The organism is uncultured Nonlabens sp., assembly GCF_947495285.1.
Classification (GTDB): Bacteria; Bacteroidota; Bacteroidia; order Flavobacteriales; family Flavobacteriaceae; genus Nonlabens.
On record NZ_CANLXZ010000026.1, the window covers coordinates 1 to 47,817 of the forward strand.

Below are 47,817 nucleotides of genomic sequence, written 5' to 3' on the forward strand. Positions count from 1 at the left end.
TATAAAATCAATCACAGGAAATCATCATTATCTAAAAGCTTTTTATGCGGCATTTAAGAACTAAATTGGTATAAAACATCAATGAGACACCCAATTCTTAATTCAAATTATGAGAATAAAGATACTTTTCGTCGTGATTCAAGATTTTTGTAGAAGGATTAAAATTCACTTTTTAACTTGTCAACCATAATTAAAAAAAGCCGCTATCATTAGGATAGCGGCGTTAATTGTGGACTCCGAGCGACAAATATCTGACTTTTTAAATGAGGGTATTGAGTTAATTGTTTCACAATCAAACAGTTTTAAAGATTAGCATTCAGTCTCTCATACCTTTCATGTAAAATGTTGATGTAGTTGGTCTTCATTTCAGAGGATAAAAATGACGCCTCGATTAATTTCAAAGCTTGAGATTTATTTTTGTTAAATCGAGAGAAAACACTTGTAATTTGCTTTTTATTAAGTCCCAATTGGATACCAAATTCTACGAAGTTATATTTAGTAATTTTTTTCTTTTTACCTAATAGAGTTAATGCTAATTCCTCAGGATCCTTTGGATTTACTATAGTGACGTTAAGTAAATCATAAGCAGGAGATAGAGCCCAACCATACTCTGTTTTGATCATTGAGAAATTTTTAAGATGCATATCATTATTTGCAGTAATGAAGGAGAATACGGTAAGTTCAAAAAGGTATAACTTATCTAAAAGTGTGTTGCTGGTATATTTTCCTAGCGCTTTGCCAACGCGTTCCATAGAACTTTTGTATTTATCAAAAGCCTCAGTAATTTGAAACATATCAAGCATATGTATTTTAGAACCATCGGGATTTCTATCGATACGTTTTGTTATGTATGATAGTTCTCCTGATTTTAAACGTATTAAAGATGATTGAACAACGTTAATTCCAATAGCCTCGGCTATTCGCATAGTGAGATGTTCATTTTCTGGCATTTCAGCAAAGGCACTATTAGGTGGTTTAAAAATATAATTTCCACCTAAAGCTCCTACCACGGTAAGTCTATGTTTTCTATCTTCTTCTTTATGATCAAATAGACTCATAGATAACTTAGGTTGTACTCCAGGCACGGATATGCTTCGTGATACTATGTCCTTAGCGAGTTTTTGCATTTCATCAAGCGAGTAGTTGAGTTCTGGCACTACTTTAGTGCCAAAAAAATCCAAAGCACAGTGCTTATGAAAATCGTTTCCTTGATCTATTTCCTTATAGCAATAGAGACAGTTATTCATCTTCTTGATTCATTATAGGTTCTACACTTACGGCTCCAATACAGTTTTGACAGCAAGCTAGCAGTAATCCCATTCTATCATTAGGATTGATTTTCCAATTTTTGGAGGCGATATCTAGTAACCAGCCTTCTGGAATAAGACCTTCAAAAAAGGGGAATAGCCTATTTTCTTTGTACAAGGTATCATTAACAGGCATGGTGAATGTTATAAAGGATTCAGGACAGTTAGTTATATAGTCCTGGTCGTATCGATAGGTGTAATACCCATCATCTGTTTCTGTGAGTATTCCAGCAAGAATAGTGTCATAAAAAATTTTAGCCTGTCTCATTTATCATCATTTTTTTATAATGGGAGCTGCAATAAGTTGATGTCCAAACATTTTTAAAACAAGGTTTACTTTCTCCATATTTAGATTGGTTTTTCCTTGTTCGATTTTTCTAACTACTGTTAATGCGACACCAGTACGTTCAGCAAATTCTTCCTGCGTCAAGCCTACAGCTTTCCTTTTAGTTTTGACTAATTGAGCTAAATTCATTTTATATGTATTTAGATATAAACACCTTGCAAAGATAGTAATTATATGTAATTAAATATAGTTTTGAATTTGTTTCACTTATTATACGTTTAATGATATAAATCACAAGTAAAGTAAATAAGAAAACCCTTATAATCTATTGATTATGAGGGTTTGTGGAGCCTGCCTGCCGGCAGGCAGGTCGGAGAGATTATTTACATGATCTCTAATAACGCCAGTCCTGTAAATAGAAAGCAGCAATGCTATCGCATTACATTTTTTTAGTTTCTTCCAAAGCTTAAAACTGCGTTTAGCTTTTCCAGAAACTAAAAAACCACGCCTTATGGCGCGGCTTTCTGCTTGATCGTGGAGTCGGAGCGACAGATATCGAACTTTTTGACTCACGATATTGAGTTAATTATTTCAACGTCAAACAGTTTTAAAATGTAAAGCAAGCACTCATTCTTTCTATTTCCGCTCTTGATAGACCTATTTTTTTAGCGAAAACTTGCCAGCTAGAAACAACATTAAGAATACGGTCGATAATTAATTGGGCATCTTCTTGATCTAATCTAAAGTAGGGCGCTACAGAAAGCGCTAAATCTAAATTTTGAGAGTTATCCTCACTATCTATATTCAATTTAAGTCCATTACCGCCTTCTATGGGATTAATGTCATACGCTGGTGATAATATCCAGCCTGCATCTGTGAGAATAAAACCGTGATTACGTAAATGATCATCGGTGTTAGAAACACAAATATTAAAGACGATGCGAGTCCATAGTTTTATTAAATCTTCATCTATTTCTGCACCATTTTTCATCAAAAACTCTACAAGGTCTAAATAGCTTACGCCGTCTTGATGGTCTACACCATCGGTATAGCCTAATAAGGTCATGGCAGAAGCAAAATGAATGCGTTGCCCATCTGCAGTTCTATCAAAACGTTTAGTAATGAAAGTATGTTGATGGTGCGAAAATTTCTGTATTCTGGACTCGGCCATATCAATACCACACTGTATAGCCATTTCATATATAAGCTGTTCCCAGGCACCAATATCTTTATCATCATTACCACTAGGGAACTTTGCTATCCACAAGGAACCGTCTGTATCTTGAACATTAGCTTTTGGTCTAGCACCACCAAGAGAAGAACCTGGAGCCATTAACATATTTAACCATTGTAAATACTCTGGATCATCTGGTGCATCATCTCGTTCTAATTGTAAACTAGCATATTCTAAATCTCTTAGAGCTGTCCAAGGTGGAGCAGCCATTTGTGCATTGTCATCTAGAAATGCTCCATCTATAGCTGTTTTAAAACGTAGTGCTCCCATTCTATTAGCATCAAAAACACCAAGAACATAATCAGACTCAAAAAGGTTACGTTGTTTACGCTCTTCCTTTCTAGCTAATGCTGCTTCTTTTCTTCTCATTAATAATCTTCCCCAGCGATCTGGAGATGAGTCTAGAAAAATGCCAAAATTGGACTTATCAACATTTAAATATTGCGGTCCAGAAAACAGTTGTAAATCTGGATCTATAGCTGTAGCTTCTTTGAGTTTTAACCATTCTGCATTGTACTCAAATGAAAATAGTTCTTTTCCTTTATTGAGAGAAGCATATAATATTCCCATTAGGGTAGGTTCATTAAAACCTACCCAGTGAGCATAGACTAATATTTCTCTTCTTTCTGCACTCATTATTTATTATTTTTCTTTGGAGCTCGTTCTTTAACTGTTAAATCAGCATCTTGAATTTTTCGCCCTAAAACATCATCATTTGCTACCGTTAAGAGATCTTTTTCTAAACCTAGAACTAGTAAGGTTTGCAAATAATTACCCATCGATACAGACCCTTTGCCTTCTTCAATTTTCCAAAGTGTAGACCTACCAATGTTTGCTCTTTCAGCAACTTGTACTGCACTTAATTTTCTACGCAATCGTGCCAAGCGGATATTTTCTCCTAATTGAGAGAGGATTTTCTCTGCTTTTGGTAACAATATTGTTTTCTTTTTAGTCATAATGTTTCATATAAAACACAAATATACCGTTATTGGTTTCATTTATGAAACATTAATATCGATTTATTAATAAGTGTAAGTAAGGAGAGTAGTATGAACATTATATAAAAAACCCTCATAATCTGTTGATTATAAGGGTTTGTGGAGTCGGAGAGAATCGAACTCTCGTCCAAACGAGCGAATTCATCGCTTTCTACATGTTTAGTTCTTAATTAATTTCAGTCGTAAAGCCGGTCAAGAACTACCAATTTTACGCTTGTCTTTAATTGAGTTTCTTCTCATCATCAAAGCCCTAATGAGAATAGATTTACTTTTACGAAATCTCATAATCGGTCGCCGTAAATCAAGGCTCCCGAGAGATTTCCTGCTTGTCTACCTAGTAGACCGAGGCACTATCTTACTGTAATTCAGATTATGCAGCTAGGGCGTAGTTATTCTCGCCGTTTAAAAAAAGTTGAAAAATGAGATTTAAGAGCTGTTTCCCAGCGCTCTACATGCTTACAATCAAGTCGGTCTCGCTGTCAAAACCAGTCGACCCCATTTTTTTCATCCTCATTAATCATTTAAAGAAAATGAATCTCCTGTTTAAAATGCTCGTATAAAACCTGCATTTCAATACATGGATGGCAAATATAAGAATCTAACACGCATACTACTGTAAAAAATATGCCAAATAACTACATAAAAAATCCCAGTGTATTAAAACTGGGATTTAAAATTGAAACTAGTTGAACAGACTAATAGTCTCAATCGAGGGGAAAAGCTATTACTTTATTTTACTTACTTTACAATAAGTAAGTTATCTGTAGAAGTAGGGTTTAATGGGCAAAAATAAACATATTCTCCTTTTTCTAATTTTGTAGCATTAGAGTGCTGTGTACCGTTATTTGCTACTTGCTCTGTTACATAAGCAGTTTTAATGTGGTTTTTTGGGTTAGATATATCCTCTCCTTTTTTTACAAGTACAAAACCTACATTGTGACCTACGTTGTTATTTTTAATATCAAAAACATAAGTGCCAGCGTCTACCGTAATTTGTTTTTGTACAAATTCTCCAGTTACTTGCTCTAGAGCGATAGTCTTTACCGTCTTATCCATCATTTTATCTTGAGCTTGTGTTGTCATACCCATTCCTAAAGCGATTACTACTAGTGCGATTAATTTTTTCATGATTTATTTATTTTAATTATTGTTTTTATTTACAAGGCAAAGATGCGATGCTTTACCAGTGCGATATTGGGTCTTTTTTCCCTACTACTATTCATTTTTTCCCTACTCGTAATCTTTGGTCTATTTCCTTATCTTGCTGCTATAAAACCTAGCCCATGAAATTTGCGATTATAAGAGAGAGAAAGAGCCCGCCGGATAGAAGAGTAGTCTTTACTCCAGAGCAGTTAAGCCGTTTAGATCTCGCTTTCGCGAAAGCGGAATTTATAGTAGAATCCTCACCGATAAGAATCTTTCCAGATAGTCAGTACGCATCTCATGGTATTGCCGTACAGGAAGATGTAACGACAGCAGACGTTATGATAGGTGTAAAAGAAGTGCCTAAAGAGGCGTTGATACCCCATAAAAAGTATTTTTTCTTTTCTCATACTATTAAAAAGCAACCTTATAATAGAGAGTTGCTTAAAACCATACTGGATAAAAAAATAGAACTGTATGATCATGAAACCATTACTAGAGAAAATGGTGCGCGATTAATCGGTTTTGGTAGATATGCCGGTATAGTAGGAGCGTACAACGGTTTTAGAGCACTAGGTTTGCGAGATGGTTTATTTGATTTACCTAAGGTAGAATCCTTACCAGATTATGCAGCTCTTAAAGCACAATTAAAAAGTATTAAAAATCTATTGCCAGCTATCAATATAGCTATGACAGGTAATGGAAAGGTTGCAGGTGGTATTCTAGAGATTTTAAAAGAACTAGAAATTAAAGAGTTAAGACCTAAAGAATATTTACAATTAGGTCAGTTAAAAAATGATCAAACTACTTTTACCATACTAGACGTAGAAGATTATTATACTCGCAAAGATGGTTTACAGCCTACTAAAACAGAGTGTTATAATAACCCAGAATTACTGGCAAGTGATTTTATGAAATTTGCCAAGGTGACTGATATGTTAATCACCGGGCATTTCTATGGCAATAACGCACCCTATTTATTTACAAGAGAAGATGCAAAACTACCTGATTTTAAAATAAGCCTTGTGGCAGACGTGAGTTGTGATATAGATGGTCCTATTGCATCTACTTTAAGACCTAGCACCATAGCCGACCCTATTTATGCTTATGACGCTCAAGGCGAAAAAGAGGTCGCATTTAAAACTCCAGGATCTATTACGGTCATGGCGGTAGATAATTTACCTTGTGAATTACCTAAGGATGCGAGTGAAGGTTTTGGCGAGATGTTTGAAAAGTATGTGATACCGTCCTTTTTTAATGGTGACAAAGATGGTATTCTAGAGAGAGCACAAATGACTACTAGCGATGGTCGATTAACTGAACGCTTTTCTTACCTGCATGATTATGTGTATGAAGAGCAGACTAAGTTGTAAAATCAGAGTTTTAAGATATATGAAAAAGCGAGTTACTGTTAAATAACTCGCTTTTTAATTTAAAAGGTCTTTGTATAGATCTAGTTGCTATTCATAGAAATGATTTTCTCTAACATAATAACCGTTAGAAATCCCAAAGTGTACATTAACATATCCCACCAGGAAAAACTAGTACCTATAACGATACGGGCAAATTTGTTTTCTTCTAGTCCTAATAAACTTACTAATTGTAAATATTGTGCTGTTTCTACGGCATAGCTAAATAGTAAGGTGGCTATCGCACCAGTCCATACTTTAATTTTACTACCTGCCATGACTATGGCATAGATCAATATCACCACAAGTAAATCCCCTAAATAAGGTCTTACAAAACTGTCGTGCACGTAGCGTTCTATAAGTACTTCTATAATTAATAAAAAGACGGCAGCAGTAATGTACAGCCGTCTTTGTTTACGGTGCAGTTTTAGTAACAATGGTGTTGTTTTTAAAAAGTGAAAATATAACGATTAAAAATAAGCTCATACTTATAATAAGTAACCATGCTTTTTGATTAGAAAAAGGATGTATAAAAAGGTATCTCATGTCATAAAACAATTTTTCTGGTTGCTGGATAATATCCCAACTATTCCATCGCAATACACGACCTAAATAAATGCCGTAACCGCAAAGTGCAAGAACGGTATATTCAAAAAGAGAGCGGTATTTTGAGGAGGTAATCCAGCCTTTTTGCTGGAGTACTGTGCTCATATCTCTCAGACTCAAAAGTCCTAGATATAAACCTGTAATGGCAAAACTAGCTAGCATTAACGCTTCATAAACCATCCACTCACTACTCGCATGTCGTACATGAATTAAATCGGTAATGATGTAAGGCGCGTTAGGTAAAAACGCGAGCCATACTATGCCAGTAAGAATGATGTTTGCTGTAGATACGCTTTCGCGAAAGCGTAATCTAACCACCATTAAATAAGGAATAAAAGCAAGAAACAAGTTCCAGATTAAGAAAAGTAGAAAGAAGTCGTGTGTAATTTTCATGCGCAATGCGAGTAAAAAAAGACTTAATAAGGTCAGTAAACTAACTTGTTTAAACTCTGTAAACCGATGTGCGATAAATTCTTTCATTTTACAAACGTGTGTATGTGGTGACTATGTGAAAATAAAACAGGGCGATAGGTACGTTAAGTAATACTACATAACTGCTCAAAAAGAACTCTTTGATGCTTACTCTACCTGTCAATAATTTTACAAAGACATTTAATAGTATTGCTAAATTAAACGGTACGGCTATTACTAGAAAACCAAATCCTAGGACGGCAAATACAATATCTGTCGTGATTAAAAATAATCCTAGGATTAAGGTTCCTAATGCAAAAGAAGCCAGAGCAAACTGTATGGATAATCTACAACTGGCAGTTAGTTTATTGGGCAACTTCATGCTGGTCTTTTTTTATCTTATAAGCGATGTAGTTAAACTCTTGCCAGTTGCGATTTAAAAACTTAGACTCATAATATCTATCGCGACTGCTACCACTGCGATATACTTGTTTTATGTACTCCTCATAAAGACCATGATCTTTAAGGACTAATGCGTTTTGAGGCAATAGACTTTCTAAGTAAGGACGGTCTACTTGTTGTACGTTAATATTGTAGGCGGTAATGATAGCAGACCAATTAATAAGGCCGTAGATAGCGATGACTGTATATCCTATAGCCATGTTGCGTCTTATTAAATAAACAAAGTTTAAACGATAACTAACCTTTAAATATGTAGTGATTAATCCTATAATAGTAAGTAATAAATACACCAGCACACCTATACGTTTATGGGTTAATCCATGGTCTGTGATATAAGTATAGTTCTTAATAAAAATACTTATAACTAGTATAGAATTAAGAATTATCCAGCTATAAGTGAGCATTCTTAACTTTTCATTATTCTTAATAAAATTTAAGTCACCACGATATATAAATGCTATTACACCTATAGCGAGTATAATGCTGACTATAGAAGCATACACACCTTGATGTACTGCGTCAGATAGTACACTCGCTTTACTAGAACCAGACATGTTGGTTATAAATAAAACCTCAGTAACTAATACAACTACTAGTAAGATGTTAAGACAGATGATAGAGATAAAACCTATTTGTTTTTCGTTTTTTACAGTGAGTAGTTGTAGGTCGTTTAATTTTTTAGGAGCCAGTTCATTTGGGTAATTAATATCCTGATTTGTTATATCGATTATAGGTTGAGGCGATTGAATATTTGCCATAATTAAAGCGCCTAAAACTGCTGTGAATACCCAGAATATATCAATAAACGATAGATCTATAGCGGTAATGAAATCACTGAAAACAGGATTTGCAGTACTGTACAAAAGGGTAAATATTATTACCAGAACTAGAGGGATAACAATCACCTTAACTAGTTGTCCTATGTCTATAGCTTTTTTAGGTGTTGTGATTTCAGGCTCTTCTATTTGATAAAGAAAGGAATGAAAAACACCTAGAACGGTATTGTAAAGGCCGTTGAGCCAACTCAAATAAATACTACTTTGGTGACTGGCAACATAACCTATAAATAATAAGGTGCTTAAAAAATAACCGACTATACTCCATGAAGAACCATGAACAGTTATTGCGGTAGCACTGGCTAGCATTCCTACTGCGCTTAATATAATGGTACTTTTTAAAAGTATTGAGTGCCTAGAAATAGCCAATGCTATGATGAGAAATAGAGAATAAATGAAGGCATTAATTCCTAAATCTTGTGTGTAAAATAAGGTCGAGAATACGATCCCGCCTAGAATGATGATAATTGTTTTTTTCATGGTTTTAGTTTGAAGTGATATGAATAGGTTTTAAAAGAGATATAGGAGAGTATAAATTTTGTTTAAAATCTATATCATGAATAGGAAATGCTTTATGTCCTGCCTGGATGGCATGAATGAATAAGCTGTATTGATCTACATAAAGAGCGACACCTACCAGCATGGCAAGCAGTACAAAAGGACTGCGTTTTCCATTGCCCCATAACCAGTATTGCATAGCTATTTCTTGAGCGGTATCTATTCTATAACCTGTAAGAAGATGAAAAACATCGTGATCTTCACATCTAGGTTGAGGTTCTAATTTATGTTGAATTAAAAAGCAGCCTAAGTGATATCCTAAACTATCTGGCGGATAGGAGAGTAGTTGCTTAGTATGCACATTCCATGATGGACCTGTTTTAAATCTTATATAAATCGTACTGGCTAGCTCAAAAGAAAAATTGACGAATACTTCTCTTAACAGTAATAAAGTACTTTGAATTTCAAAGTTAATGTATAAAAAAAAAGTTCTCGTTCTTTTAGGTATGTGTGATGGGTTCTTCATGCTGTTTTAATTTGGGTTATAGTTTTTGATCCGAGTCTTATGGGCGGTACAACTCAATAAGTTTTATTTCTAGTTTTACAGTATCTATGGAATAGGTACTTGCTTTTAAGTATTCATATTTTCCCCTAGCCACTTATTAATTTTTCTAGCGCCTCGATGTGTTTCTTAAACTCTAGTTTGCCTAGATCTGTAGCGATATATTTAGTGTTGGGTTTGCGACTTATAAAGCTCTTTTCTACTCTTATGTAGGCCTCTTTTTCAAGAGCCTTAGCATGACTGGCTAGATTACCATCGGTTACATCGAGTAGTTCCTTGAGCTCTTTAAAATCGGCATGATCGTTTACTACGAGCACAGACATAATGCCTAGTCGTATACGGTGATCAAATGCTTTATTTAGTTTGTTTATAAGACTCAAATCCTTGTTTTAATTAATCAATAAAATTAAGTCATATTTTATGACTTTTTATAAGATCACTCACTACTATTTATCATACTTATAGTACATTACAGCACCATAAATGATATGACATAACCCAAAACCAGCTGTCCAGAAATACAATCCGTAGCCTATAAATTGTGTGTTGATTAAGCCTAGTATGGCGCAGCTTAAACCTAAATACTTAACCGTTCCCAAAGTAAATTGTGCTGCATTTATACAGGCTAGTCCATAAAAAACTAACATCGCTGGTGCTACCAGTCCTATTAAATTATATTGTAATAAAGCCAGTGTAAATAACGCTCCTATATGAAGAGGAACCATAAAATTAACTACTAATCTTATGGACTGTTTGGTCCATACTTTTTGTTTGTGTTTTAGTGCTTTTGCCTTAGTGAGAAAAAATGCAGTCAGTACAGCCATGAATAAAACGATAGCCGCGACCACTAGTATTTGTAAAGATGGGTTTTGATCCCATGGAGTAGTGGTGAGCCTGCTAAGAGTGTCTCTTGTACCATTTTCTCTAGCTTTTTCAATGATAAAGTACCCAAAAATACCACCTATCAGTGCATATATACCTGCCATGACACCGCTCATACCTGATAAAGATATGAATCTGGTAGATTTATTCATGAGTGATTTAATCTCTTTAATGTCGTCTAGATATTTATCTGTTGTCATAATTAAAGTACTTTGAAATACAAAGTAAATGTATTTCAGGATAGTATGAAAGCTTTTTATTATTTATTTTATGTGTTGTAAAGTTTGTTGAGATCTCGCTTTCGCGAAAGCGGAATAACTTCTAACTTTAAACCATGAATCCAGCCGAAGAGTATATCAACAACAAACCAGAACCGTATCGTGCGGTAATGCTACACTTGCAGTTTTTAATAGAATCAAATTTTCCTGAGATGCAATTGAAGTTTAAATGGCACATACCTTTTTATTATCTGGATGATAAAATGATGTTCTGTTTTTTTAATTTCAGAAAGAATTTTGTCGATTTAGGACTGAGTTATGGGGATAGATTGAGTAATAAGCACGGTGTCTTAATAGCTGGAGAAGGTAGAAAAATGTTGAGATCTTTAAGGTTTAAAAATCTAGACGATATAAATGATACGATTATTATTGAGACTTTACAGGAGTTAAGGGTAATACGCAAATCCATGAAAAAGAAATGAGTAGAAGTAAATGGATCTTACTGGTTGTTGTGTTTTTAATCTTTACTACCATTACAGCGATAGTGGTCATGGAGCGTTACTCGTACCACAATTCTTCTAGAAAACCGACCAATGCTTATTTGCATAGCCGTATTAAAAAATATAAAATTCAGGGGATAGATATCTCACACCATCAAGGAGATATAAACTGGGAAGAAGTAAAACATCCAGATATAAACCAAGAATTAAAATTTGTATTTATAAGAGCCACTGTTGGTATAGAAAACGATAATCGTTTTGCAGAAAACTGGAATGGCGCTGGTACTGCACGATTATCAAGAGGCGCATATCATTACTACTGGAGCGATGTAAATAGTACCACGCAAGCAAATCATTTTATTGAAACGGTAAAACTAGTAAAGGGTGATTTACCACCTGTGCTGGATATAGAAGATATAAGCTCTATCCAAAATGTGACCTCGCTAAGAAAAGGATTAAAAAACTGGATACAACTAGTAGAAGATCATTATGGTGTAAAACCTATTATATATACGGGCGATAGTTTTTATAATTCGTTTCTAGCACCAGACAGTTATTTTAAATCATATCCTAATATATGGATAGCAAATTATAATCGTGTGGATTTACCTGACGCAGACTGGGATTTCTGGCAGTATACAGATCGCATGTCCATAAATGGGGTGGGAACGCTAGTAGATGCTAATGTTTTTAAAGGGTCTCTAAATAGATTTAATACCTTGCTCATTCCTTGATCCACTTTAAAATCTAATGAATAGGACATAAAAAAAGGCTTCTTACATTTCAAGAAGCCTTTAATTCATAATAGGAGTTTATATCTAGTTAAACGCAACTAGAACTCCATTTACTGTTTCTTTTTTGTTTTTTGCTTTTGTAGCAATTACCTTACTATCATCGCTACGTATGATTTGTAAATCTTTTATTTCAGTATCTCCAGTATCAACTATAGCACCTTGTTGTACTAGGACTACCATTTTATTTTGATACTTGAATTTTGATAAAGTTACTCTAGTATCTCCTGTTACAGAAAGAGCTGTCAATTCATTTGTATAGATTCTTATTTTTAAGCCTTCAATTTTAGCATTAGAATGTTGCTTTATTCTTAAGGATTTACCTTCTGTTGTGATACTTAAATCTGGAACATCTTTATTGATAAGCACTTTGTTTTTCAAAGAGTAAACTATCTCTACTTGTGCATCGGTATCAATTTTAATTTTTGAGAAGTTACTTACTTCTTGAATAGACTGTGCAGTACATATACCTGCCAAAAGAATAACGGTTAATAAAATTAGCTTTTTCATGTTTTAAAGTTTTAATTGTTAGTAGTTTACTTAATAGACATGCAAATATCTATATTGTTTTATCGCTGTGTAATAGCTTTACAATATGTTCACGTTATCATGTGAAATTAGCAACAAATGAAATGTTAAATGCCTAATTTTACTCAGGCTTAGGTGATTTTTTAAAAGCTGTAAAAATGTTCAAAGTATGTGGTTTACTCTTGCTCTAACCATAAAATGAACATGTTTAGGTGGTATAAAATTATCAAAACGGCATATTTAAGTACGACAGTTTCAATTTAGCTTAATTTTTCATCCCTTTTATTGAGAATTATAAGCACAAAAAAGCGGTGCTATTTACCAGGTAAATAGCACCGCTTTATAAAAATAGGTTTTATTAAAAAGAATTAATCGTTTTTCTAATAGTAACTAATCTAGATAACAAGCCTTCTAAGTGTTTTAAGTCTAGCATGTTTGCTCCATCACTTTTTGCATTTGCAGGATCAAAATGAGTTTCTATAAAAAGTCCATCTACTTGATTCACTATTCCCGCACGGGCTATGGTTTCTATCATATCTGGTCTACCACCGGTAACACCACTAGATTGATTAGGTTGTTGTAAACTATGCGTCACATCTAGTACAGTAGGAGCAAACTCTCTCATGGTAGGAATACCTCTAAAGTCTACGATCATATCTTGATAACCGAACATCGTACCACGATCAGTGATCCATGCTTGCTGGTTTCCAGAATCTTTTACTTTTTGTACTGCATGTTTCATAGCCTCAGGAGACATGAACTGTCCTTTTTTAAGATTTACGACCTTACCAGTTTTTGCTGCTGCAACTACCAGGTCTGTCTGTCTAACTAAAAAAGCAGGGATTTGTAATACATCTACATACTGCGATGCAAGTGCAGCGTCGCTCACTTCATGAATGTCTGTAACGGTAGGGATATCAAAAGTTTCAGAGACCTTACGTAATATTTTCAAAGCCTCTACATCACCTATTCCAGTAAAACTATCAATACGACTGCGATTTGCTTTTTTAAAACTTCCTTTAAAGATGTAAGGAATTTTAAGATTGTCTGTTATTTTTAAAACTTTCTCTGCAATACGCAGTGCCATTTCTTCACCTTCTATGGCACAAGGCCCAGCAAGTAAAAAGAAATTGTCTGATTTTGTATGCTTTATTTTAGGTATTTTATTAAGTTCCATGAATGCTATTTGTTAGTTTTTAACGATCACTTGTCTGCCGCTTTCTTCCCATTTAGTTATACCGCCTTTCATATCATATATAAGAGTAAAGCCTTTATCCTGCAGGATTCTTGCACATCTGGCGCTTTGACCTCCTTTATTGCAGTAGACTAATAAAGGTTCACTTTTATCCATGGTATCTAGATAAGAGTTGAGGTCGTCATTCTCTACTTCTATATTAACTGCATTCTTAATGTGTTTGCTTGTAAACTCTGATTTAGTTCTCACATCGATAACTCTTACCTTCTCGACCGCGATCATCTCTTCAGCCTGTTGTACAGACACTTTATTAATCACACCATCTTTTTTTTCAAAGCAGCTTTGAAAACTTAGGGCTATGATAAATATAACAATGATGTTTATTAATTTTTTCATTATGATTTCATTGCTGTATCCCCATCCCAGTTGCTAAAACCTCCTGCAAGATTAAATGTATTTTTAATCCCTAGTTGTTCCATAATCTGACAGGCTTGCATGCTGCGACTACCAGCACGACAGTAAACGTAATAATTTTTATCTGTGTCCATACCATTAATAGCTTCCATAAACTCTTGTGGTTTAAAGATGTCATAATGTTGCGCGTTAGGGATAATACCTTCACTAACCTCGTCATCGGTGCGTACATCTAGTATAATGAAATTATCATCTTGAGCTGTTAGCTCTTTCCACTCTTGGTTATTTAAATTTGTCATAGTTTATAGGGAACAGCTGCTCGTGGCAACTATTGTTTGATTTTTTAGATTTGTTTTCTTGATCGCACCGTAACCACCTTCTACATTTACCATGTTAGGTACACCTTTAGCTATTGCTATACTTGAAAATATAACAGATCTATAACCACCAGCACAATGCACGTGATAGGTATCTTGAGGATTAAGATTTTTCACCTCTTCATGAACTAACTCTAGAGTATGCATAGGCACATTATCTATGTGGCCAGCTTCATATTCTCCAGGTTTACGACTGTCGATGGGATTTTTAATACTGCCATCTTCTAGGCCGTCTATAAAATCTTGAGCAGTGATGTTTTTAATTACAGATATTTCGTTCTCACTATTTTTCCAAGTATCAAAACCACCTTCTAGATAACCTTGAGCATTATCATAACCTACTCGAGCAAGTCTAGTCACCGTTTCTTCTTCTCTACCACTAGGGGCAACGATTATTATCTTTTGATCTATGTCTTCAATAAGAGCTCCTATCCATGGAGCAAACTGTCCATCTAAACCTATAAACCAAGATCCTGGAATAGAGCCAGCGGTATATTCTTGTGGTGATCTCACGTCCAGAACTAGGTAGTCCTCATCTTCGGCAAGTGCTTTAAATGAGTTGAGTTTAAGTGGAGTGATTCCTCTAGCGATAATTTCATCGATGCTAGAATTAACACCTTTATTCATGGATACGTTCTTAGGGAAATAGCCAGGTGGTGGTGCAATACCATCGGTTACTTCTTTTATAAAAGCCTGCCTATCCAGTTGTGGATTAAGAGCATAGTTGGTCTTCTTTTGATTACCTAACGTGTCGCTAGTTTCTTTACTCATACTTTTACCACAGGCGCTACCTGCACCGTGCGCCGGATATACCATCACGTGATCTGGCAAAGGCATGATATGATTTCTAAGAGAATCGTATAAATAACCGGCTAGGTCTTCAGTGGTTAGATCTGATTTTGCAGCAAGATCTGGTCTCCCTACATCACCTATAAATAGAGTGTCTCCAGTAAAAATAGCTTGTTCTTTTCCTTCGGCATCTCTTAATAAATAGCAAGAAGATTCCATAGTATGTCCAGGAGTGTGCAGTAATTGAAGAGTTATGTCTCCTACGTTATATGTTTGTAGGTGTTCCGCTTTCGCGAAAGCGTAACTAGTAACAGCATGAGGTCCTATAACTATAGTTGCGCCTGTTTTATCTGCTAGATCTACATGACCAGAGACAAAGTCTGCGTGGAAATGAGTAAGAAAAATATACTTAATCTTTACACCATCTTGTGCTGCACGATCAATGTACTGTTGTACTTCTCTCAAAGGATCTATGACTACAGCCTCACCCTTTGAAGCAATATAATAGGTTCCTTGAGCGAGACACTTTGTGTAATACTGTTCAAGAATCATGAGTTAAATTTTATGCAAAAATACAATTTATAACGCTCTAAATGTAAAAAGCCCATGAGTACATCATGAGCCTGTATAGAAATTAATTATAGTTGTTTACTTAATGCGACATCCTATAGCTGTGGAGGTGGTTACAGCTATTTTTTCTCCACTTATTAGTGACTGTACAGCGTCTTCTAGATAGTTGTTTTTCACTGCATTTTTATCATGATAATTATCATCTATCGCACCGATGTATTTAACGATGTTTTGATTTCCTTCTTTTTTAAGTAAGAAGGCATGGGGCGTTTTAGTGGCGCCATACTGTGGGTGAATTTTCTGGCCGGCGTCTACTAAATAAGGAAAGGTAAATCCTTTTTGCTTTGCTCTTACCTTCATTTCATCAAAACTATCTGATGGATATTCTTCGGGATTATTAGGATTAATCGCTATAACAGGATAACCTAAGTTTTTATATTTCTTATCTAATTCAATGATGCGATCTTCGTAAGCGGCACTATAGGGACAGTGATTGCAGGTAAAAATGACCATAAAACCCTTAGCATTTTCATAATTTTTGAGAGATACTATTTTTCCATCTATGTTTTTAAGTGAAAAATCTGTTGCAGCGTCTCCTATGCTGTATCCTTTGAGGGTATTTACTTTTTCTTTTTTAGAAGTTTTCTTTTTATTTTCTTTATGGGGTACAGGACGTTGTGCAAAAAGATCAGGACGCTCTTGCGTTTTTAACATGCCAGACACTATTGCAATAATAACAGCGCCCACGACTGCAATGGTTAGAATTTTTAAAGTTTTCATAAGAATTCCTTTATAGCATTTTCTAAATCTACTTTTGATAATGCTTTATTATAAAACTGTTTTTTATTTTTTGAAATGATTAAAGTTACAGGAATTGCACCATCCCAGTGTTGGTCTACTATGGGTATCCATTCTGCAGCATATGGGTCGTCTAATAAAAGAACAGTGGATTTAATTTCATTCTTTTTAAGAAATGGATTTACGACACTTTGAATATTATTCTTATTGTCTAGAGAAATAAAAATCATATCAACTTCTCTTAGGTAAGAACTACTTATACTTTCAAAATAAGGTAATTCTTCTACGCAAGGTGCACACCACGTGGCCCAAAAATTTATCACTTTAATCTTATCACCAGGTAGAACTGTTTCTCTAAGACCGTCTTGCCCTATGGTTGTAACGGTCGCTACAGGCCTGTTGTCACATGCTGTGCAAATAATAAATAGTGTAAAAATAATCAGTAACCTTCTCATCTTAACAAATATATTGATACAATGGAATAATTAGTTACGGTTTAACTATTCTTGGCTATGATTTAGAATAAATATAACGTTTAAGATGTTTTAAACTTCTTTTGATTAGGAGTTAATACGTGATTTCATAAGCTCTACTATTTTAAAAGCAGCTGGGCAAATGCTTGTATTTTTAACGGTGAGTGTTCCTATTTGATAAATTTTTCTTCTATCTGTATGTGGGTATTCTCTACAAGCTTTAGGTCTTACGTCATAGATAGAGCAATAATTATCTGCACCTAAAAAATGACAAGGGGTCTGTTGTAGGACATAGTCTTGATCTTCATCGATTTTTAAAAACTGATCGATCAAGTCACTAGGTTTCATTCTAAAATGTTTTGATATTCTATTAATATCTATATGTGTAAAGAGTGGGCCAGTAGTTTTACAGCAGTTGGCACACTTTAAACAATCCACTTCTTCAAATACCTCGTTGTGTATTTCTTGAACTTTACCGTCCAGACCTTTAGGTTTTTTCTTGCGCAGTTTTTTAAAGTAATCTGAGTTTTCTTTTTTGTTTTGCTGTGCTAGATGAGGTAATTTTTTAAGAAAATCTTCCATTAATTACAGCTAGGCATGTGCATAGAGCTTTGATAGCCTTGTTCTTTGAGCTGTGTAGTTACAGAGCAAATTAATTCTCTAGACCAGTATACACTGGCGCTTTCTTTTGCTTTATTAATTTGAGTAACACGACTGAATAGTTTTAATCCAGTAGGAGATTCCTTAAAAGTTTGCAGCTCTGCTCTTTGACTATCTGTCATTCCTTCTCTGTTTTTTCTGTATTGGATACCAGTGTTAGAAGAGTAGAACTTAATCAAATTGCGCAGGTCTTTTTTATCCTCAAAAACAGTACGGTATTCTGATGCAAGGATTCCTTTAAACTTTGCAACAGAAACATTTTTATTTTCATAGAGTTTTTGCCACGTATCTGCTGGTACTTCTTGACTTTGATATGCGTTTTGTACCATTTTAACCATACCATCATAAGCACCTTCATATTCTGCATCAATACCACTGACAGAAAAGTATTCCATCATTAAAGATTGATAAGATTCTTTTTTCTGCGCGCTGGCAAGAGTGGTTACTAATAATAAAGCTAGTATGAGTTTAAAAGTATTTTTCATATTGTGAATGTGTTGAGAACAAAAATAATTTTAAAGACTCATTAAAAGGTAGTATTTGTACTTTTTATTCACTTAATCGGTAAAATAAGTGGTTATGAGGATAAAGAGTTGATGAGGTACGTTGATCAGTGCATTTGAATTTTATTCAATGACCTTACTTTTTATGGTTAGTTAGGTACATAAAAAAATCCTTGTCTAGCATTCTTATTTTGCTAGACAAGGATTTTATTTATCTCATCTTTAATATCTGTTTGCAGCTCTATGGCGTTCTCTAGCAAGTAATGTGTTTTTTAACAACATGGCTATGGTCATAGGGCCTACACCACCAGGAACCGGCGTGATGTAGCTAGCTTTTTTTGCAACATTTTTAAAATCTACGTCTCCAGTGATATAGTAACCACGTTCACGAGATTCATCTGGCACACGAGTAATACCTACATCTATAATCACTGCATCATCTTTTACCATTTCTGCTTTTAAGAATCCTGGAACTCCTAGTGCTGTGATTATAATGTCTGCTTGTGATGTAATTTGTGTAATATTCTTAGTGTGACTGTGTGTAAGTGTTACTGTAGAGTTACCAGGAAATCCTTTTCTACCCATTAAGATACTCATAGGTCTTCCTACTATGTGAGATCTACCTATAACCACCGTATGCTTACCTTTTGTGTCTACACCATATCGATCTAATAATTCTAGAATACCGAATGGTGTTGCAGGAATAAATGTGCTCATATCTAGCGCCATTCTACCAAAGTTAGTAGGGTGAAATCCATCAACATCTTTATCTGGATCTACTGCCATCAATACTTTTTGAGTATCAATTTGTTTAGGTAAAGGTAGTTGTACAATAAACCCATCTATCTCTGGATTATCGTTTAACTTTTTAATTTCTTTAAGTAGCTCTGTCTCGCTAGTCGTGTTAGGCATGCGCACCATAGTGCTTTCAAAACCTACACGTTCACAAGCGCGCACCTTAGAACCTACATATGTAAGACTCGCGCCATCATTACCTACGATAACGGCTGCAAGATGAGGTACTTTCTCACCGTTATCTTTCATTGCTTGAACGGTATCTGTGATCTCGTTCTTAATATCATTACTGGTTTTTTTTCCGTCTAGAATAATCATAAGTTGTGTGTGATGGTTATTTCCGTGGTAAAATTGGTTAATAAGAGTCAAATTAAGAAATTAAATCGACTACATTTATTATCTATTTGTTAACGATAAGCTTTACGTTGCTTAATTTATTAGAAAAAAAAATCCCAAGTGTTAACTTGGGGATTTTTTCTATATCATAAAATTTAAAAAATGTTATTTATTTCATTTTTCCTAAAGCATTCATCATAGCTTTTCCTTTGCCGCCTTGCATCATTTTCATCATTTTACTCATCTGGTCAAATTGTTTAAGCAATTGATTTACTTCTGTAACCGTTGTCCCGCTACCTTTAGCAATACGTTTTTTACGAGAGCCATTGATTACTTGCGGTTTAGTACGTTCTTCAATAGTCATCGAGTGTATGATAGCCTCGATACCTTTAAACGCGTCATCATCTATGTCTACATCTTTAAGCATTTTTCCTGCACCAGGAATCATGCCCATAAGATCCTTCATATTACCCATTTTTTTAATTTGCTGGATTTGAGAAAGAAAATCATCAAAACCGAATTGGTTCTTTGCGATTTTTTTACTCAACTTTCTAGCCTGCTCCTCGTCAAATTGTTCCTGCGCACGTTCTACCAGAGAGATAACGTCTCCCATACCTAGAATACGGTCTGCCATACGTTCTGGATAGAAAATGTCGATAGCCTCCATTTTTTCACCAGTTCCTATAAATTTAATAGGTTTATTAACTACAGACTTAATAGAAAGTGCGGCTCCACCACGAGTATCACCATCTAATTTTGTAAGTATAACACCGTCAAAATTAAGTCTATCATTAAACGCCTTTGCAGTGTTTACAGCATCTTGTCCTGTCATAGAGTCTACCACAAAAAGAGTCTCATGTGGTTGAATCGCTGCGTGTACATCAGCAATTTCGGTCATCATTTGCTCATCCACAGCTAGACGTCCAGCGGTATCTATAATTACTGCATTAAAGCCATTTTGCTTTGCATATGCGATAGCCGCCTCAGAAATCTTAACAGGGTTTTTCTCTTCACGATTAGAAAAAACCTCTACACCTACACTTTCTCCTACGACATGCAACTGGTCTATTGCGGCAGGGCGATAGATATCACAGGCTACTAAAAGAGGTTTTTTACTCTTTTTAGTTTTAAGAAACTTAGCAAGCTTACCAGAAAAGGTAGTTTTACCAGACCCTTGTAAACCAGACATAAGAATAATGCTAGGATTACCACTTAAGTTAATTCCAGCTACATCGCCTCCCATTAATTCAGTAAGCTCATCCTTTACAATTTTTGTAAGTAGCTGTCCTGGTTTAAGAGTAGTTAATACACCTTGACCTAGAGCTTTTTCTTTGGCTCTAGATGTAAATTCTTTTGCGATTTTATAGTTAACATCTGCATCCACAAGGGCGCGACGTATTTCTTTAAGAGTATCTGCAACGTTAACTTCAGTAATGCTTCCATGTCCTTTAAGAACATGCATAGCTTTATCTAGTTTGTCAGTTAAATTATTAAACATATTTTTGACTCAATTTTAGAAGATAGCAAAGATACCATTTCATGCCTTTATGTTCAAGATTTTAAAGTGCTTTGTTATCAATGAAATAATAGAGATGGTGACTAGTATTTAGTTACCCATTAAATCTCACTAGTAAAATTGTCACCGTACTTCTTTTTCTAATAAAAGTTACGGAACAAGCTGTGGTGCGATAGAGATCTAATTTTTCCATTAAATAACTCACTAAAATATAAAATTATATTACCGCTTCTTACCCATAAAGACGGTACACTGTTATTATGAGCTCAAAATAATTGCTTTGGATTTAGAAAAAAAATATTTTACGATTTTCATAAGTATTAGGTCTGTGAGGAAACTTTAGAAGATTTTTGACCTTTAAATATGTCCTTGTTTCATGACTCTATCCATATTCTTAAGTATGTATTTAAAATTTGTTTTAAAGTCTATATAACGTACCTCTAATATAAAAAACTACATTATTAATAAAAAAGAGTCCCATCGAGAATAAACTCGATGGGACTCTATGTAAAAAAGTTAACCTATTAGTTAATTTCTAAAACCTCTAATTCAAATACAAGATCGTGACCTGCAAGTGGGTGATTTGCATCTACAACGATGTGATCTTCTTCAACTTGTGCAACACGTAACTGGCGCTCAGAACCATCAGGATTTTGAGAAATTAATCCCATGCCTACTTCTGGTTTTACTTCTTGTGGTAATTGCTCCTTAGGTACTTTATGAAAAAGCTCTTGAATGATTTCTCCATAAGCTTCTTCCTTAGGGATCTCAATAGTTTTCTTTTCATTAATCTTCATGTCTACAAGGCCTTTTTCAAAACCTGGTATCAACGCTCCCTGACCTAGTTGAGCTTCTAATGGCTCTCTATCTAGAGAACTGTCAAAAACCTGTCCGGTAGATTTTAATTTCCCTGTGTAATGCACTTTGATAGTGTCATCTGCTTTAACTTGACTCATAAAAATTGATATTTTTGTATCAGTTGCAAAGGTAAGATCTTGATACTGTTTTTATAGTATTCTTATTATAAATCTAATTTATGAAGCGATACATTAAAATGGCATAAGGGTAAAGTAATTGTAATAGATGCTTAAATTGTTATCGCTTTCGCGAAAGCGAAACATACACAAACTCTTTATTCAATTATGCAGTTTATTCATTACAAAAACATGAGGGAATGTAATACCACCTAAAAACGCTACTATAATGGATAACAGCAGCGTGAGGTCTTCTTTAAGGAAATAATAAAGACCACCTAGCATAAACAGCGACGCAATCCAGTAGAATATGGATGCCTTTAAATAATCTAACACAGAGACTCTGTTTACCTTATCATGAAGATATATTATCTGGTGGTGTATCGATGGAATGCTGTGCCACAAAATAAAGTAAATGGTAAATCCCCAAATTAGACTACTTGTTTTAAAAATTATAAATATAATAATCAAGTATAATAGCTCCTTAAAAATTAAAGTAGCCTTTACATTTTTGAACATAAAAAAACCTGTGAGTAAAGTAAGAAGGGAAACGGTGTAAAAAGACCACTCTAATGAAATACCAGACAGCTCTAGAGTGGTGAGATCTTTTATGACAGGTAAGCTATCGGTCGCATTTAGGTATAACAAACAAAGAATGATATTTAAACCATAAAAGGTTTCAAACAGTTTTTTTAACATAGAAGAATTCCAAGAGAACCTTTCAAAATGTTCTTCACCAAAATGGTAACCGCTTACCACAAGAAATAATCCAAGAACAGCAGCTGGTTGCAAAAAGAACAAACCAAAACCAATAAGAACAGCCATTGCGTATAGAGCGGTAAATGCTATACTTTTTTTTATGCTCATCCTTCTGTGATTAAAATAAATCCTTAAGTCATTTGCTCCATGGCCTATTCCTATGGTTAAAACTAAAAAATAACCTATGTAATATTCTAGATTTTCTGGTATTTGAATCGCGATCCAAAGGGCTAAAAAGCTGAGTACTAAAATAATATTGTACAAATTTGAAGAAGAGTTTATCAAAAGTTTTGTTTAAGTTTAACAGGTAAAGGTTAGACACTATCGTTTAATGTTTTGTAAATTTACCTAAACAAAATAACTTAATTATGATAAATTTATCTTTAACTGTAGAAGTAGCTAGATTAGCTGCTGACGATTATGTAGGCTTTTCATTTTTTGTAGGTTGCATGGCCATGATGGCTGCAAGTGCTTTCTTTTTCTTATCACTGAGTAGTTTTGACAAGAAATGGCGCACTTCTATTCTAGTCTCAGGAATTATTACCTTTATTGCAGCAGTACATTATTGGTATATGAGAGATTACTGGTCCTCCTTTGCAGAGTCGCCAGTGTTCTTTAGATACGTGGATTGGGTGCTTACCGTACCATTAATGTGTGTGGAATTCTATTTAATTTTAAAAGTAGCAGGAGCAAAAAAATCCCTCATGTGGAGATTAATCTTTCTGTCTGTAGTAATGTTAGTTACTGGTTACTTTGGAGAAGCTGTAGATCGCGATAATGCCTGGTTGTGGGGTCTTGTATCAGGGATTGCTTACTTTGTAATTGTTTATGATATATGGTTCGGTAAGGCAAAAAAACTAGCTCTTGCAGCTGGAGGCGATGTGCTGGCAGCACACAAAACATTATGCTGGTTTGTACTAGTAGGATGGGCTATTTACCCTATAGGTTACATGGCAGGGACTCCAGGATGGTACGAGGGTATTTTTGGAGGACTTAGTCTGGACGTAGTTTACAACATCGGTGATGCGATTAACAAGATCGGTTTTGGACTAGTAGTTTACAATCTAGCTGTACTTGCTTCTAATAAATCTGAGTCTTAAAAACTGTTAACTCATTGATTAAATGCGGTATTTGTAAAACAAATACCGCATTTTTATTTTAGTTGCTTATTAAAACCGCGTCTATCGCCGTTTCATAAAAACTTAAAGTCTCTCCATCGCCAGCAGTATAAATACTATCCATTTTCCAGGTCACTTTTAAAATATCATTTTCTTTAAAATCCTTATCAGCTGTCATATCCCAGTTGTAGATAAGTGATATATCTTTATCATTCTTAATACCTGTTAAGAAAAAATAGTCATAGTCATCATTATAGTTTTTAAATTGTAAAGTGTCTGTATAAACCGTATTTAATTCAATTTTTTCATTAGGTCTTATGTTGTTTTGAAAATCTAATTCAACTTTATTAATCTCGTTAAGACCATTTATATGGTATAGAGTAGAATCTATACCTGGTGGGTCGGTGTAGACTTCATTTATAACAGTGATGCAATCGTTTTTTAAATAGGCGATTTTTTTAGACCAGCCTTCTACGATGTCATCATAGGTAATGATCAATGCGTTTACAGAAGGTAAATCACCTTCTTGATCACCTTCATAGAATTGTATGATCCTATCGTCCTGGTCATATGGAATAAGTACCGACTCTAATTCATGATCTCCCTTGAACACATTTAGGACTATAGTCTTGTAATAGTTAGATGGCAGCTGGTAAGATACGTAAAACCTATAATTGTGGTCGTGTTGATTTATATCAGGATACAGTTTTTTAAGTTGCAGCACCTCTATATCATCTTTATTGAGAGCGTAATGTTTCTTTACATTATCAAAGTTTGTGGAGTCTATAAACGGCGTTTTTCTAACTGGGAATTGAGACCAGATATCCCTATCGCTTTTTTGAGATGATAAGAAGGCATCAAAAACGTAAACCGTATCTTTTTTAAAAGCAACACCTACCCATTCTCCTTTTTTTACTTCTTGAGAGTCTAAGACCTCTTCATAAATTGCCGTACGCTCAACTATGCGTACTTCCTGCCCGTTCATAAATTTGCCTAAAATAGTTCCTTTGGGTTCTATTCTATAGTTTAAACCAGACGGTGCGTTCACGTAGGCAAATTCTATATTTTGCGCTTGTGAAAATGCAGGCTTAGATTCTTCAGAGATATCTTCCATGGCGTTCTTTAAGACACCGTTTTTATACCCTTCGTTTTTACAGCTTAATAGTAAGAGAAATAGAATAGTAAATAGCTTTTTCATTGTCTTAAAATAGATTTTTTTTACGCACGAAATATAGGAACATTTTATGGAGATTTATAGTAGTAATAATCTCGCTTTCGCGAAAGCGAAACTAATAACAATAAATCTAGTTGAAAATCAGGTATTTGAGATAAATGGCTTAATTATGCTAATAAACCGCTAAAAACCAATAAATAAGCCTATTTTTGCAGCCGCTAACAAGCGTTATTTTTATGAAAGACATTAGAAACATTGCAATTATTGCTCACGTAGACCACGGTAAGACTACGTTAGTAGACAAGATTTTACACCACTGTGAGATTTTCCGTGAGAATGAATCCACTGGAGAATTGATCCTTGATAACAATGACATCGAGCGTGAACGCGGGATTACCATCCTAGCAAAGAACGTATCGGTAATGTATAAAGGAACAAAAATTAATATTATTGATACTCCTGGTCACGCCGATTTTGGTGGTGAGGTAGAACGTGTATTAAATATGGCCGATGGTGTGCTACTTCTAGTAGATGCATTTGAAGGACCGATGCCACAAACTCGTTTTGTGTTGCAAAAAGCGATAGACCTAGGTCTAAAGCCTTGTGTTGTAGTAAATAAAGTAGATAAAGAAAATTGTACTCCTGATGAGGTGCATGAATCTGTTTTTGACTTAATGTTTGAATTAGGTGCTGAAGAATGGCAACTGGATTTCCCTACTGTTTACGGTAGTGCAAAGAATAACTGGATGTCTGACGACTGGAAGAATGAGACGACTAACATCGAGCCACTTCTAGATATGGTTATTAAGCATGTACCTGCCCCTAAAGTAGAAGATGGTACTACTCAATTATTGATTACTTCTCTAGATTTCTCTAACTATACTGGTCGTATCGCGATAGGACGTATTAAGAGAGGTTCTATTAAAGAAGGTCAAAACGTAACTCTTTGTAAGCGTGACGGTTCTCAAACTAAAACTAAAGTCAAAGAGGTTTATGTCTTTGATGGTATGGGAAAAGCCAAAGTAGAAGAAGTAATGGCTGGTGATATTTGTGCTATAGTAGGACTAGAAGGTTTTGAAATAGGTGATAGTGTTGCAGATTTTGAAAACCCTGAAGCGATGGAAACTATCGCTATCGATGAGCCTACGATGAGTATGTTGTTTACAATTAACGATTCTCCTTTCTTCGGTAAGGATGGTAAATTTGTAACATCTCGTCACATTAATGACCGTCTTACTAAAGAACTAGAAAAGAATCTTGCTCTACAGGTACATGATACTGGTAGTGCAGATAAGTTTATGGTTTTCGGTCGTGGGGTACTACACCTTTCTGTATTAATTGAAACCATGCGTCGTGAAGGTTATGAATTACAGATAGGACAGCCACAGGTTATTATTAAAGAAATAGATGGTGTTAAATGTGAGCCTATAGAAGAGCTTACTATCGATTTACCAGAAGCGGTAAGTGGTAAAGCTGTTGAAATGGTTACTTTGAGAAAAGGTGAAATGACTAGTATGGCGCCTAAGGGTGAACGTATGGTTTGTGAATTTAAAATCCCTTCTCGTGGTATCATAGGTTTAAGAAACCAATTAATCACTGCTACTGCTGGTGAGGCGATTATGAATCACCGTTTTGTAGGTTTTGAACCTTATAAAGGTGAAATAGCAGGCCGTATTAACGGTTCTATGATCTCTATGGAAAAAGGAACTTCTATTCCTTACTCTATGGATAAATTACAAGATCGTGGTAAATTCTTTATCGCCCCAGGTGAAGAGATTTATGGTGGTCAGGTAGTAGGTGAAAATTCTAGACCTGATGATCTAGCAATTAACCTTACTAAAACTAAGAAACTTTCTAACGTGCGTAGTGCAGGTAATGATGATAAAGTAAAGATCGCTCCACCAGTGAAATTTACTCTAGAAGAAGCCCTAGAATATATCCAGAAAGATGAGTATGTGGAAGTAACTCCTAACTTCTTAAGAATACGTAAAGTTATTCTAGATGAAGGGGAACGCAAACGTGCTGGAAAACAACTTTCTTAATCACTGATTAAGTTATGAATATTGAAAAAAGCAGATTCGCAAGAATCTGCTTTTTTTTGCTCTATATTTTTACTGACTACTAAGCTTGTTTAAAGGTGTAGCATTCTCTTATCTTAGCATTAAATTACATTAGTTTTTGACTTTAACGATACAACCGTACCATCCTGATCTTAAACGAGTATGGAATGATTTTATAGATCATTCTATTAATGGGACATTTCTATTGCATAGAGATTTTATGGACTACCATAACGACCGGTTTAAAGATCATAGTTTGCTTATTTTTAATAAGGACAGATTAATTTGTTGTATTCCTGCACACACGGTTCAGGATTCTATTTATAGCCATCGCGGTTTGAGTTATGGAGGTTTGATTTTAAACAAAATTAGCGCCCAGAATATAGACTTAGTGTTAGAGTTATTTGTGGGGTATGTTAAGGGGCACGCTTTCGCGAAAGCGGAATTACAACCACCACCATTATCCTATCATACTATTAATACTGAAATAGCAAAGTCACTAAAAAATTATGGGTTTAAGATAAATCGTGTTTTACATAATCAATATGTGAATCTAGAAGAAGAGATTAATGTTTCTGCTAAAAAGAGTGTCGGATATCGTAACGGAAAATTTAAAGATATAATTATTGAAAAAGAAGCTGATTTTAAATCTTTTTGGAATCTTGTACTTATACCTCAATTAGCATCTAGACACGCATCTAGGCCAGTACATCATGTAGAAGAGGTAGAGCTGTTACACTCTAGATTTCCTGAACAAATAGTTCAACACAATGCGTGGCGGGATGGAGAATTACTTGCAGGTATTACATTTTTTTTAAAAGGTAAAGTAGTAAAATCTCAATATGCAGCCAGTTCATTAAAAGGTATGAAAACTGATGCTGTGGGATTTATCTATATGGAAGCGATGAAAGAGTTTAAAAGAAAAGGGTTTTCTATAATGGATTATGGGCCAGTAAATGAGCGTGATGGTACTGTAAATGAAGGGTTGTTGCGTTTTAAGAAGCAATTAGGTTGTGTAGAAGAAGAGTGGAAAAGATGGGTGATTGAGCTTTAAAAACTCTATAAATGATAAAAACCACTAGTAAAAGGTCTTATGAGACACTTATTCACTAGCGGTTTTACCAACCAAACTTAACTTATTTTTCTTTTTCATAATATATTGAGGTGTTTACAATTAATTAAAGGCTAATTCAATAATCTAAACAAGAACTTCTAATCTTATGATGGTACAAATTTAATACAATGACCCTGTTTGAGGTGCTAATGAGCCGTTAAGCAATGTTAAGTAGTGTTATCTATAAAATTGAAAAAAGCAGTTATGTTTGCAACAGAATATTAACAAATGAAGAATACAAAGCGATCTTTTCACATGGCCATTTTTTCTAGTGTGCTACTGTTAGTCTTTACTTTACTATCTTATACGACTAGAACTGCAGGAAATAATATTAATGATATTACAGGTTATTTGATGACCTTGTTTTTTGTTACTGTGGTTATGGGTTTTGTTTTAAGCTTGTTGAGTATTAAAGAAAATTACCACTGGAAAAAGTACGTCGGTATAGGAATTAATACATTTTTATTTATTCTACTAGTCCTGGGTTTACTAGGAAATCTGGTAGACATAGTAGACGCTTTTAATTAAAAGGACTTTAGTTTTAATATATTCGTTAAATATCAATGATTGAGATGACTCCACCTTACACTCCATATCTAGACCTTAAACCGCTTAACGATAGGTTTGCTCAGGAGGACCTCGTGTCATTTAAAGAAATCCATACTTCTGGCAGATTTATAGGAGGTGAATATGTAGATCGATTTGAGAAAGAATTTTCAACCTACTGTGGTACAAATCATTGTATAGGAACTGGAAATGGGTTAGATGCTTTAACTATTATTTTAAAGGCAGACGTTGCTCTAGGTAATTTACCACAAAATGCTTCTATATTAGTGCCGGCACACACATATATCGCTACATTTTTAAGTATCATACATGCAGGAATGCAACCTGTACCTGTGGACGTAGAAGAACTTACTCTAACTGCTGGTGTACTTAAAAATACGACCATCTCATACGATGCTATTGTAGCGGTAGATATTTATGGTAAGTTAGTTAAAGATGAGGTGTACGCGTTTGCAAAAGATAAATCTTTACCTATCTATTGCGATACCGCACAATCCCATGGCGCAGTTAATAATAAAGGAGTGAAATCTGGTAATCTAGCTCGTGCTAGCGCTTTTTCTTTCTACCCTACTAAAAATTTAGGTGCATTAGGAGATGCAGGTGCAATTACCACTAACGATTTTGAGCTAGCAGCCATGTGTCGTAAAGTGGCTAATTATGGTAGAGAGAGTAGATTTGTAAATCATGTTATAGGGGTTAACTCTAGAATAGATCCATTACAAGCTGGTTTCTTATTAAATAGATTACCACAACTCGATGTTGATAATGATAGAAGGGTAGAGATAGCTAGCTATTATTACCAGCATATTGATAATAAAAAAGTAAAATTATTACCGGTAGATTTTTTGAATAACTGTGTATCACATGTTTTCCCTACCTATGTTGATAATAGAAAAGTATTTATGGATTACCTAGATCATATAGGTATAGGTACTAGTATACATTATGAAATACCTCCACATCAACAAGTGGCATTTAAAGAATTGAATCATCTTAGTTTTCCTGTTACCGAAGAGTTGCATCGTACCGAGGTAAGTTTACCATGCCATCCCTTATTGAGTAATGGAGATGTAGATCGCATTATAAAGGCAGTAAATGCTTATTAAATGAGAAGACTGATCAATAAACTCAATAAAAATCTACTACTCAAAGTAGCAGGTTTTAATTCTATTTACATACTCATTAAGATAGCAACTGGAGCAGTTATGTCATGGGTTCTTGCAAATTATGTAGGTGCCGCAGGAATGGGTGTATTAGGCAACCTACGCAATTTTACACAAGGAGTATGGAGTTTTGCCTCTTTAGGCCTTGAAAATGGACTCGTTAAAAACACGGCAGAGCATAAGGAGAATCCGTTAGTTTTAAAAAAGACGATCAATACTGGTTGGGCCATGTCTCTTATAACCAGTATAGTTGTTGCTGTTGTTATATTTTTTTCGGCAAGATGGCTAGATCAAGAACTCATAGCCGTAGAGGCAGATTTTTCTCTAGTATTTAAATTGTTTGCCATAGGGTTGCCATTTTATGTTCTTTTCATTTTTATAACCAGTTTGATGCAAGGATATGAATGGCATAAAAAATTTATTACGCTCCATATTATAATTAGCTTAATTGTTTTTTTAATATCAGCTTATTTAAGTTTTGAGCATAATTTAACTGGAGCGCTTTATGCTATTGCGCTAGTTCCATTTGCGCAATGTGTGGCAGCAGTTTGGTTTTGGTTTACTAGAGTAGAGTCTCTAGAACCACTTAAAGAATTACTAGCCTTTAATTTTGATAAGCGTATAAGTGGGCAACTATTAAAATATAGTGCGATGGCATTATTTAGTACATTGCTCATACCTTTTGTTAATATTCTAGTGCGTAATACAGTTAGGGTAGAGGTGAGTGATGTAGCTGCTGGATGGTGGGAAGCTGTAGTGCGTATTTCTGGTTATTACATGCTTTTTGTAACCAGCTTAGTGAGTCTTTATATATTACCTCGTCTAAGTAAGGATAGTAGCCTTAAGAATTATAGAAAAACTATAGTGCATTTTTATAAAACGATGCTGCCTATAGTTATAGCAGGATTAGTAACTATCTATTTTTCTAGAAATTTAATTCTTTCCATACTATTTACTAAAGAATTTGATGGGACACAACCGCTTTTTAAATGGCAATTATTAGGTGATTTTATAAAGGTAATTACTACTGTAATCGCGTTTAGATTTATCGCAATAAACGATTTATGGCGTTACCTAGCCGCAGAGATTCTTAGTATTCTATCTTTTTATTTACTCTCTTTATATTTCATACCCATTTATCGAGAAGAAGGTGTAGTCATGGCATATTTATTTAACTATCTATTCTACCTAGTCGTGTTGTTAGTTTTATTGCGCAAAGAACTATTTAGTAAAATATAAGTCGTTTAATTACCATTAGGCGTCACACGTCTTACTTGTTTCACTACAGAGTCCGATTTTTTAAAAATCATGCTATTATCTTTTTCTGTAACTATTGCCATGTAAGAATGTATCGTGTCAGCACCTTTAAGAGGTATTAATTCTATAAGGTCTATTTTCTTTTTTGCAGGTATGGTGGTAATCATAGGTCGGTCTGCGCTGCGTCTAAAACCGGTACTCGCTACCCTGAAGAAAAGATCTATATCCTTGTCGGTCGTGTTTTCTGCTACGTACACAATGCTTCTACGCTCATTGCGCACAGTTATATCTATGCCTTTATGAGAATTTTGTTCTGGAGTGATAAATAAGAGTAAAAAAAGAATAGTAATAAGTTTCATGATAATATTTTAATAAATGCATTCAAATTTTGTGCCTAGCTGCCCAGCACAAACTTATATTTGTAAAGTTAGTTAATTTCTGTTTTTGTATTAGTGGTTGTTCCGCTTTCGCGAAAGCGGATCCTTTAAAATAAATATCCCATATTATTATGAATTTGCAACTCAACAGACCTATTTGCTTTTTTGACCTAGAAACCACAGGAACCAATATTTCTAAAGATAGAATCGTTGAGATTTCTATACATAAGGTTTTTCCTAATGGAGAAGAAAAAACATATACTTTTAAAGTTAATCCTACCATCCCTATTCCAGCAGAAACCACTGCTATACATGGTGTAAGTGATGATATGGTTAAAGATGAGCCTACTTTTAAGGAAAGAGCACACGAGGTGCATAATATTATAAAAGACTCTGACCTTGCTGGATTTAATTCTAATAGATTTGATATTCCACTTCTTGCCGAAGAGATGTTGCGTGCTGGTGTAGATTTTGATATGGGTAATCGTAATGCTATAGATGTGCAAAACATCTTTCATAAAATGGAGCAGCGTACTCTAGTTGCTGCTTATAAATTCTATTGTGATAAAGACCTTACTAACGCACATAGTGCAGAGGCTGATACTATCGCAACTTATGAGGTTCTTAAAGGACAGTTAGATCGCTATCCAGAATTAGATAATGATATGAAATCGCTTGCAGAATTCTCTACACGTAGAAAACCTGTTGATTTTGCTGGGATGCTAGCATTTAATGATCAAGGAGAAGAGTGTTTTAACTTTGGAAAACATAAAGGAAAAAGAATAGTGGACGTTCTAGAAAAAGAGCCAGGTTATTATAACTGGATTCAAAACGCAGATTTTCCACTCTACACAAAAAAAGTTCTCACAGCTATAAAACTGAGAGGTTTTAATGGATAAATATTTTTTTAATAGACCTACATTTTTATGCTTTAAATGAGTGTCGTTAGTAAAAAACTGTACATGTAAATAAAATAAGAAAGGACTTATGGACTGTTTTTTATTTAAAAGATAGAAATATTATGTGAACATTTAAAACATTTTTTAAGCCTCATTATTTGAAATATGCGCTTTAAAATTATTCATAGTAAGTTATTTAATGATTATGTTTGTTCTTGAGATGTATGTAAATGAATAGAATAGACAGACTATCTAAAAATAAACAGATGCTTTTTATTGCATTGATATTTGTTGTTTTAAACATTATTACGATATACTTTTTTGACCTCACTATATTTAGGTTAGTGAGGCTTTTATCTTCAATAACTGCGTTACTCTATTTTCATTTTTATATAAGTTATAAGAATAAGATAATTTATAGCATTTTTATAATGTTAGTGTGCTCTGATGTTTCTATGATTTTTTACGAACATTATTTGGGTTTAATGACGTATGCGATGTGGTCTATTGCAATTTATCTAACGTTAAGTATTTCTGCTTTAAGAAAAATACAATGGCGACGCGTTACTATCTTGGACTATCTTGTTTTTATACTAGTTTTTCTCTTTAATGTGTATATACTTCATTTTACCTTGTCAGATATAAGTGATTTGTTTCAAAGTAAGTTAGCCTATTACCTTATAAAACTCTCTGGCCTCACTGGTTTAGTGTCTTGTTTGTTCTCTGCTTTTTTAAATGCAACACGTCTTAGTTTTAGAACCGCTTACTTTATGTACGCTTTGTTTGGTTTAATATTTTCTGATTTTGTTGCTATGCTCGCTTTTTATTATAAGATAGAGCCTAAGCTGTTTTATTTAATCGATAGAGCAGCTTATTTATTTTCGTTATTCTTTTTAGTAAGGCATGCTTACATGGCATATTTGCAAAAAGAAGCGGTTAAAGCCGCTGCGCTACTTAAAAAATCTTACCAGGATTCAATAAGTTTTTAGGATCCATTAATGTTTTAAGTGATTTCATTAAAGATATTTCTTCAGTAGTTCTACATAGTTTTAGGTAATCTTTTTTATGTGTACCTATACCATGTTCTGCACTTACAGATCCACCTATATCTTTTAAACCGTCATATATACAATGGTCAATTTCTTTTTTAAGATCGTCTTTTAAATTCTCTTTACCTATAATGAAATGTATGTTACCATCTGCCACATGACCAAAAGCATATACCTGTTCCACACCATTAATTAAAGCAAGAGTTTTATACCTCTCTTTTATATAAGTGCCTATTAATGGTATAGGCAGACTTATATCAAAGTGCTGGTCGTATTTCATGAAATCTACCAGATTATTGACATCTTCTCTAATTCTGAAAAACCACTCTATATCACTAGGAGATTGCGCCATAACCGCATCTAGAATTAATTCATTTTCTAATGCGTTTTCTAATATATGTTGAAATTCTTCTTGGTCTTTTATTTGATCACTACCTAAGGCCTCAATTAATACATAATAATTATAATCATAAGGTAGCGGTGGTTTTACAGCATCACTTACACTAGTCATTTGCTGATAACTGTTTTTCCAGATAAGTTCAAAGCCGCTCATTTTACCTGCGAGACTACTGTCCATGTATTTAAGAAATTTTACCACATGGTCGTATTGATTAAACGCGATGTATGCGGCATTGCGACTTTGTGGAGCCTCTTCTAGTTTAAGTATAGCTTTTGTGATAACGCCTAGTGTCCCTTCACTACCTATAAATAATTGTTTTATGTCATATGCGCTATTATCTTTAATAATCTTTTTCATAGAAGAGATTATTGTGCCGTCAGAGGTTACTGCTTCTAGTCCTAAAATAAGTTGTCTAGTCATGCCGTATTTAAGGACTCTTAAACCTCCCGCATTAGTAGAAATAATACCACCTATCTGTGCGCTGCCTTTTGCTCCAAAATTTAATGGAAATAAGAGCTTTTTCTCTGCAGCTGCATTATGTATGTTTTCTAGAATAACACCTGCTTGCACAGTTATTGTTCTACTTGCGGTGTCTATTTCTTCAATTTTATTTAATCTTTCTGTAGATATAACTACTTCATCGCCTGTTGTTTCTGTACTTCCTACCAGATTAGTTAATCCACCATGAACAACTATAGGAAGCTCTTTTGCATAGCAAATTTTTAGAATCTCACTTACCTGTTGTGTCGTTTCTGGTAGTAAAACACATAAAGCTTTTAATGGTTGATCCATGTGCCATATGTGATGATATCGATGTGATAGATCATCAGGCCCTAAAACCTGATCTGATTTTAAAATGGTAGTGAATAAGGAGGTAATAGACATTTGAGAAAAGTAATTAAATAAACGGATAATCTATGAAACGTATGAAAATGTAATATAATTTCAAATCTAAAGTTTATTAATCAAAACGAGACTTTTATAACATTCTATAAACACAATTAAAAATCAACTTTAATTGTTCTTAAACTTATTCTATTGAATAGATTTTAAGGATGTAATACGTGAATTATCTATAATAATATCGTTTTAACCAATAAATAAGTATTTAATCGATATGCGATTTTGATTTCATCTATCATAACAGACACTTAATCTTATTGATCTATCTTTAGAAAAAGCAAGAATTAGTTGAGTAAAAGGTTTTTATATAAAGAATTTATAGTGATAATAGCAACCTTGTTGTTATTAAATCTTGTTTCGGTTTATATAAAAGATGTATCTATATTAAAATGGAGTAGGTTACTGACTAGTCTTGTGGGATGTGGTTACTTAATGTATAGATATAAAATACACTTAATTCCTAGATTTATAATAGGAGCAGTGTTACTCGTACTTACCGATGTTTTTTACCTTTATCTCCATTTAACAATACCACATTTATTTTTTTTAATCACCTCTACGGCAACATTTTTATTATTTATAGTTTCTATAAATGAATTTATCAATTGGAAATCAATTAGTAAAACTACCTTATTGATTTTAATTTTAACTAATACAGGGCTTTATTATTTTTTAAATTACCTGTTAGAGATTGTAGTTTTTAGTATCGAAAACTGGTTATTATATGTGTATTATGTTTATGCTGTAGCAGGAATGGTGTACTGTTCTATTACAGTAATATCATATTTACAACTAGATAACCGTACAGGAGATAGTAATTATCTTTACATATCATTCGGCTTTTTGTTATCAAATACTTTTCTGTTAGTCGCCTTTTACAGCGATATTATAGATTTTTATTATCTCGCTCGTGTTTTATATCTTTTAGTGTGGGCTTCTTTAATTCACTTATTAGCTAGACGTGCCATTACGCATTTTTCTGAATTAAAAAAGTGAATCAACTTAATTAGACGGTTCAAATAACTGTCCTCGGTGTGGTTTTAATGCATCTCGTACTGCTGGCATGAATAATTCTTCTAGTGCTAGAAATGCTATGAAATGATTTTTATTTATTTGCTCTGTTCCAGTTGCTAGAGAAGCTATTTTATTATCCTTTACATATTCCTTTAAATGGATAAGATGGTGTGCTGCAGTTTTTTCAGAATCAGGACCTTTAAAATCCCAAATTAATTTTAGTTTTCTCATAAATACTATTACTTTATAGGTGTCTTACTTTCTGCAAATATCTTAAAATCTTTCATGTGTTGATAGGTTTGGCTAGTAAAGAGTTGAGGTCTTGTTTTAGCAATTATTCTCATCATACCAGTAAATTTAAAAATGCTTGTAGCTTTCCATAAAGTAGATGGTACTGTTTCATTTTTTATGATAGTTTCGCTTTCGCGAAAGCGGTTACTCTGTAAATTAACTACACCACTAGTGCGGTAAGTAGCTTCCCAAAGATGAGGTAGATCTACAGCGGTAATCTCTTCTTTCATATGAATAACGGTGCCACTTACCTTAATTTTCATATCACGTTTACTTCCCACCTCTCCAGGAATGCCAGATAGAGGACGTGAACTCACTAAGCCTTTTTGCCAGTATTGAAAAAAGTCCTCATTTTTAAACAGTTTCATTACCTGTTCAATAGGTAAAAGTATCTCGATTACATTCTCACTTTTTATCATGAGAGTGCAGTCGTAATGTAGATCTAAAACTTATATGGTAACTTTAAAATAATTGCTAGTTTAAAGCGTTTTGAAAGGCAATCTTAAATAACTATGTTTGCAATACTTGAAAAAGAACGGTATGAAAAATTTAAGTAGTTTATTATTTTTGATAAGTGTTTTTTTGTTTACCGTAAAATCAACGGCACAAAACCTAGATAATAAAACACTGCTGACTATAGACGGTACAGACTATGACGCAGGTACTTTTATGAAGTTTTACTTTAAAAACATAGATATAGTAAAAGAAGAAGGTCATAAAAATATTGATAATTATCTAGATCTCTATATCGATTACCGCCTTAAATTACAACAAGCTTATAGCTTAGGTTTACATGAAAAAGTAGATTACCTCAAAGAAATTCAGAGCACTCGTTCTAGTATCGCGCAGGCATTTCTAACTGATAATGAAGTCTCAGATAAATTGATAAAAGAGGCTTATGAGCGTGAGAATAAAGAAGTAAATGTAAGTCATATTCTCATTAAGGTAGATCGCACAGCCTCACCTGCAGACACTTTAAAAGCATGGAATAAAATTCATGATATAGAAAAAGAGTTGCAAAAAGGTGCTAGTTTTTCTTCTCTAGCAAGAACTAAGAGTGAAGGTCCTAGCGCAGGTAACGAGGGTAATTTAGGCTGGTTTGGTTCCTTTAAAATGGTATATGAATTTGAAAATGCCGCATTTGATACAAAAAAGGGGAGTTTTTCAAAGCCGTTCAGAACAGACTTTGGTTATCACATAGTATTTGTTAACGATACTAGACCTAATCCTGGTGATCTTACTGTGGCACATATCATGACTTTTGATAAAAAAAATGCAGCTAGTAAAACCGCACAAGAACGTATCATGGAGATTTATGAACAGGTGCAATCTGGCAAAGATTTTAAACAATTAGCGAGAGAGTTCTCTGACGATGGTAATAGCGCCGCTCGTGGAGGTAAATTGAATAGATTCGGCACAGGTGGTGTGGACGAAGATTTTGCAAACGCAGCATTTGCATTAAACAAGGTAGGAGATTACAGTGAGCCTATAAAAACTAAATATGGATGGCATATTATTAAGCTATTAGAAAAACACCCTGTTCAATCTTATGAAGATTTAAAGAAAGAACTAGAGAATAGAATTAAAAAATCTCCCAGATCTAGAAAAATAACAGAAGGCTTTATAAATAAATTAAAGACTCTGTATAACATGAAATCAAAAAATACGTTGCCTAAAAACGTGTATGAGATCGTAAATGATACTTTACTACTGTCAGGTAAGTATAAATTTGATAATCAGGTTAAGGGTCTGGATCAAAAACTTTTTACTCTTAGAGAATCCTCTTTTAAAGTAGAAGACTTTCTAAAATATGTAGAAATTAAAATAGTTAAGGATTTACAGCCTTATCCATCTAAAAAAGTAAAATTAGACGCCTACTATAAAGAATACATTAACGAGCAGTTGATGGCTTACCACAATAAGAACCTAGAGAGAGATAATGAAGAATTTAGATTTCTGTACAATGAATTTAAAGAAGGTTTTCTAATTTTTGATCTTATTGAAGAAAAAATATGGAACAAAGCAAAGAACGATTCTATAGGTTTAAACAACTATTTTAAAAGTCATCAAGAAGACTACAAATGGAAACGAAGACTAGACATAGATTTAACCCAAAATATATCTCAAGAAGTAGCTGAAAAAGTACGAGAACAGCTCATTAAAAAAGTAGCGATAGACGTTATAAAAAGCAATTTAAATATCGATAATAAGACACAAGTCATGGTATCTAGTGGAGAGGTAGAAGAAACTTATAATAGATTACCAGATAATTTTGAAATAAAGCTAGGAGTGTCTTCAGTTTATCATGACGTAGGGGATAATTTTTATAAAGTAATAAACGTTAAAAAGATCAAAGAACCTACTAATAAAACACTAGAAGAAGCTAGAGGAAGTGTAATAAATGCCTACCAGCAACAACTAGAAAAGAACTGGTTAGAGAATTTAAGAAAAGGTCATCAAATTAAGGTGAGTAGAAAAGTGTTGAAAAAGGTTAAAAAAGAAATAGAAAAACAACTTGATTAATAGACTTATATATATATTCATAGCAGCAAGTCTAGCCTCCTGTCAGTTTTTTGAAAAAGAAACAGTGCCAGACCCTGTAGTCAGTTTAGGAAAGCATTATCTAGATAAAAGCGATTTAAAACGTGTCTTACCGCCTTATTATACCGTGGCAGATAGTACACGAATAATAGATACATACATAAATAAGTGGGCTACAGATTATTTATTGTTAGATAACGCTCGAGATAATATACGACAAGATAGGCAACAAGAGCTAGATGAATTAGTAGAGAATTACCGTGTAGAATTGTATGCTCAAGAATACTTAAAAGACCTAACTAAACAAAATCTAGACACTATAATATCAGAAAAAGAAATTAGAGCTTTTTATGAATTACGTAAAGAAGACTTTAAATTAAATGAGGATTTAGTACAATTTAAATACCTGCAATTAGACCCTCTTAACACTGATTTGCAAAAAATAACAAAATGGTTCAATGAAGGTGATGTACCTTCGTTGAAAAAAATCGATAGCTTAAAATTAACGTACCGTAATTACTTTTTAAATGATAGCATATGGGTTAAAAAGAGCCATCTTTTTGACGCTATGAATGTAATCAATCCAGTAAATGAAAAGTTATATATAAAAGAGAACAAAATTTGGAAGCTAGAAGATAGTCTTGGTGTATATTTGGTGCGCTTCAATAAAGTGCTCAAACGCGGCGATCGTGCGCCTTTATCTTATATTAAGCCTACGGTAAAACAGGTTTTGCTCAATAAAAGTAAGCTAGCCTATATTAAAAAATTAGAAAAAGATTTATTAAATGACGCTATTAACAGTGATAAACTTAAAATCAACAATTAAATACTTAGGTGTTTTTATAGTTCTCGCTTTCGCGAAAGCGGTAACCGCACAAACAACTATCACAGATAATGATGTGGTAGACGTAGATGACCAGATCGTTGCAGAAACGCTGGCTGCCATGGACAGTGTAAAGCCTGTAAAGAAAAGATTCCTTATAGAAGGTGTCGCTGGTGTCATAGGAGATTATGTAATCTTAGGGTCTGATATTGTAAGTGCCAAAGAGCAGGCAAATAGACAGTCTGGAATAGCTGATATTTCAAATTGTGAATTAATGGAAAGCCTACTGTCAGAAAAAATGTATGCCCACCATGCAATTCAAGACAGTATAACCATAAGCGATCGGGAGATAGAAGGTAGAACAGAGCAAACTATTCAATATTTTAAGAATGGTTTACAGACTACTGATGAGCAAAAGGTAGCCGAATTCTATAAAAAAGATAATATAGGTCAGGTAAGAGAAGCCCTTAATAGATTAAATCGCGACGTGTTACTAGCACAGCGCATGCAAGAAAGAATCACGGAGCAAGTAGAGATCACACCAGAAGAAGTACGTGAGTTTTTTAGTAAAATATCTGAAGAAGAATTACCTCTATTCAATACAGAAGTAGAAATGGCTCAAATAGTAGTTATACCAGAGCCTGAACAAAGTGAAATAGACCTAGTTGTTAATAAACTCAAAGAATACAGAGAAGATGTTCTTGATAACGGTGCAGATTTTGCTGCAAAAGCAACTCTTTATTCTGATGATACTGGTACAGAGCGTGCAGGCGGAGTGTTAGAATTACAAAGATCTAGTCCTTTTGTAAAAGAATTTAAAGATCAGGCTTTTTCTTTGCGAGAAGGAGAAATTAGTGAGCCTTTTGAAACTCAATTCGGCTGGCACATTCTTTATGTAGAGAAAGTTATAGGCCAGATAAGACAGGTAAGACACATCTTATTAATTCCTTATATATCGGTAAGTCAGATGGAAAAAGCAAAGGCAGAATTAAATGCCATGCGTGACCGCATTATTCTTAAAGAAATTGAATTTGGGGAGGCTGCAAAAGAAATAAGTGACGAAGAAAGAACAGCTCAAAATGGAGGTAAAATTATCAACCCTAACACAGGAACTGGTAGAGTAGAAATTACAAGATTGGAATCTGATATGGCATCTACATTACAATTTCTGGAAAAGGGAGATGTGAGCGGTATAATCGAAGAGAAAAGCCAGACAGGAGCAAAGTCCTTTAAACTAGTTTATGTAATCGATAAAATCCCAGATCATAAAGCAAATTATGCTCAAGATTATTTAAAAATTAAAGATCTAGCACTAAAAGATAAGCAAGTAAAAGCGATCAATAAATGGCGTAATGATAAAATAGCCGATACATATATTAAGATAGGAACAGAATATAACGAGTGTGATATTTTGAATACCTGGAAGTAAATAGTTAATAAACCAACCCCACCACATGTCAGATGTAGCTGCGATTGATAACCTGGTAAAAAAACATCAGGAACTTAAAAAGGAAATAGCCAAAGTAATAATAGGCCAGGAAAATGTAATTAATGAAATATTAATTTCTATATTTTCTGGCGGTCACGCGCTTCTGGTGGGTGTCCCAGGACTAGCAAAAACCTTAATGGTAAATACCATATCGCAAGCACTAGGACTAGATTTTAAACGTATACAGTTTACGCCAGATTTAATGCCTAGTGACATACTAGGAAGTGAGATTCTCGATGAGAATAGAACATTTAAATTTATTAAAGGACCAGTCTTTACTAACATAATCCTGGCAGATGAAATTAACCGTACGCCACCTAAAACGCAAGCAGCACTTCTAGAAGCAATGCAAGAAAAATCGGTAACCGTGGCCGGTCATAATTACAAGTTAGATGCACCCTACTTTGTTCTAGCTACACAAAACCCTATCGAGCAAGAAGGAACTTATCCATTACCAGAGGCTCAGTTAGATAGATTTATGTTTTCTATCTTTTTACAATACCCTACATATAAAGAAGAGGTAGATGTAGTTAAGGCAACTACTAGTGATAAAAAACCAGTGATAAATGCATTATTCACCGCAAAGGAAATAGTAGATTTTCAACAACTAGTTAGACGTATTCCAGTTGCAGATAACGTTATCGAGTATGCAGTTAAATTAGTGGGTAAAACGAGGCCTAAAAGTGATGAGGCTCCAGAAATTATTAAACAATATATCGATTGGGGTGCCGGTCCTAGAGCATCTCAAAATTTAATTCTAGCCGCAAAAACACATGCAGCGGTTAATGGTAAATACAGTCCAGATATTGAAGACGTAAAGGCTGTCGCGACTGGGATTTTAAGACACAGAATTATTAAAAACTATAAGGCAGAAGCTGAAGGTCATACAGAAGAAAGTATCATCGCTCAGATACTTTGATTAGTTTTTTGATTTCTATTTTATAAATGCACCTCAAATAAGGTGCTTTTATTATTTAAAAGATCTCATAATAGTGGTATAAAAATAAATGATTACGCTTTCGCGAAAGCTAAAACACAAATATTTACACGATTTTTTGTCATATCGATAGTTTAAAGCTGTTTAAATTATTGATATAGCATAGTACGATACTTTCATACCCTGCTATTTTGATAATTTCTAAACTACTGCGATAGTGTGTTAAACTTTCATTTAACGTCTCCTTTTTGTAGATTTACCAACCATAAAAAATGATGAATTATTTTAATGAATATGGCCTTGGATGTAAGACTATCAGTAAGAAAAAGTTTACATCATAAGGGTGTTTCTTAATTTACATTGAATCGAATACTATAACAAGCTATATGAATACTTATAAGGACTACCTTCAGCAAATTGAAGACCGAAAAGAACAAGGACTTCACCCACAACCTATAGATGGAGCTGAATTGTTAAGCGAAATTATTTCGCAAATTAAAGACGTAAATAACGAGTATAGAGAGCAGTCTCTTAACTTCTTTATCTATAATGTTTTACCAGGTACGACTAGTGCTGCTGTTGTTAAAGCTAAGTTCTTAAAAGAAATTATTTTAGGACAGGAAGTAGTAAAAGAAATTACACCAGCTTTTGCTTTTGAGCAACTTTCTCACATGAAGGGTGGACCTTCTGTAGAGGTTTTATTAGATCTTGCTCTAGGTAGTGATTCTCAAATAGCTCAAGAAGCTGCCAAAGTTTTAAAAACTCAAGTATTCTTGTATGAAGCAGATACTGAAAAGTTAGAAAAAGCATTTAACGATGGTAATGCTATTGCTAAAGAGCTTATTGAGAGCTATGCACAAGCAGAGTTTTTTACAAAATTACCAGATGTTGAAGAAGAAATAGAAATTGTAACTTTTGTTGCAGGTATAGGTGATATCTCTACAGATTTATTATCTCCAGGTGCAGATGCGCATTCAAGATCAGACCGTGAGTTACATGGTCAGTCTATGTTTGAGCATAATAAAGATATGCAAAAAGAATTGCTTGCCTTAAAAGAGCAACATCCAGACAAAAGAGTGATGTTAATTGCCGACAAAGGAACTATGGGAGTAGGTTCTTCAAGAATGTCTGGTGTTAACAACGTAGCTTTATGGACTGGTGTTCCTTTCAGTCCCTACGTACCATTTATTAATTACGCTCCAGTAATCGCAGGTACAAATGGTATTGCACCTATTTTCTTAACTACGGTAGGAGTAACTGGTGGTATCGGTATTGATTTAAAAAACTGGGTAAAGCAAAAAGATGCTCACGGTAATACGATAGTTGATGAAGATGGTGAGGCTATTCTTAAAGAAGAATATTCTGTAGCTACAGGTACGGTTCTTACTATCAATACAAAAACCAAGAAATTATATAACGGTGACAAAGAATTAAAGGATATCTCTACAGCTCTAACACCACCTAAAATGGAGTTTATCAAAGCTGGTGGATCTTATGCAGTTGTTTTTGGTAAAAAATTACAAACCTTTGCTTGTAAGGTTTTAAATATAGACGTACCACAAGTATATGCTACTGCAAAAGAAGTATCTATAGATGGTCAAGGTTTAACTGCAGTTGAAAAAATATTCAATAAAAATGCCGTAGGATCTACACCAGGAAAAACATTACACGCTGGTTCTAATGTAAGAGTAGAAGTAAACATTGTAGGTTCTCAAGATACTACTGGTTTAATGACTTCTCAAGAATTAGAGATGATGGCAGCGACTGTTATTTCTCCTATCGTTGATTGTGGTTATCAATCTGGCTGTCATACTGCCTCAGTTTGGGATGATAAGTCTAAGGCTAATATCCCTAGATTAATGAAGTTCATGAACGACTTCGGATTAGTAACAGCACGCCATCCAGAAGGGAAGTATCATGCAATGACAGACGTTATTCACAAAGTATTAAATGACATCGCAGTTGACGACTGGGATGTGATTATAGGTGGAGATTCACATACTCGTATGGCAAAAGGTGTTGCTTTTGGAGCAGATTCAGGAACCGTTGCCTTAGCTCTTGCTACAGGAGAGGCTACTATGCCTATTCCAGAATCAGTGAAGGTTACCTTTAAAGGAGAAATGAAATCTTACATGGACTTCCGTGATGTAGTGCATGCTACTCAAGAGCAAATGTTAGATCAATTTGATGGAGAAAACGTTTTCCAAGGAAAAATTATTGAAGTACATATCGGAACGTTAACTTCTGATCAAGCATTTACTTTTACAGACTGGACTGCAGAGATGAAAGCAAAAGCTTCTATCTGTATTTCTGAAGACGAGACCTTAATTGAATCTTTAGAAATATCTAGAGATCGTATCCAGATTATGATTGATAAGGGTATGGATAACCCAAAACAAGATCTTAAAGGTCTAGTTGACAAAGCAAATAACCGTATTACTGAGATTAAAACTGGTGTAAAACCTGCGTTAAAACCAGATGCCGATGCAAAGTATTATGCTGATGTGGTTATCGATCTAGATAAGATCGTAGAACCTATGATAGCAGATCCAGATGTGAATAATGAAGATGTTTCTAAACGTTATACTCACGATAACATCCGCCCGTTATCTTATTATGGAGGTACTAAGAAAGTAGACTTAGGTTTTGTAGGATCCTGTATGATTCATAAAGGAGATATGCAAATCTTAGCCCAGATGTTAAAGAATATCGAGAGACAACAAGGAAAAGTAGTATTTAATGCTCCTTTAGTTGTAGCGCCTCCTACATACAATATCGTAGATGAATTAAAAGCAGAAGGAGACTGGGATGTTCTAGTTAAATATTCAGGTTTTGAATTTGATGATAATGCGCCTAAAGGACTGGCACGTACTAAGTATGAAAATATGTTGTATTTAGAGCGTCCAGGCTGTAACCTGTGTATGGGTAACCAGGAAAAGGCAGAACCAGGTGATACAGTAATGGCTACTTCTACTCGTTTATTCCAAGGTAGAGTGGTAAGAGATACAGATGGTAAAAAAGGAGAGTCTTTATTATCTTCTACTCCAGTAGTTGTACTATCTACTATCTTAGGAAGAACACCTACAATGGAAGAATATGAAGCAGCAGTGGAAGGTATAGTTTTAACTAAATTTAAGCCTTCTACTAAGAACTTAGTTGTTGCTTAAAACTACAAACTACTTACTATAATTAAAGCCTGAATCTTATGATTCAGGCTTTTTTGATTAGTATGATATTTACTTATTATTAATTTTAACTATCAGCACAGTAGTCAATTTTATATTTATATTATAAATAGTCCTTCTATAATTTTGTACATTTAAAACACTAACAAATTAATAATATACCTTATGGCATTTGATATCGACATGATTAAAAAAGTGTACAATGAGTTACCATCTCGTGTTAATAAAGCTCGAGAAATCACAGGTAAGCCTCTTACACTAGCTGAGAAAATTTTGTACTCTCACCTTTGGGATGGAATTCCAGGTAAGCCCTTTACTAGAGGCAAGGATTATGTAGATTTTGCACCAGATCGTATCGCATGTCAAGACGCCACCGCGCAAATGGCGTTGTTACAATTTATGCAAGCTGGTAAAACAAAAGTTGCTGTACCTACCACGGTGCATTGTGATCACTTGATTCAAGCAAAAAACGGCGCTAGTTCTGACCTTCAAGATGCTTTGAATACTTCTAACGAGGTTTTTAATTTTTTAGAGTCAGTGTCAGATAAATACGGTATCGGTTTTTGGAAACCAGGTGCAGGTATCATTCACCAGGTAGTCCTTGAAAATTATGCATTTCCAGGAGGTATGATGATAGGGACAGATTCTCATACCGTAAATGCTGGCGGATTAGGAATGGTAGCTATAGGTGTAGGTGGAGCAGATGCTGTAGATGTTATGGCAGGAATGGCCTGGGAATTAAAATTTCCTAAACTTATAGGTGTTAAACTAACTGGTAAATTATCAGGCTGGACAGCGCCTAAAGATGTGATTCTAAAAGTAGCTGAGATCCTTACCGTAAAAGGTGGTACAGGTGCAATAGTAGAATATTTTGGTGATGGTGCTACAAACCTTTCTTGTACAGGAAAAGGAACAATATGTAACATGGGAGCAGAGATAGGAGCAACGACTTCTACATTTGGTTATGATGCTTCAATGGAACGTTATCTACGTGCAACAGATAGAGCTGACATTGCAGACGCTGCAAATGAAGTTAAAGAATACCTTACCGGTGATGATGAGGTGTATGCAAACCCAGAGCAATATTTTGATCAGGTAATTGAAATCGATTTAAATACCTTAATGCCACATTTAAATGGGCCGTTTACTCCAGATCTAGCTACTGAGGTAGGTTCTATGAATGAAAAAGCAACTGAAAACGACTGGCCACTTAAAGTAGAATGGGGACTTATAGGTTCTTGTACAAACTCTTCTTATGAAGATCTTTCTCGTGCAAGCTCGATAGCACAACAAGCAATTGATAAAAAATTAAAGACTAAAGCAGATTTTGGTATAAATCCAGGATCAGAAAAAGTGCGTTATACCACAGAGCGAGATGGTATTTTAGGAATTTTTGAAAATCTAGACGCAAAGATTTTTACTAATGCTTGTGGGCCATGTATCGGCCAGTGGGCACGTTATGAAGATCCTAAAAACGCACCTAAAAACTCTATCATACATTCATTTAATAGAAACTTTGCAAAGCGTGCCGATGGAAATCCTAACACGCATGCCTTTGTAGCATCACCAGAAATGGTTGCTGCCATCGCTATTGCAGGTAGACTAGACTTTAATCCTATCACAGATAAGTTGATTAATGAAGATGGAGAAGAAGTAATGCTAGACGAACCTACAGGATGGGAATTGCCTCCTAAAGGTTTTGAAGTAAAAGACGATGGTTACCTAGCTCCACAAGAAGATGGAAGTGCCGTGGAGATTAAAGTTAACAAAGACTCTGATCGTCTTCAGTTATTAGAGCCATTTACACCTATTGGGACAGATATTTCTGAGGCAAAATTATTGATCAAAGCATTTGGTAAATGTACCACAGACCACATTTCAATGGCAGGACCATGGTTGCGTTATAGAGGCCACTTAGATAACATTTCTAACAACTGTTTAATAGGTGCCGTAAACGCATATAATAAACAGACTAACTTTGTTAAGAATCAGTTAGATGGTGAGTATGGGGCTGTGCCAGCCACGGCAAGAGCTTATAAAGCAGCAGGAATTCCTTCAGTAGTAATAGGAGATCACAACTATGGAGAAGGATCTTCTCGTGAACACGCTGCAATGGAGCCACGCCACCTAGGTGTAGTAGCAGTGATTGTAAAATCATTTGCACGTATTCATGAAACTAACTTGAAAAAACAAGGAATGTTAGGACTTACGTTTGCAAACGAGGCAGACTATGATCTTATTCAAGAAGATGATAACTTCAACTTTGTAGATCTTGCAGACTTCTCTCCAGATGTGCCATTAACCATTGAGTTAACTCATGCAGACGGTTCTAAGGATACCATAAAAGTAAATCACACCTATAATGCTGCTCAAATTGAGTGGTACCGTAAAGGAAGTGCATTGAATAAAATTAAAGAAGATAACGCTGCTTAATACCACGTTTTCTATTATATTAAAACGCCTCTTGAGATTTTAAGAGGCATTTTTGTTTGTTGTAGTTCCGCTTTCGCGAAAGGTGGAACGACGTTTCGTTATAAGCTTTGTAAGTTTAATACCAATATAGTTATATAATGTCATATATTTTTTGTATATTTATGTATGGGAAGAACAGCATATTTAGATATCA

The 47,817-nt window shown here is 34.4% G+C and carries 49 protein-coding genes and 1 other RNA gene; 18 read left to right on the forward strand and 32 right to left on the reverse strand.

The genetic code is table 11. From position 1 onward, the window contains the following. Positions 1–302 precede the first annotated feature (302 nt). From Q0838_RS10860 to Q0838_RS10890, 7 genes are all read right to left on the reverse strand, one after another. Positions 303–1,247: a HipA domain-containing protein gene (locus Q0838_RS10860; RefSeq protein WP_298954761.1), complete on the reverse strand. Its 945-nt coding sequence runs from the start codon at positions 1,245–1,247 to the stop codon at positions 303–305. Continuing rightward, positions 1,240–1,575: a HipA N-terminal domain-containing protein gene (locus Q0838_RS10865; RefSeq protein ID WP_298954763.1), complete on the reverse strand. Its 336-nt coding sequence runs from the start codon at positions 1,573–1,575 to the stop codon at positions 1,240–1,242. Before Q0838_RS10865 ends, Q0838_RS10860 begins: the two co-directional genes overlap by 8 nt. Positions 1,576–1,581: 6 nt before the next feature. Further along, positions 1,582–1,782, reverse strand: coding sequence for a helix-turn-helix domain-containing protein (locus tag Q0838_RS10870; RefSeq protein ID WP_298954765.1), 201 nt, complete (start codon positions 1,780–1,782; stop codon positions 1,582–1,584). Between the two features lie 418 nt (positions 1,783–2,200). Then, the gene (locus tag Q0838_RS10875; protein ID WP_298954767.1) at positions 2,201–3,463 is read right to left on the reverse strand and encodes a type II toxin-antitoxin system HipA family toxin; all 1,263 of its coding nucleotides are present in this window, start codon (positions 3,461–3,463) and stop codon (positions 2,201–2,203) included. Next, positions 3,463–3,783, reverse strand: coding sequence for a helix-turn-helix transcriptional regulator (locus Q0838_RS10880; RefSeq protein ID WP_104516417.1), 321 nt, complete (start codon positions 3,781–3,783; stop codon positions 3,463–3,465). Before Q0838_RS10880 ends, Q0838_RS10875 begins: the two co-directional genes overlap by 1 nt. 139 nt (positions 3,784–3,922) lie before the next feature. Beyond that, positions 3,923–4,322: a transfer-messenger RNA gene (gene ssrA / locus Q0838_RS10885) on the reverse strand. Positions 4,323–4,563: 241 nt separating this feature from the next. Beyond that, on the reverse strand, positions 4,564–4,953 hold the full coding sequence (locus tag Q0838_RS10890; RefSeq protein ID WP_298954779.1) for a plastocyanin/azurin family copper-binding protein: 390 nt from the start codon (positions 4,951–4,953) through the stop codon (positions 4,564–4,566). A gap of 155 nt (positions 4,954–5,108) precedes the next feature. On the opposite strand from Q0838_RS10890, the gene Q0838_RS10895 reads away from it, so the two are divergent. Then, on the forward strand, positions 5,109–6,341 hold the full coding sequence (locus Q0838_RS10895; RefSeq protein WP_298954782.1) for an NAD(P)-dependent oxidoreductase: 1,233 nt from the start codon (positions 5,109–5,111) through the stop codon (positions 6,339–6,341). A gap of 80 nt (positions 6,342–6,421) precedes the next feature. Here the strand turns inward: Q0838_RS10895 and Q0838_RS10900 are convergent, their stop codons facing one another. The 7 genes from Q0838_RS10900 to Q0838_RS10930 form a co-directional block, all read right to left on the reverse strand. Then, a complete protein-coding gene (locus Q0838_RS10900; RefSeq protein ID WP_298954784.1) occupies positions 6,422–6,814 on the reverse strand; it encodes a DUF2809 domain-containing protein in 393 nt (130 codons plus the stop codon). Further along, entirely contained in the window at positions 6,792–7,463 is a 672-nt protein-coding gene (locus Q0838_RS10905) for a DUF1361 domain-containing protein (protein ID WP_298954787.1), read from the reverse strand. Before Q0838_RS10905 ends, Q0838_RS10900 begins: the two co-directional genes overlap by 23 nt. A gap of 1 nt (position 7,464) precedes the next feature. After that, the gene (locus Q0838_RS10910; protein WP_298954790.1) at positions 7,465–7,776 is read right to left on the reverse strand and encodes a hypothetical protein; all 312 of its coding nucleotides are present in this window, start codon (positions 7,774–7,776) and stop codon (positions 7,465–7,467) included. Continuing rightward, on the reverse strand, positions 7,760–9,172 hold the full coding sequence (locus Q0838_RS10915; RefSeq protein ID WP_298954793.1) for a DUF4153 domain-containing protein: 1,413 nt from the start codon (positions 9,170–9,172) through the stop codon (positions 7,760–7,762). Before Q0838_RS10915 ends, Q0838_RS10910 begins: the two co-directional genes overlap by 17 nt. Before the next feature lie 4 nt (positions 9,173–9,176). Continuing rightward, positions 9,177–9,716, reverse strand: coding sequence for a hypothetical protein (locus Q0838_RS10920; protein WP_298954796.1), 540 nt, complete (start codon positions 9,714–9,716; stop codon positions 9,177–9,179). A 125-nt stretch (positions 9,717–9,841) separates the two neighbouring features. Continuing rightward, on the reverse strand, positions 9,842–10,132 hold the full coding sequence (locus Q0838_RS10925; protein WP_298954798.1) for a transcriptional regulator: 291 nt from the start codon (positions 10,130–10,132) through the stop codon (positions 9,842–9,844). Between the two features lie 66 nt (positions 10,133–10,198). Continuing rightward, the gene (locus Q0838_RS10930) at positions 10,199–10,834 is read right to left on the reverse strand and encodes a hypothetical protein (RefSeq protein WP_298954800.1); all 636 of its coding nucleotides are present in this window, start codon (positions 10,832–10,834) and stop codon (positions 10,199–10,201) included. 134 nt (positions 10,835–10,968) lie between these two features. Here Q0838_RS10930 and Q0838_RS10935 point away from each other — a divergent pair, with 134 nt between their 5' ends. Next, the gene (locus tag Q0838_RS10935) at positions 10,969–11,334 is read left to right on the forward strand and encodes a DUF1801 domain-containing protein (RefSeq protein WP_298954802.1); all 366 of its coding nucleotides are present in this window, start codon (positions 10,969–10,971) and stop codon (positions 11,332–11,334) included. Beyond that, positions 11,331–12,086: a GH25 family lysozyme gene (locus Q0838_RS10940; RefSeq protein WP_298954805.1), complete on the forward strand. Its 756-nt coding sequence runs from the start codon at positions 11,331–11,333 to the stop codon at positions 12,084–12,086. Before Q0838_RS10935 ends, Q0838_RS10940 begins: the two co-directional genes overlap by 4 nt. An 84-nt stretch (positions 12,087–12,170) precedes the next feature. Here Q0838_RS10940 and Q0838_RS10945 read toward each other — a convergent pair whose 3' ends face one another. The 13 genes from Q0838_RS10945 to Q0838_RS11005 all read right to left on the reverse strand — a co-directional run bounded on the left by Q0838_RS10945 (position 12,171) and on the right by Q0838_RS11005 (position 23,094). Then, positions 12,171–12,653 (reverse strand): DUF2807 domain-containing protein, encoded by a 483-nt coding sequence (locus Q0838_RS10945; RefSeq protein WP_298954807.1) that lies wholly within the window; start codon positions 12,651–12,653, stop codon positions 12,171–12,173. Between the two features lie 376 nt (positions 12,654–13,029). Further along, positions 13,030–13,848 (reverse strand): 3-deoxy-8-phosphooctulonate synthase, encoded by an 819-nt coding sequence (kdsA, locus tag Q0838_RS10950; RefSeq protein ID WP_298954809.1) that lies wholly within the window; start codon positions 13,846–13,848, stop codon positions 13,030–13,032. A 12-nt stretch (positions 13,849–13,860) separates the two neighbouring features. After that, positions 13,861–14,262 (reverse strand): rhodanese-like domain-containing protein, encoded by a 402-nt coding sequence (locus Q0838_RS10955; protein ID WP_298954811.1) that lies wholly within the window; start codon positions 14,260–14,262, stop codon positions 13,861–13,863. Then, a complete protein-coding gene (locus Q0838_RS10960) occupies positions 14,262–14,579 on the reverse strand; it encodes a rhodanese-like domain-containing protein (protein ID WP_298954813.1) in 318 nt (105 codons plus the stop codon). Before Q0838_RS10960 ends, Q0838_RS10955 begins: the two co-directional genes overlap by 1 nt. Positions 14,580–14,582: 3 nt before the next feature. Continuing rightward, on the reverse strand, positions 14,583–15,998 hold the full coding sequence (locus tag Q0838_RS10965; protein WP_298954815.1) for an MBL fold metallo-hydrolase: 1,416 nt from the start codon (positions 15,996–15,998) through the stop codon (positions 14,583–14,585). Between the two features lie 96 nt (positions 15,999–16,094). After that, complete coding sequence (locus tag Q0838_RS10970; RefSeq protein ID WP_298954816.1) at positions 16,095–16,796, reverse strand: thioredoxin family protein; 702 nt, start codon at positions 16,794–16,796, stop codon at positions 16,095–16,097. Further along, complete coding sequence (locus Q0838_RS10975) at positions 16,793–17,269, reverse strand: TlpA disulfide reductase family protein (RefSeq protein WP_298954818.1); 477 nt, start codon at positions 17,267–17,269, stop codon at positions 16,793–16,795. The genes Q0838_RS10970 and Q0838_RS10975 overlap by 4 nt, the downstream gene beginning before the upstream one ends. A gap of 105 nt (positions 17,270–17,374) precedes the next feature. Further along, positions 17,375–17,869 carry a YkgJ family cysteine cluster protein gene (locus tag Q0838_RS10980; protein WP_298954820.1) on the reverse strand — a complete coding sequence of 165 codons (495 nt, stop codon included), beginning with the start codon at positions 17,867–17,869 and terminating at the stop codon, positions 17,375–17,377. Then, complete coding sequence (locus Q0838_RS10985; protein ID WP_298954822.1) at positions 17,869–18,432, reverse strand: excinuclease ABC subunit B; 564 nt, start codon at positions 18,430–18,432, stop codon at positions 17,869–17,871. Before Q0838_RS10985 ends, Q0838_RS10980 begins: the two co-directional genes overlap by 1 nt. A gap of 240 nt (positions 18,433–18,672) precedes the next feature. Beyond that, positions 18,673–19,563 (reverse strand): tetrahydrofolate dehydrogenase/cyclohydrolase catalytic domain-containing protein, encoded by an 891-nt coding sequence (locus tag Q0838_RS10990; RefSeq protein WP_298954824.1) that lies wholly within the window; start codon positions 19,561–19,563, stop codon positions 18,673–18,675. 187 nt (positions 19,564–19,750) lie between these two features. After that, positions 19,751–21,079, reverse strand: coding sequence for a signal recognition particle protein (gene ffh, locus Q0838_RS10995; protein WP_298954826.1), 1,329 nt, complete (start codon positions 21,077–21,079; stop codon positions 19,751–19,753). 542 nt (positions 21,080–21,621) lie between these two features. Then, the gene (locus Q0838_RS11000; RefSeq protein ID WP_298954829.1) at positions 21,622–22,053 is read right to left on the reverse strand and encodes a peptidylprolyl isomerase; all 432 of its coding nucleotides are present in this window, start codon (positions 22,051–22,053) and stop codon (positions 21,622–21,624) included. Between the two features lie 180 nt (positions 22,054–22,233). Beyond that, the gene (locus Q0838_RS11005; RefSeq protein ID WP_298954830.1) at positions 22,234–23,094 is read right to left on the reverse strand and encodes a Brp/Blh family beta-carotene 15,15'-dioxygenase; all 861 of its coding nucleotides are present in this window, start codon (positions 23,092–23,094) and stop codon (positions 22,234–22,236) included. Positions 23,095–23,198: 104 nt separating this feature from the next. On the opposite strand from Q0838_RS11005, the gene Q0838_RS11010 reads away from it, so the two are divergent. Next, positions 23,199–23,930 carry a bacteriorhodopsin-like gene (locus Q0838_RS11010; RefSeq protein ID WP_298954832.1) on the forward strand — a complete coding sequence of 244 codons (732 nt, stop codon included), beginning with the start codon at positions 23,199–23,201 and terminating at the stop codon, positions 23,928–23,930. 58 nt (positions 23,931–23,988) lie between these two features. Here Q0838_RS11010 and Q0838_RS11015 read toward each other — a convergent pair whose 3' ends face one another. Further along, positions 23,989–25,146, reverse strand: coding sequence for a hypothetical protein (locus Q0838_RS11015; protein WP_298954834.1), 1,158 nt, complete (start codon positions 25,144–25,146; stop codon positions 23,989–23,991). A 212-nt stretch (positions 25,147–25,358) separates the two neighbouring features. On the opposite strand from Q0838_RS11015, the gene typA reads away from it, so the two are divergent. The 5 genes from typA (at position 25,359) to Q0838_RS11040 (ending at position 31,265) form a co-directional block, all read left to right on the forward strand. After that, positions 25,359–27,164 carry a translational GTPase TypA gene (gene typA / locus Q0838_RS11020; RefSeq protein WP_298954836.1) on the forward strand — a complete coding sequence of 602 codons (1,806 nt, stop codon included), beginning with the start codon at positions 25,359–25,361 and terminating at the stop codon, positions 27,162–27,164. A 136-nt stretch (positions 27,165–27,300) separates the two neighbouring features. After that, complete coding sequence (locus tag Q0838_RS11025; protein ID WP_298954838.1) at positions 27,301–28,236, forward strand: hypothetical protein; 936 nt, start codon at positions 27,301–27,303, stop codon at positions 28,234–28,236. Between the two features lie 288 nt (positions 28,237–28,524). Then, entirely contained in the window at positions 28,525–28,824 is a 300-nt protein-coding gene (locus Q0838_RS11030; RefSeq protein WP_298954840.1) for a hypothetical protein, read from the forward strand. Between the two features lie 44 nt (positions 28,825–28,868). Next, complete coding sequence (locus tag Q0838_RS11035) at positions 28,869–29,969, forward strand: DegT/DnrJ/EryC1/StrS family aminotransferase (protein ID WP_298954842.1); 1,101 nt, start codon at positions 28,869–28,871, stop codon at positions 29,967–29,969. Then, on the forward strand, positions 29,970–31,265 hold the full coding sequence (locus tag Q0838_RS11040) for an O-antigen translocase (protein WP_298954844.1): 1,296 nt from the start codon (positions 29,970–29,972) through the stop codon (positions 31,263–31,265). Between the two features lie 5 nt (positions 31,266–31,270). Here the strand turns inward: Q0838_RS11040 and Q0838_RS11045 are convergent, their stop codons facing one another. Then, complete coding sequence (locus Q0838_RS11045) at positions 31,271–31,642, reverse strand: hypothetical protein (protein ID WP_298954846.1); 372 nt, start codon at positions 31,640–31,642, stop codon at positions 31,271–31,273. 149 nt (positions 31,643–31,791) lie between these two features. On the opposite strand from Q0838_RS11045, the gene Q0838_RS11050 reads away from it, so the two are divergent. Continuing rightward, complete coding sequence (locus Q0838_RS11050; RefSeq protein ID WP_298954848.1) at positions 31,792–32,559, forward strand: 3'-5' exonuclease; 768 nt, start codon at positions 31,792–31,794, stop codon at positions 32,557–32,559. A 230-nt stretch (positions 32,560–32,789) separates the two neighbouring features. Next, entirely contained in the window at positions 32,790–33,548 is a 759-nt protein-coding gene (locus Q0838_RS11055) for a hypothetical protein (protein WP_298954850.1), read from the forward strand. Here the strand turns inward: Q0838_RS11055 and Q0838_RS11060 are convergent. After that, the gene (locus Q0838_RS11060) at positions 33,514–34,893 is read right to left on the reverse strand and encodes an FAD-binding oxidoreductase (RefSeq protein ID WP_298954853.1); all 1,380 of its coding nucleotides are present in this window, start codon (positions 34,891–34,893) and stop codon (positions 33,514–33,516) included. The genes Q0838_RS11055 and Q0838_RS11060 overlap by 35 nt on opposite strands. 450 nt (positions 34,894–35,343) lie before the next feature. Between Q0838_RS11060 and Q0838_RS11065 the strand changes: the two genes are divergently transcribed. Next, positions 35,344–35,907 carry a hypothetical protein gene (locus Q0838_RS11065; protein ID WP_298954855.1) on the forward strand — a complete coding sequence of 188 codons (564 nt, stop codon included), beginning with the start codon at positions 35,344–35,346 and terminating at the stop codon, positions 35,905–35,907. 6 nt (positions 35,908–35,913) lie between these two features. Here the strand turns inward: Q0838_RS11065 and Q0838_RS11070 are convergent, their stop codons facing one another. Together Q0838_RS11070 and Q0838_RS11075 are read right to left on the reverse strand one after the other, a co-directional pair. After that, positions 35,914–36,156, reverse strand: a complete 243-nt coding sequence (locus Q0838_RS11070; RefSeq protein ID WP_298954856.1) for a hypothetical protein — start codon at positions 36,154–36,156, stop codon at positions 35,914–35,916. Between the two features lie 8 nt (positions 36,157–36,164). Continuing rightward, the gene (locus Q0838_RS11075) at positions 36,165–36,635 is read right to left on the reverse strand and encodes an SRPBCC family protein (RefSeq protein WP_298954858.1); all 471 of its coding nucleotides are present in this window, start codon (positions 36,633–36,635) and stop codon (positions 36,165–36,167) included. A gap of 121 nt (positions 36,636–36,756) precedes the next feature. Between Q0838_RS11075 and Q0838_RS11080 the strand changes: the two genes are divergently transcribed. The 6 genes from Q0838_RS11080 (at position 36,757) to Q0838_RS11105 (ending at position 47,624) form a co-directional block, all read left to right on the forward strand. Beyond that, the gene (locus tag Q0838_RS11080; protein WP_298954860.1) at positions 36,757–38,739 is read left to right on the forward strand and encodes a peptidylprolyl isomerase; all 1,983 of its coding nucleotides are present in this window, start codon (positions 36,757–36,759) and stop codon (positions 38,737–38,739) included. Next, a complete protein-coding gene (locus tag Q0838_RS11085; protein WP_298954861.1) occupies positions 38,732–39,583 on the forward strand; it encodes a hypothetical protein in 852 nt (283 codons plus the stop codon). Before Q0838_RS11080 ends, Q0838_RS11085 begins: the two co-directional genes overlap by 8 nt. Continuing rightward, positions 39,543–41,009: a peptidylprolyl isomerase gene (locus Q0838_RS11090; RefSeq protein ID WP_298954863.1), complete on the forward strand. Its 1,467-nt coding sequence runs from the start codon at positions 39,543–39,545 to the stop codon at positions 41,007–41,009. The genes Q0838_RS11085 and Q0838_RS11090 overlap by 41 nt, the downstream gene beginning before the upstream one ends. Before the next feature lie 25 nt (positions 41,010–41,034). Then, positions 41,035–41,988: a MoxR family ATPase gene (locus Q0838_RS11095; protein ID WP_298954864.1), complete on the forward strand. Its 954-nt coding sequence runs from the start codon at positions 41,035–41,037 to the stop codon at positions 41,986–41,988. 404 nt (positions 41,989–42,392) lie between these two features. Beyond that, positions 42,393–45,173, forward strand: a complete 2,781-nt coding sequence (locus Q0838_RS11100; RefSeq protein WP_298954866.1) for a bifunctional aconitate hydratase 2/2-methylisocitrate dehydratase — start codon at positions 42,393–42,395, stop codon at positions 45,171–45,173. Positions 45,174–45,356: 183 nt separating this feature from the next. Continuing rightward, positions 45,357–47,624 (forward strand): aconitate hydratase, encoded by a 2,268-nt coding sequence (locus Q0838_RS11105; protein WP_298954868.1) that lies wholly within the window; start codon positions 45,357–45,359, stop codon positions 47,622–47,624. The last annotated feature ends 193 nt before the right edge of the window (positions 47,625–47,817 follow it).

Bases quoted from the DNA above. Each gene is read 5' to 3' on its own strand.
- Q0838_RS10860 (WP_298954761.1), bottom strand. From the start codon at position 1,247: ATGAATAACTGTCTCTATTGCTATAAGGAAATAGATCAAGGAAACGAT.
- Q0838_RS10865 (WP_298954763.1), bottom strand. From the start codon at position 1,575: ATGAGACAGGCTAAAATTTTTTATGACACTATTCTTGCTGGAATACTC.
- Q0838_RS10870 (WP_298954765.1), bottom strand. From the start codon at position 1,782: ATGAATTTAGCTCAATTAGTCAAAACTAAAAGGAAAGCTGTAGGCTTG.
- Q0838_RS10875 (WP_298954767.1), bottom strand. From the start codon at position 3,463: ATGAGTGCAGAAAGAAGAGAAATATTAGTCTATGCTCACTGGGTAGGT.
- Q0838_RS10880 (WP_104516417.1), bottom strand. From the start codon at position 3,783: ATGACTAAAAAGAAAACAATATTGTTACCAAAAGCAGAGAAAATCCTC.
- Q0838_RS10890 (WP_298954779.1), bottom strand. From the start codon at position 4,953: ATGAAAAAATTAATCGCACTAGTAGTAATCGCTTTAGGAATGGGTATG.
- Q0838_RS10895 (WP_298954782.1), top strand. From the start codon at position 5,109: ATGAAATTTGCGATTATAAGAGAGAGAAAGAGCCCGCCGGATAGAAGA.
- Q0838_RS10905 (WP_298954787.1), bottom strand. From the start codon at position 7,463: ATGAAAGAATTTATCGCACATCGGTTTACAGAGTTTAAACAAGTTAGT.
- Q0838_RS10910 (WP_298954790.1), bottom strand. From the start codon at position 7,776: ATGAAGTTGCCCAATAAACTAACTGCCAGTTGTAGATTATCCATACAG.
- Q0838_RS10915 (WP_298954793.1), bottom strand. From the start codon at position 9,172: ATGAAAAAAACAATTATCATCATTCTAGGCGGGATCGTATTCTCGACC.
- Q0838_RS10920 (WP_298954796.1), bottom strand. From the start codon at position 9,716: ATGAAGAACCCATCACACATACCTAAAAGAACGAGAACTTTTTTTTTA.
- Q0838_RS10930 (WP_298954800.1), bottom strand. From the start codon at position 10,834: ATGACAACAGATAAATATCTAGACGACATTAAAGAGATTAAATCACTC.
- Q0838_RS10935 (WP_298954802.1), top strand. From the start codon at position 10,969: ATGAATCCAGCCGAAGAGTATATCAACAACAAACCAGAACCGTATCGT.
- Q0838_RS10940 (WP_298954805.1), top strand. From the start codon at position 11,331: ATGAGTAGAAGTAAATGGATCTTACTGGTTGTTGTGTTTTTAATCTTT.
- Q0838_RS10945 (WP_298954807.1), bottom strand. From the start codon at position 12,653: ATGAAAAAGCTAATTTTATTAACCGTTATTCTTTTGGCAGGTATATGT.
- kdsA (WP_298954809.1), bottom strand. From the start codon at position 13,848: ATGGAACTTAATAAAATACCTAAAATAAAGCATACAAAATCAGACAAT.
- Q0838_RS10955 (WP_298954811.1), bottom strand. From the start codon at position 14,262: ATGAAAAAATTAATAAACATCATTGTTATATTTATCATAGCCCTAAGT.
- Q0838_RS10960 (WP_298954813.1), bottom strand. From the start codon at position 14,579: ATGACAAATTTAAATAACCAAGAGTGGAAAGAGCTAACAGCTCAAGAT.
- Q0838_RS10965 (WP_298954815.1), bottom strand. From the start codon at position 15,998: ATGATTCTTGAACAGTATTACACAAAGTGTCTCGCTCAAGGAACCTAT.
- Q0838_RS10970 (WP_298954816.1), bottom strand. From the start codon at position 16,796: ATGAAAACTTTAAAAATTCTAACCATTGCAGTCGTGGGCGCTGTTATT.
- Q0838_RS10975 (WP_298954818.1), bottom strand. From the start codon at position 17,269: ATGAGAAGGTTACTGATTATTTTTACACTATTTATTATTTGCACAGCA.
- Q0838_RS10980 (WP_298954820.1), bottom strand. From the start codon at position 17,869: ATGGAAGATTTTCTTAAAAAATTACCTCATCTAGCACAGCAAAACAAA.
- Q0838_RS10985 (WP_298954822.1), bottom strand. From the start codon at position 18,432: ATGAAAAATACTTTTAAACTCATACTAGCTTTATTATTAGTAACCACT.
- Q0838_RS10990 (WP_298954824.1), bottom strand. From the start codon at position 19,563: ATGATTATTCTAGACGGAAAAAAAACCAGTAATGATATTAAGAACGAG.
- ffh (WP_298954826.1), bottom strand. From the start codon at position 21,079: ATGTTTAATAATTTAACTGACAAACTAGATAAAGCTATGCATGTTCTT.
- Q0838_RS11000 (WP_298954829.1), bottom strand. From the start codon at position 22,053: ATGAGTCAAGTTAAAGCAGATGACACTATCAAAGTGCATTACACAGGG.
- Q0838_RS11010 (WP_298954832.1), top strand. From the start codon at position 23,199: ATGATAAATTTATCTTTAACTGTAGAAGTAGCTAGATTAGCTGCTGAC.
- Q0838_RS11015 (WP_298954834.1), bottom strand. From the start codon at position 25,146: ATGAAAAAGCTATTTACTATTCTATTTCTCTTACTATTAAGCTGTAAA.
- typA (WP_298954836.1), top strand. From the start codon at position 25,359: ATGAAAGACATTAGAAACATTGCAATTATTGCTCACGTAGACCACGGT.
- Q0838_RS11030 (WP_298954840.1), top strand. From the start codon at position 28,525: ATGAAGAATACAAAGCGATCTTTTCACATGGCCATTTTTTCTAGTGTG.
- Q0838_RS11035 (WP_298954842.1), top strand. From the start codon at position 28,869: ATGACTCCACCTTACACTCCATATCTAGACCTTAAACCGCTTAACGAT.
- Q0838_RS11040 (WP_298954844.1), top strand. From the start codon at position 29,970: ATGAGAAGACTGATCAATAAACTCAATAAAAATCTACTACTCAAAGTA.
- Q0838_RS11045 (WP_298954846.1), bottom strand. From the start codon at position 31,642: ATGAAACTTATTACTATTCTTTTTTTACTCTTATTTATCACTCCAGAA.
- Q0838_RS11050 (WP_298954848.1), top strand. From the start codon at position 31,792: ATGAATTTGCAACTCAACAGACCTATTTGCTTTTTTGACCTAGAAACC.
- Q0838_RS11055 (WP_298954850.1), top strand. From the start codon at position 32,790: ATGAATAGAATAGACAGACTATCTAAAAATAAACAGATGCTTTTTATT.
- Q0838_RS11060 (WP_298954853.1), bottom strand. From the start codon at position 34,893: ATGTCTATTACCTCCTTATTCACTACCATTTTAAAATCAGATCAGGTT.
- Q0838_RS11065 (WP_298954855.1), top strand. From the start codon at position 35,344: ATGTATAGATATAAAATACACTTAATTCCTAGATTTATAATAGGAGCA.
- Q0838_RS11070 (WP_298954856.1), bottom strand. From the start codon at position 36,156: ATGAGAAAACTAAAATTAATTTGGGATTTTAAAGGTCCTGATTCTGAA.
- Q0838_RS11075 (WP_298954858.1), bottom strand. From the start codon at position 36,635: ATGATAAAAAGTGAGAATGTAATCGAGATACTTTTACCTATTGAACAG.
- Q0838_RS11080 (WP_298954860.1), top strand. From the start codon at position 36,757: ATGAAAAATTTAAGTAGTTTATTATTTTTGATAAGTGTTTTTTTGTTT.
- Q0838_RS11090 (WP_298954863.1), top strand. From the start codon at position 39,543: ATGACGCTATTAACAGTGATAAACTTAAAATCAACAATTAAATACTTA.
- Q0838_RS11095 (WP_298954864.1), top strand. From the start codon at position 41,035: ATGTCAGATGTAGCTGCGATTGATAACCTGGTAAAAAAACATCAGGAA.
- Q0838_RS11100 (WP_298954866.1), top strand. From the start codon at position 42,393: ATGAATACTTATAAGGACTACCTTCAGCAAATTGAAGACCGAAAAGAA.
- Q0838_RS11105 (WP_298954868.1), top strand. From the start codon at position 45,357: ATGGCATTTGATATCGACATGATTAAAAAAGTGTACAATGAGTTACCA.